Source organism: Brevibacillus sp. NRRL NRS-603 (assembly GCF_003013445.1).
GTDB classification, from domain to species: Bacteria; Bacillota; Bacilli; order Brevibacillales; family Brevibacillaceae; genus Brevibacillus; species Brevibacillus formosus.
The window spans coordinates 1-57,007 of the sequence record NZ_PXZN01000037.1; the positions used below are offsets into that span (position 1 = coordinate 1).

Consider the following 57,007-nt stretch of genomic DNA (forward strand, 5'->3'; position numbering starts at 1 on the left):
TTATCGATGCCAAAACAGGCAAGGAAGTTCCTGAATATGAAGGTTCGGGGAGTGCATATAATCCCATTGTCAGAGTGAATCCTGTCGGTAAGGAAGTAACCGTAAAGACGACAGAGGAAGCAACAGCTATGTTCGCTGCTTTTGGGATCGAGAGCAAAGCTAAAAAAATAAAAGAAGGCATTTCTGAAGATACGAAAGGTAAGAAATATACACATGAAATCAATAAAGACTTTGATGCTGAAATTGAAACGGAGGAAGAAACAGGACGATTCATGAGCTACCGTGTGGTTGACAAGAGAAAGAAAGAAATAAAATTCCCTAAAGAAGATCCAAACGGAAAGAAATGGCTAACGCCAGAAGAATCGATGAAACTAGCTATTGCTGCGCTGGAAAAGTACGGACCAAAGCATTTAAAAGAAGTGATGCCGATTGGGACAGCAGAGTTTCAACAGAGAGGCGCTGAGCAGGGCTTCAAGTTTGTAAATGTGCACGAAGGGATTCCCGTTCTGGATGATGAGATTTTTATCAGAATAGACCGTATCACGGGAGAGGTGGTAGGTCTGCATATGGAGGATGTATCTTGGGAACCACTCATTCTGCCTGACCCCAAAAAGGCTGTATCACATGAGCAGGCACTAAAGGAATACTTGAAAGTGCGTCCACTGGAGCTGCAATATCTCACACCGGATGCCGATATTTTGTCGGATAACCCAAGTTATCAACCCATTCTGGTGTACAGAACAGCCATATCTCTAGACCACCGAGAAATTGATGCCCTAACCGGCAAATTTACTACTACAGGTGAAATTTATTACAATCCGTACTAAGACAGGAGGCTAACCCGTGCAGGAGGATATTGAGTAGCGGATCAGCGCGATCTATCATGCTCACTATCAGGACGTTTACTACTTTCTGCTCCATTTTTCCGGCAACCAGAATGATGCCGAGGACTTGACGCAGGAGGTTTTTACGAGAGTGTTAAAAGGGCTCGCCGGATTTGATGGCAGATTCACTCTGAAAACATGGCTCTTCTCCATTGCCAAGCATGCGGCGATCGACCAGCATCGCAAGCAGAAGCAAGCGATCCAAAAGCAAACGCCCCATTATCGTCTGGTTCTGATACCAGTGACGAGACATGTTGCTCTCAGCTCCTTTGAGGACAATAGCTTGGGAAGTTACTATTATCCTGTTCTCGGAGTGAAGGGGATAAACACTTTTTCCCTATTCGATTGAAGAAGGGGTGGAAAAACATATCTATCCCTGTAATACAAAATAAAAAGACTGTTGATAATTGATTCAACAGCCTTTTTATTTTGTATTTTTTGTAACCTTTTGCTATTTCTTACGATTAATTAATGTTGAAAAAAGACGGGAGGATGTAAATGGTGAAAAAGCTGAATAAAGTGATTTTTTCGGTAACAACTGCAACGCTACTTGCTACTACGCCAATCCATCTGACGAATAATGGTCAAGTGCTGGCGGAGGAGAGCAAGGCAAAGGAGCTTGCGCCTGAATGGAAAGTGAAGGTAGAGCTTGCAATCCAAAAGGTAAAGGAAACGCTTCCATATTTAGCCGATTTTTCTTACAGTACGCTTGAGATTAAAGAAAATAATGATGGAACGAATCGTATAACCATCATCTTGCAAACGTCCAAGGAGAAGAAGACGCCGTCTTTTGAATTCGGTTTGGATAAACAAGGGAATCCCGATTGGTTTAGCTACGACGAGGAATTTCCCGAAGAAGGAAGGCCGAAGATTGAGCATGACAAGGTAGTCAGCAAAGCAACAGATTTTATGAAGCAATGGTACGGAGCAGATATGGGTGGCTTCAAATATAACCCTAATTATTCGGATCAAAATGAAGCTTTGTTTACGAAACAGGTAAACGGTCTTCCATATTTGAATGTGAATGTTAATCTAACCGTAAACAGCAAGGGGGAAGTCATATCGAAAGGGTCAGGCTTATATAATCTTGGGGGCGATGATGCACCAGCCCTCGAAGATTTGAAGTTTGCTGATCCTAAGGAAGCCATATCCAAGGATCAGGCGGAAAAAGCCTTCGCCAAACACCTGAAGCTCTTTTATTTGAAACAGCCAGTAGAGAGATGGGACGAGAAAACGAAGGAATACTTGTATGGCTCTCCTACCTTACGCTACAAATCGGAATTCTCGGAATTTATCGATGCCAAAACAGGCGAGGAAGTTCCTGATTATGAAGGTTCGGGGAGTGCTTATAATCCTATTGTCAGAGTGAATCCTGTCGGTAAGGAAGTAACCGTAAAGACGACAGAGGAAGCAGCAGCTATGTTCGCTGCTTTTGGGATCGAGAGCAAAGCTGAAAAAATAAAAGAAGGCATTTCTGAAGATACGAAAGGTAAGGAATATTCACATGAAATCAATAAAGACTTGGATGCTATAATTGTAACGGAGGAAGAAACAGGACGATTCATAAGCTACGGTATGGTTGACAAGAAAAAGAAAGAAAGAGAATACCCTGAAGAAGATCCAAACGGAAAGAAATGGCTAACGCCAGAAGAATCGATGAAAATAGCTATTACTGCGCTGGAAAAGTACGGACCAAAGCATGTAAAAGAAGTGATGCCGATTGGGACAGCAGAGTTTCGACAGAGAGGCGCTGAGCAGGGCTTCAAGTTTGTAAATGTGCACGAAGGGATTCCTGTTCTGGATGATGTGATTTCTATCAGACTAGACCGTATCACGGGAGCGGTGATAGGTCTGCATATGTATGATGTATCTTGGGAACCACTCATTCTGCCTGACCCCAAAAAGGCTGTATCACATGAGCAGGCGCTAAAGGAATACTTGAAAGTGCGTCCACTGGAGCTGCAATATTTCACATCGGCTGCCGATATTTTGTCGGATAACCCAAGTTATCAACCCATTCTGGTGTACAGAACAGCCATATCTCTAGACCACCAAGAAATGGATGCCCTAACCGGCAAATTTACTACTGCAGCTGAATTTCATAAAAGTCCGTACTAAGACAGGAGGCTAACCCGTGCAGGAGGATATCGAGCAGCGGATTAGCGCGATCTATCATGCTCACTATCAGGACGTTTACTACTTTCTGCTCCATTTTACCGGCAACCAGAATGATGCCGAGGATTTGACGCAGGAGGTTTTTACGAGAGTGTTAAAAGGGATCGCCGGATTTGATGGCAGAGTCGCCCTCAAAACATGGCTGTTCTCCATCGCCAAGCATGCGGCGATCGACCAGCATCGCAAGCAGAAGATCAAGTCCTTTTTCTCAGAAAACTTGCTGATGAAGCTGGCGACCAAGGAAGGGAGTCCGGAAAACGTCCTGACCAAAAGGGAAAACGCTCGTGAGCTGAAGCAAGCGATCCAAAAGCTAGCGCCCCATTATCGTCTGGTTCTGATTTTGCGCTGTATCGAGGAATACAGCGTCAAGGAGACGGCAGAAATCCTGGGTGTATCGGAATCCAAGGTGAAAGTAAACACCCATCGGGCATTAAAGCTGGTCAAAGAAATGATGGATGATACGGAGGAAGGGGGCTTTCTAAATGAGTGGGCTAGAGGATGAGAAGCTGACGGTCCAACTGCGCGGGTTAAGAAGGCAAGACCCACCACCTCGTCAGGAATTTGTCACCTATTTGGATCAGACGCTGGTTAAACAGGCAAGGCAGATGAAGCAGAGGAAAAAAGTGGGCCGTATCTTGTCGATGACAGGAGGTGCAGCTGCGGCTGTCGTACTGGCTCTCTTGGTAGCTGTGCCTGACGGAAAAGAAGCACCAGTTGGGACCAGCAGTGTACGCACGGAGCAGCGTGCAGAGAATGCGCCTTCACTGGCAAAAGAGAAGGACATACCGGAGCAAAGGAATATTCCTCCTGTTGCCGAGCAGCGGAAAATAAGCCAGGTGAAAGAACAGCCCAAACAGAGAGAACAGAGTGTCATTACGCAATCACAATCGCTCCCAGAAAGCCAAGCACTGCCAAAAACGGCAACTACGGCAAGCAATACGTCAACGCTGTCTGTGGAGCAATATATGAAGCAGAAATTAGGCGATAAGAGTAAGCAATATCAACTCGCTTCTAACCATCTGGAAAAAGATACGGCTGTTTTTCAACGCGTGATTAACGGTATACCGTTCGCCGATAGTGTCGTGAAGGTTCCTTTGGAGTCAGATGGATCACCAGCGGGTATGGTCATTGAGGAGAATCTCGATGCAGAAGCGAATCTCTCCATATTCCCCAACCCGGAAAAGGCAATTTCCAAAGAGGAAGCAGTACAAAGGCTGACAGCCAGTTTGAAACAAGAAGAAGTAGCGACTTTTGCAGGCTATATCAACGCATTGAACGGGGAAGTCCTCGATCGTCGCTTTCAGAGCGTAGCAGCAACTGGTAGCTATAGCCTCATCCCGATTCAGGCACAAGGTAAGCTGCTCATGGCCAACTCAGATGAGGAGATAGCCACTCTGATCCAAAAAGAGTTCGGTGTAGGTATCGAAGAGGTTAACCGTCCATTATCAACAGAAGAACACGACTCGTACATGGAATATACGTGGAAAATGACAGATGCTACTTATCTCACTGCGAGGTTTGCCAAGAAATCCGGTCAACTGCTGGCGTATCGGATGAGAACAAATACGGAGTCACATACTTCCCCGGAGCTGTCCCAAGTAGAAGCAGCCCAAATCGGTGCCAAAAAACTAGCGTACTATTTGCCAAGACAAATCACACAGCTTGCAATGGAGGGCGCGGCGGTGGAAGACTCAGCAATCAGGCTAGACTTCATTGCCATTACACAAGGAGCATTAGCGGAGAGTCACAAGTATAAGGTTTGGGTGGATAGCACCAGCAGACAGGTAGTAGGCCTGGAAGGGAATTTTTCAGAGATAGGTGAGTCATCTACAGAGTCTAACAAGGGGAATAGTCCCTCACTGGAACTGCTTTATGTTTGGCCGGAATTAAACGGAAAACGGACGCCAGCACCCTATCTGGTGTACCAGGTGAAACAATAAAACGACCGGGCTGCCTATTTGTTCAAGACCATCTCAACTTTTTGAGTGGTCTTGTTTTTTGTGTGAGTAGAAGCAATTTAATACCATTTTCAAAAACAGTCACAAAAGCTGATAGCTTCCTATTGGGGAGATGAAAGTCAGGGAGGCAGGCGCAAATATTATCAGGTGACTGTGGAGGGGAGAGAGGCGTATGAAAAAGCGCTGGCATCTTGGAAGGTCGCCAAAGAATTGATTGACCAGCTCATCGAAAGGCGGGACGAAGTGTGATGGAGAGTTTACAGCACCCATGTCGATCAATTGTTTCAAAAACAAGAGAAAGTAAACAAATCGAAAAGCTCGAATGGGAAGTATGGCGCAATTTGGAGGCAAAGGTCGCCGACTTGGTTGCAGATGTAGGGGAAGGTGAAGTCATTGCGAAATAAAATTATAGTGGCGGGCAAGTGTGCAAGACAAGTTGTGAAATGCCCAATTTGTTGAAAAGGGAATGATGGAAATAGAGAGTATAAAGTGAAACAGGTAAACCGTGGTGGTGAAAAGCTTGTGGTCAAAATAGAAGAGGGCTCAGCAGCCTCTGAGCAAAATGTCTAATCAGTATGTGAATGGTTGTCTTATATTTGTGAACACGGGCCGCGTGTGATAAGGCCGTAACGGTAAGTTTTAAGGCCATCCTTTCCGGAATGGCCTTTCATTTTGATGTAAACCTTAATATATCGAAATATCCGTTCCAAAAAGGTGAAGACGAAGGCGTTTTGCAATGGACAGCGAAGAATAATTATCCCATGATGTACTATATAAAGGAATCCTTTGAGACCGTCTTATCGCTTGGGCCCATGAGGACGTTACGTGCATCGCATATCCTTTTCCTCTATAATCTTTCAATGTCTCGACACCGGCCTCTGCAGCCTTATCGCTACTTCTTGCGCTAAAACAGACAGATACGGCCATGTTGTTTTCCGTCACCATAAAACAAGGTTCTCGAAACTTCAGTTCCGATAAAAGGGTAGGAAACCCTGGTTCCAAGCAGTGTTTATTCTCTTCAGTGACCAAGGTGGCGTCTGTGTAATCCTTTACGGTTTCATGAAATGTAAAAGCCGGCCCCATCCATAAGCCTCTAATTTCTCTGTCTTTCTCCAACGCATGAATAACATTAGGCAGTTGCTCGGTTGAATCACCCTGATTCAGGGATTGCTTGATGTCGTGGATTATGCGATTTGGTACGTCGCTGTGAAATCTTAGAATTCTGCCAGCAACGGTCTGTCCCCAAAAAAATCGAGGAGCAGGCTGGTTCGTTGGCTCGTTAATCGTTGTGATACGTCCAGTATGATCATGAATATAGAGTACTCTTGCTTGAATGCTCATTAGTTCTAAATGGTTGTACAAAGGCTTACCTCCTCTATTGATCACTCACCCTTTCCCTGTACAATTTAATTATCATCAAAGATCACTCGCTCTCGGTATAATCTGTATTCAAGATATCATCTATCAGAAGCAGTTTGAACGGTCTTCTTTACGTTTCAACAAATAAACTTGCCGTCATTTGAGATACGGTTCTCCGCGCTTGATCTTAAACGAATCTCCCGTAAGTTGAATAGCTGGGCATAAAACAAAAAAGGGGCGAGACAGTTGCTCGTCCCCCTTGCTTTTAGATAAATACATGTAGCAACAAATAGATGGCTGCAGCGAGCAAGGCAGAGATCGGCAGCGTAATAAACCAGGTGATCACGATGCGTTTGGCAACGCCCCAATTGACGCTTTTCAGCCGTTTGGCTGCACCGACCCCCATGATTCCGGAAGAGATGACATGGGTAGAACTGACAGGCAACCCTAACTGCGTAAAGGTAAAAATGATCGAAGACGAGGTGAGGTCGGCAGTGGCCCCATTGATTGGTTCAATCTTGGTGATTTTGCCCCCGACCGTCTTGATAATTTTCCAGCCCCCGACAGAGGTTCCCAAGCCCATCGCAAGCGCACAAATGAACTGCACCCAGAAAGGAATCGTGCTCGTATCTGCATGCAGGTCAGCGGCTACGAGAGCGAACACGATAATGCCCATGGCTTTTTGTGCGTCATTCGTTCCATGTGTAAAGGATTGCAGGGCCGCCGTGAAAATCTGAAAGAAGCGAAAACCCCGATTGACCTTGGTAGGGGGAATCATGATCCGACTGAAAATGAAATAAACCAATTTCATCATGAGGTAAGCGGCAACCAGCGCGATAACAGGCGACATAATAAGCGCCTGAAAGATTTTTAAAAAACCGGCCCAGTTGATTTGCGCACTTCCGGCGGAAGCAAGGACTGCACCAACGAGTGAGCCGATGAGAGCGTGAGACGAACTGCTGGGGATACCGTACCACCACGTAATCAAATTCCAAAGGATCGCAGCCAAGAGAGCAGCCATGACCACAAGCACACCGAATTCGAGCTTGGCTGGGTCGGCGATATCTCCACCGATCGTTTTGGCGACTCCAGTAAATGTCAGGGCACCGATAAAGTTCATGATAGCTGCCAGACCAATGGCAATTTTAGGTGGGAGAGCTTTGGTGGACACAGTGGTTGCGATGGCATTGGCAGTGTCGTGAAACCCGTTGATGAAATCAAAGGAAACAGCCAAAATGATAACGGCAATAACAAGGGGAAGGCTCGTTTGCATGAAAGTAGGTCTCCTTGTTTAAGTGTTGCCCATGATCACGGATTCCATCGCATCCGCGACATCCTCGCAATGATCCATGACATCCTCGAGCACTTCGTAAACCTCTTTGAGCTGCATAATGTGAATCGGATCGCTCGAGGTCTTGAATAATTGCCGGATGCTCTCCCGCACCAATTCATCCCCTTCGCTTTCCAAATCGTTAATGCGGATGATGTACTCCTTCATAGCGGACAACTTCTGCTTTTGGAGCAGTTCGATGGCGAGAAGAATTTGCTTGGTAGCTTCTTCGATGAGTTGACCGAACCGCACCATCGTTTGATCTGGTTCCATGATGTCGTATATATAGAGCCGCGAAGCACAAAACTCCAATCCGTCTAGCACATCATCCAGCTTGACGGCAAGGTCCAGAACGTCCTCACGCTCGATGGCGGTAATAAACGTCTTGTTGATTTGCACGATGATTTCATGGATGAGCTTGTCGCCTTTTGTTTCGTACTCTTTCATTTCCGAAGAAAAGGTTTTGACAGTCTCTAGTGAAGTAACTTTGTATTCATTAAAATAGATCGCCGTCTGATGCACATTTTTCGCAATCTCATACAAGTCATCCAAGAGTGCATCCGATTTGGTAAAAAGCATTGAACAAACCTCCACTTCGAAAACCCGAATAGGAGTATTTTGAGTGGAGGAGGTTGGGATTATGCACTTTTTCACGAACTCTTTACGAGATGAGTAGTTGGGCTGCCATATAGACGGCCACTCCCCACATAATCACAGCTGAAACTATGTTGAGGCCGCGCTGTAACTTTCCAGAACGGTCCAAGCGTCCTGCCGTACGACCAGCTACGGAAAGTCCGAAAAACCAGAAGCAGGATACGAGGATGCAGGCAACCGTAAAACCCCATTTTTCTGTTCCGGTATAGCTGAGTGAACTGGTGCCGATCACCCCGATCGTGTCTAGAATCGCATGCGGGTTCAACAAAGAGACAGAGGCAGCAAACATGATTTGTTTTTTGGCCGAAAAGCGCTCCTTCTCTCCATCCTCCGTATTGGGACGGCTACGCCACGTTAAATATCCCATGTACACTAAAAAGAAAAAGCCGACGACATATAGAATCGTTTTTAACCATGTGACTGTCAATACGACCAAAGAGACTCCCAATACCGCTAATAAAATAAGCAGGGTATCACAGAGTGCCGCAGTCAGTACGACGGGCATGGCGCGAAGTAATGTAGGTTGTAGAGCCCCCTGATTAAAAACAAAAACATTTTGTGCGCCGAGCGGTAAAATAAGTCCAAAAGCAAGCACAAAGCCGTGCAAAATCGCTTCCAGCATGATCGTTTCCTCCCCGTTTCTCTCTCAATGCAAAGGCCATTTGCATTACTGTCATTATTCACGGTTGTGAATTCGTTGTCTCCAGCCAATTGGTTTACATCCAAACCAACCAATTTTACAATGATAAGACGAGGAGGAATGTGCCTGTGCTGACGATAGACTGGAAGCCTGACAAGTCATCTGACATACCGATCTACGCGCAGATTGTGGCATATATCAAGGGGAAAATTGCAGGCGGAGAGTGGCCAATCAATAGTAAATTGCCAACACAAAGAGCGTTGGCGCAAACCTTTGATGTAAATCGCAGCACGGTGGTGACGGCGTTGGAAGAGCTAAAAGCGGATGGCTTCATTGAAGCAACAGTAGGCAGTGGCTCCGTCGTCAGCAACAACACGTGGTCCTTATTGACGACCACACCGCCACCGAATTGGCTAGGCTACGTTCAGGCAGGAGCGCATCTCCCCAATTCGCCGACGATTCAGGATATCAATCGTTATGAGCCAGACCCGAGGTATATTCGTTTGGGGACAGGTGAGCTGGCGCCAAGCTTGATTCCTGTTGCGGAGATGGAAGAGGTCATGGCTAGCTTGCAGGGCAAAATGACTCATCTCGGTTATTCGGAGCCAAAAGGGCTGTTGCCTTTGCGTCAGGCGATCAGCAATCATTTGCGGAGCAGAGGGATCGAAGCTTCACCAGCGTCTATTTTGGTCGTTTCGGGGGCCCTTCAAGCCTTGCAGTTGATATCGATTGGCATCCTTCACCGTGGATCTGCCATCTTGCTCGAACAACCTTCGTATTTATTCTCTCTGCCTTTGTTTCAATCATCGGGAATGCGTCTGGTTGGTGTACCGATGGATGAGGAAGGAATCTCTCCCCAAGTGCTGACGAGACAAAAACAGGCGCATAACGCGGCACTACTCTATACGATTTCGGCTTTCCACAATCCGACGGGGATTAGCCTGTCAGAGAACCGAAGGGAGCAAGTGCTGGCCGCATGCGAGCGGGAGAGACTGCCTGTGTTGGAAGACGATGTTTATGGAGAATTGTGGTTAGATGAACAGGGGCCATTGCCTTTGAAGGCGAGAGATCAGAGCGGGTTGGTCTTGTATTTGGGCAGCTTGTCCAAAACGCTTAGTCCTGGACTGCGGATCGGCTGGATTGTAGGGCCAGAGCCTGTCATTGAGCGTCTCGCGGATGTGAAAATGCAGACAGATTACGGAGCGAGTGCTATTTCACAATGGGTAGCGACAGAATGGCTCACAAGCGATAGATACTCCCGGCATCTGGATCAGCTGAGAACCGCGTTGCGACACAGAAGGGACAAGATGTGCGAATGTCTTACTCGCTGGTTTGGCGATCTGGCAGATTGGCGTATTCCACATGGCGGTTTTTATATTTGGCTCCGTCTGCATCAGGCATTTTCGATGCGCAAGCTTTTTACGGAAGCATTGGCAAAAGGGGTCCTGTTAAATCCAGGCTTTGTATATGATCAGACAGATAGTCATCATCTTCGTTTGTCCTACGTGTACGCAGAGGAAGCCGACATGGAAAAGTCTCTTTTTATATTATCGCAGCTCCTGCGTGGCAGGGATTCATGAAAAGAAGAAGACACCTGCTTGCGTCAGGTGTCTTCAACTACTTTAGTGATAGGGGAATTGCGTTGAGTACCCGCTATACTGTTGATAAGCTTGCTGCAGTTGTTGCTGTTCGGCAGCTTCTAGCTTATACCATCCCTTTTGGAACATGAGATTGAAAGCATCGCGGGCTGATTGATGGGTTTCATTCAAAATTTGCAGCATGTCATCATAAAGCTGCTGATGGCTGGCTTCACGAACGGCTACGTTAAAATTATCTGTCAAATATTTGCAGGTAGCCAAACAATCGTTGAGATAATCACGATCGTTCATTTGCGGACCTTTTACTTGTGGCAGTTGACCGGATTGCGGATTGGCGATCTGGTTTTGGTTTGGCATCCCGATTCCTCCCTTATTGCATTTGATGTTGCGGTTGGGATTGCTGTTGCTGTTGCTGGGACTGTATCTGCGGAATGGTCGCCATCACTGCGGTGTTGTTGTTTTGCAGGTGACTGAGCAGTTTTTGGTAGTGTCGCTGGTGCATTTGGCCTTGCTGTTCCAGACATTGCTTGACCTGGGGATCAGTAGCTTGCTGTGCGAAAGCATGCAGTTTTTTGAAAGCGATCAGTTCCCATGACAAAGCATCCTTGAGATAGCTCAAGTCCTTTGTTGAAATGACCTTAGGCGGTTCGGGAATGGGAGCTTGTGTAAAGGGCTTGGAAGACAGGATGGATGGCATCGGGTTGCTCCTTTCAGATGGAATCATGTATAGGATGAGCATCAAGTCAGGATGTAACCCCTGAGGATTGCAGCCAAAAAAAATCCGGTCACAAAGGACCGGATCGGATTAGGTTAGCTCCAGCGAAGAAACGACGATGTCGATGCTGGCGGGAGCGATATTGAGACAATATTGAGCTTCTTTGTACAATGTAGATTGAAGGGCATAGATAAGTGCTGGAATATTTGTCATGTAAGGCAGTTGAAGAGCAATCGAAACCTGAAACCGGGGTAAATCCTCAAAGCTGGAGACGATTTTGACCACATGCTGGACCTCGTCAAACTGGTTGCAGGCTGCTTCCACGATTTTTCGCAATACATGAGGATGAATTACGATGCGTCCGCCTGAAAACGGAGGATGAACCACAGTTGTTTCCCCAATGACTTCTTTTTTCGAGCTGAAAATCTGTTGGGCTGAAGAGATGAGCCGCTGGAGGAAATCTTTTTCTACCTCCACGCGCGGAATCGGTATCGTGTGCTTGCCCATTGTTTCCCGCACGTAGCGTGCAGCCTCGATTTCCTGCGGTGGCTTGATGGATTCAATTGGGATGAAGTCCACCTGAAAAGGCAAATGCAGCGCTTCGACGATCCGACCAATCATCCGCTGCGAAGTTCCTAACACGAGCAGTCGACTTGGTTGAATCTCGCCAAGACTTCGCCGTACTTCTTCAGCGTGCTCCTTATAATGAAAAATAGCTCGTTTTACCGCCTGGATTTTTGTCTTTTCATATTTGGCAGAGGTTCCGGCCACCTTGCGTCCTTGGTAAATCAGGATGCCATCATCAATAATGGCGTCGATGTTCATTCGGTGAGCAAGTTCTAATGCACTGGTGCTTTTTCCTGTTCCACTGGTGCCGTACAAGGCGTAAATTTCCATGGGACCTCCTTCGTCATTTTTCTCGACTATGCTTGATCTTTTCTATTATACATGACAAGGAGGGGGGACAAAACGACTTTACTGGTATTGTGCCCCCATCTCCCGCGATCTTTCCGCGGCACGCAGGATGGCTGCCGTGACGGCCTCCTGAAATTGATAGGCTTCCAATATTTCCAGCCCTGCCTGTGTCGTTCCACCCGGACTCGTTACTTTTTGGCGGAGAATAGAAGGCTCTTCGCGTGTATCGAGGAGCATATGTGCCGCGCCAATCACGGTTTGCAGCGTTAATTGACGTGCCATTTCCCGATCCAGCCCCGCTGTGGCACCTGCCCCCATCATGGCTTCTACCAAATAGTAAATATAAGCAGGACCACTTCCAGACAACCCAGTGATGATGTCCAGCTCTTCCTCGGCGACTTCATATACGGTGCCAATTGCTTCGAAAAGTTTGGTGGCCAGCTCGCGATGCTCTTCCTGTACAAAAGGATTCGCGGACAGTCCTGTAGCTGACAAACCAACCGCAGACGATGTATTGGGCATCGTGCGGATAATCGGGCACTCTGCACCGAGCCACTCTCCGATCAAGCTGGTAGAGACGCCAGCAACTACTGAAATGATCAATTGGTCGGAACGAACGACCCCACGCAAATCCTGCAAAGCCTCTGCTGCATCCTTTGGCTTGATGGCCAAAATCAAAATATCGGAAGAGCGGACTACCTCAAATTTGTCTTGAGTAGCAGTTACCCCGTAATCATTTGCCAACTGTTCCAAACGCTCCATATTGTTGCGGTTCGTGACGGAAATACGCTCAGAAGGGAGTAAGCCTTTCTTTACGATGCCGGAAAGCATAGCCTCTACGATCGAGCCTGCACCGAGAAAACCGATCCGCCCCTCTGTAATCGCTGTTGCTTGGTTATTCATGGTGATTCCCCTCCCTTTGGACTATCGGATTTGGCCGTTTCCGCGTACGACATACTTGTATGAAGTGAGCGCTGGCAAGCCCATCGGCCCACGAGCGTGGAGCTTTTGCGTGCTGATACCGATCTCGGCACCGAAGCCGAATTCTCCACCATCGGTAAAGCGGGTAGAGGCGTTGTGATAAACCGCTGTTGCATCGATCGCAGTCAAAAACTGACGGGCTGCGATTTCATCTGCCGTTACGATTGCCTCGGAATGGCCGGAAGTATGCGCTGTAATATGTTCAATGGCCTCGCTCAGGCTATCGACAGTGCGAACGGCCAGAATCAGCGAAGAGTATTCCGTGTCCCAGTCTTCTGATGTTGCATGGTGTAGTTGAGCAGCGAGGTCGGAATGCAGTTCTAACGTACGCTCACAAGCCCGGAGCTCAACACCCTTCGCCAGTAGCTTTTGAAGCAAGGCACGTTGATTTTCCTGTGGCCAACTGCGGTGCATGAGTAGTGTTTCGGCAGCATTGCATACGGCAGGCCGACTCGTTTTGGCATTCATCACGATGCTTTCAGCCATGTCATAGTGAGCGGCTTCATCCACATAAATGTGGCAATTTCCGACGCCTGTTTCGAGTACAGGAACGCTTGCGATTTGCAGAACCCGCTGGATCAATCCTGCGCCACCCCGAGGGATGATGACATCAACGAGACCATTGGCGGTGCACAAGTAATCGACAGAAGCATGTTCGGCAAAAGGCAAGTACTGTACCGCTTCCGCGTCAAGTCCGGTCGCAGCGAGCGCTTGACGAATGCTAGTCACCAACGCAAGGTTGCTGTGAACAGCGCTGTGGCTGCCGCGCAAGACGATCGCATTGCCCGTTTTGATCGCGATAGCTGCTGCGTCAACAGTGACGTTCGGTCTGGCTTCGTACACCATTCCAATGACGCCGAGAGGGACGCGGATTTGTTCGATGAAAAGTCCGTTTGGCCGTGTCCACGAGTTGATTCGTTCCCCAACCGGATCATCGAGGGATACCAGCTTGGTCAGGCTATCCACGAGCTGTGCCATTCGCTCCGGCGTCAACAGGAGACGATCCAGATAGGAGGCAGGCTGACCGTCTGCTTCCGCGCTGGCAATGTCCTTGGCGTTTTCGGAGAGAATGACAGTCTGATCAGCTAACAGCTGGTGGCCGATTGCGACGAGCACCTCGTCTTTTTCTTTGCGAGAGAGTATGGCCATTTTTCGTGAAGCCTGTTTGGCCAGGCTTATTTGTGCGTGCACTTTTTCCTTCAAGCCTTCCATGGTTTCTCCAACTCCTTTTTTATCTACATGGATTCGTTTAGATGACAGGCGTCCATTCATCTCGATGTATAACAGTACCGCTGTGTCGCGTTACGTTATCAGGGGAAAGAAAATCACTGAGCTGTGCTGAAGTAAATCTGCTGATACCGCGACCGATCAACGTACCCTCACAGTAAACCTCGATAACCTCACCTTGCTCGAACATGCCGGATACATCGCGGACACCTGCCAAGAGCAAGCTTTTGCTGTTCTCCAAAATCGCTTCCGCTGCACCGCTATCTACCGTGATTTTTCCGCGGGTAGGGGAGTGAAGCGCAATCCACTGCTTGCGTGTGGGAACGCCGTTCGTTGCAGGCGCTTCTGGACGGTAGTTGACGTAGGTGCCATTCCCGCTGCCAGTAAGGACATCCAGCAAATCAGTGGTATTTGTCAATTTTCCGATAAAGCTCGGAATTCCTAATGATTGAGCCGTTTTTGCTGCAATCAGCTTGGAGCGCATACCGCCTGTTCCCAGCTGGGAAGCTCCGCCTGCAAGTGCCTCGATTTCGTCTGTCACACATTCGAGCCAGCCCATGTGTTTGGCATCAGCATGATAACGCGGGTCTTTGTCGTACAAGCCGTTCGTATCAGTCAGGATCGTGTACAAATCGGCATGGATGAGACCAGCGACGAGTGCGCCAAGCATATCATTGTCTCCGAAGGTCAATTCCGCTACGGATACCGTGTCGTTTTCATTGATGATTGGCAAAATGTTTTTATCCAAAAGCAGTGACAACGTGGAGAATGCGTGCTGATACCGTTCCTTGTGTGAAAAGTCACCGCGTGTCAGCAAGATTTGCGCCACGCTGAAGTTATGGGCGCCGAACATTTGCGTATAGGTTTGCATCAACAGGCTTTGCCCGATGGCCGCCGCTGCCTGCTTGGCTGCCAAGGATCGCGGTCGCTGCTGATAGCCGAGACTTTGATAACCGCTGGCGACAGCTCCCGAGGAGACTAAGACAACCTGATGACCCGCTTCACGCAATTGGCTGATAGCCGAGACGAGCAGCGACATTTTCGCCGGGTCAACACCGCCTGTTGCTGCTGCAATCGAACTGCTCCCCACCTTTACTACCAAACGCAACTTACCCTTTTTCATGCGTAAAACCCCCTTCTTGCATACAAAAAAGCCCTCTCGTCTCTTTGATAAGGACGAAAGGGCTTGATAACCTCACGCGGTACCACCTTATTTGACGTTTTGGACTGAAGGCATACTTCAGCCAAGAAACGCCCGGCTCTCTTTCTTTGATAACAGGTGAAAGAAACCTGTCCAGGTCTTCCCTGGATGCTCTGGGGTGGGTTCAAACCGATTCAAGGACGAAATCTCTCAGCCGATGGATTTCGCTCTCTGGACCTGAAGGGCGGTTTTACTATTCCCCGTCATTGCCGCTCACTATGTGCTTATTAATTCACTATTATTCGCTGGGTCTGCCAGAAATGTCAAGAGGATTATTGAAATTGTTCATTCCCATAAGCGCCCAACCGTGATTTGATTTCGAACCGTTTAGTCTTTTGATCGCGCACGAGTCGGTAGCGCAGCGTGCGGTCAGAAGCAAAGGAGGAATCGGTTACATCTTCCACGGTCACACTGAGTTCTCCATTGTTTTTTTGAACAGTTGTGTTTCGTACCGAGATCAAAGTCGGATAATCGACGCGTGGGATTGCTACGTATACCTTATCCTTCACCAACTTGATTGTCATGTTGTCGTACATGGCTTCTGCCAGCGGACGGCTCCAAAAACGACCGAAGTACCCGGTTATCTTGTCTTTACTGTCGAAGCGCTTAGGCAATTCACGAAAGACGAGACCATCCTCGATCACAGATTTGCCCTTCGCATTGTCCGCAGCAGCGTAATAGACATTTTCCAGCTGATGCTCGGCTTGCTTCAAAAAGAGGACGACATCCATTTTGTTATCGCCGAGCTTTTGGATGGCAGACTGCTTGGCAGGCTTACTCTGTGTTTTGGCCTTGGTTTTGGCCTGCTCCTGCTTTACTTGCGTCATGCATCCTGTGACGAGCAAAGAGAGAGCGAGAATTAACATCCAATTTTTCCAGTTAACTTTCATGGCGCACCTCACTTGAGAGCAATCGTTTAAAGATAGCGTGTGTGTCAAAAAAGACAAATAGCCCAGTAAATATATGGATAGGGGTTGTCTGACTCTCGGATTATGTCTATCATGGAGAGAGTTGGACAGATCGAACGATTGAGGTGGAATATATGTTTGGGTTTGGCAAAAAGGCAAAAAAACCGGACGGTATTGATGTGTTGATTATCAAAACCGAGGAAGCGAAAAATCGCAACTTTTATCAAGTTGCTTTTCCGAGTGTGGTAGCAAATGATATTTTGTCCATGCTGCAAAAATTGGAGAAATCAAAAATGAACAAGCAAGAGTTCCTGGGGGAAATTGGCGGCTTCCGTATCGTCACCCACTTGGAAGCCTTGACTGGTTTTGAAGTTTTGGATGATGCGGATACGGAGGCACATCCGGTACAGATTCAAGATTTTGCCAACATGCTTCTGCGTCGTTTGGAAGCGTTGGAGGAAAGTGGAAAGTTTGACGAAAACGAAGATTTAGCATTCATGATGGGCGAATTGACAATGCTGCGTGATGGCAGCTTTGTACCACAAAACTAATCATGAGAGCCGTTGGGATAACCGATGGCTCTTTTTCTAATTCCGCTGGTCTTAGGCCTTATGGCAGGAGGCCTAGTCGTCCTCGCCAGTTTTTCGCTGGGACATTCTTGTTAGGAATCGCTCTTGGGATTATCGTCCTGTTCACTCTCATTAACATTTTCATATACCGGCTGCTTGCGACCAAGGGACCAGGCTGGTTAGAGCAGATTGAAGGATAGTCAGCGTAAAGAAAAAAAGGATATAATTGGGCCGCTCATACAAAGTGCGGCTCTTTTTCATTTCTTCTGAAAAAGTATAACGAAGTTCCGGTTTCCTCCCGATACAAGAAAGAGAGAGATCAGACCCAGGAAAATAGACCAATATGGCAGGAATGGATGCTACTGGGGACGAATTCCAAATAAAGGGAGTAAGGAAACGATCATGAAAAGAAAGGAGTTATTGTAAGTCATGGTAAAGCGTTTTGCTATCGTTTTTCTCTTGGCACTGCTAGTGGTGCAAAGCGTTTTTTCAGGGAGTGCGAATGCGGCTGCGTCTGGCATGTACACGGATATACAGGGACATTGGGCAAGTGAGCAGATCGACAAAATGGCGGATTTGGGCATCGTAAAGAGAAAGGGATATCAGCCTTTTTACCCAAACAAGCCGATTACTCGAGGCGAAGCTCTGGTTATGCTGAATCGCGTATTTGAGACGGTATACGGACAGATAGAGAAGCCAGAACGCAAGCCAAACCTGGATCATCGCTATCTACTCCGGGGGGAAGTAGATCAACTGCTGAGCAATTTAAAGACCATGATGAAAATCGAAACGGACGATCTGGGCAAGTTTGATCCAGGAGACCGGATGCTGTACTATCTATATTTGGCTGAAACCGGGCACTTGATGAAAAAACAAGAAAAGGAAAATCCGGACTGGTGGATGTCCAGTGCCGGGATGCAATGGCCATTGACGAGAGAAGAGGCCAGCTTGATCTTGTTTCATATGATGGCACCACAAAAATTCCGTACGGCCAATATTAAACCACAGGATACAGTCTCTTTCTTTAACAGCTATTATGAATGGAAGCGCGACCGATTCTATCGGGATACATATTCACCATACCCACTGGCGATCCGGGAATTCAATCTGTTTCTCACAGATAAGACCTTTTCTCCGAACAAGATCCTGACGCGTGCGGAATACATCGTTGTGATGGATCGACTGATTGATTATTACCGGATGGATGTAGCTTCGCAGTTCCGAGGTTCACCTGCGAATCAGAAGCATATCGCGCAGGTGTATTTACGAGCGGCGAATTTGGCGTACGAAACCAAAAACCAGAAGCAGCTGTCTGCGCTCTTTACAGACGATGCGATAAAAAGCATGGCAAAGCTGGAGCAAGTGCCTACGTACAACGGACCGGTACAAATATCGGTCAAGGCAGACGAAAACAATGCGAAAGCTCTCTGGGTGATTGCTCATTATAAAGACCCGAAAAACGGCGACTTCCAGATTGAATACCGATTGGAAGAAGACGCGTCCAACACTTACGGACGCAAGATCACGACGCTAATTTACTCGGAAAAGTAGCATGGAAAAGAGGACACTGGACTACAGAGTGCCTCTTTTCTATTCTTTCGTGAAGTGACGATTGCAACTGACAGAATTTTCGATTACAATAAAAACTGAACGGTGATTCAGTTGGTGGGAGCGTAGCATCTCCGGGCGTGCAAGACAGCCAAAGCGTGGGATGTCATTTTTTAACCCACATACTGAATGAGCATTCATTCAACGTGAGACATGTGCTGATGTACACAGGAATATCTATGGAGAAAGTAGAAGTTTTAAAAATGCACTTCTAGTCTGAATATTAGGTATTCACTGTGCGCGGCCATTCTTTTGACCATGAATATGCCATGACTAGGTTTTTAAAAAGGAGGATTTGGAGATGGAACGCAAAATTCGCAAGGCGGCAGTTCTCGGTTCAGGCGTCATGGGCGCCGGGATCGCAGCACATCTAGCCAACGTCGGTATTCCCACTTATTTACTGGACATCGTGCCGCGTGAATTGACAGAAGATGAGAGTAAAAGAGGACTTTCTTTGTCTGATAGCGTGGTGAAAAACCGGATAGCACAAGCGGGCCGTGACCGACTTTTGAAGGAGAAGCCGGCGCCGCTCTACGATAAAAAGAACATCGAACTAATTACAGTTGGTAACTTCGAGGACCATCTGGCTTGCTTGAGTGAGGTCGATTGGATTATTGAGGTGGTTGTCGAGAACATCGAGGTGAAGAAAAGCGTCTTTGCTATGGTAGAAGCGCATCGCAAGCCAGGAACCATCGTGTCTTCCAATACGTCTGGCGTTTCGATCAACGAAATGGCAGATGGACGCTCTGATGACTTCCGCAAGCATTTCCTCGGCACGCACTTTTTTAACCCACCGCGTTACTTGAAACTGTTGGAGCTGATCCCAGGTCTTGATACAGACCCCCAAGTCATCTCTTTCATGAAGCATTTTGGTGAGCATGTGCTCGGAAAAGGAATGGTTGTTTGCAAGGATACACCTAACTTCATCGCCAATCGCATCGGTACATATGGATTGCAGGTGTCGATCCACGAAATGGTGCGACTGGGGCTTGGGGTAGATGAGGTAGATGCGTTGACAGGACCGGTCATTGGCCGTCCGAAGAGCGCGACGTTCCGCACACTCGATGTTGTCGGATTGGATACGTACGTGCATGTGGCGGGTAACGTCAGGAACAAAAGCACGGATGAGCAGGAGCGTTCGGTTTTTGAAGTGCCGGAGTTCGTTCTGCAAATGGTGGAGAAAAAATGGATCGGGCAAAAAGCTGGTCAAGGCTTTTTCAAGCAGGTGAAGACGGAGAAAGGCAAAGAGATTTTGGTACTGTCGGTTGACACGCTGGAATACCGTCCAAGTGTGAGGCCGAAGTTCCCTTCCCTCGAAACAGCCAAAACAGCCAAGACTTTGCCTGAGAAGTTGAGAGCGCTCGCATACGGCAAGGACAAGGGCAGTGAGTTTGTCTGGAGTGTCTTCAAAAAGGTACTGTTGTACTCTGCGGAAAAGGCTTATGAGATCGCTGACGATATCGTCTCTGTTGACCAAGCCATGAAGTGGGGCTTCGGCTGGGAGATGGGGCCATTCGAAACATGGGATGCCATCGGTCTCGAAAAGTCAGTGGCAAGAATGCGTGAAGAAAACGAGAAGATTCCGGCACTCGTCGAGGAACTGCTCGCGAGTGGGAAAACCTCCTTTTACAAAAAAGAGCAAGGGAAGCGCAGCGTATTTTCCATCGGAGGCGCATATAAGGACATCGAAGAGAGCAAGGAAAACATCAACTTGGCAGCCCTTAAGGAACAAGGCAAGCTGATCAAGAAAAATGCGGGTGCTGCCTTGATTGATTTGGGCGATGGAGTCGCATGTCTGGAATTCACCTCCCCGCACAATGCACTCGGAATGGATGTCTTGCACATGGCAAGTCAGGCCGCAGAGGAAGTGCAGAAGAACTTCGCCGGTCTGGTCATCGGTAATCAAGGCAAAAACTTCTGCGTCGGGATGAATCTCGCAATGGCATTGATGGAAGCACAGGATGAGAACTGGCTGGAGCTCGACATGCTCGTCACCAATTTCCACAAAACCGCACGGGCACTGCGCTACATGCATCGTCCTGTCGTGGCAGCACCGTTCGGCATGACACTTGGCGGCGGTGTCGAGGTGGTCTATCTCGCGGATCGCGTACAGGTATCGGCAGAGACGTACCTCGGACTGGTAGAGGTGGGAGTAGGTCTTCTGCCAGGTGGCGGAGGAACGAAGGAGATGCTGTTCCGAGCAATGGAAAACGTTCCAGAGGGAGGCAGCGTGCCAGTTGATCCGTTCCCGTTCGTGGCGAAAGCGTTTGAAGCCATTGCTATGGCAAAGGTATCTACGAGTGGTCAGGAAGCCATCAATTTGGGGTACCTGCGGCCAACTGACCGCATCAGCGTGAATGCTGATCATTTGTTATACGATGCCAAGCAGCTGGTGCTTTCAATGGATAAAGAGGGATACACGCCGCCAGCGCCACGTAAAATTCGCGTGATCGGCGAAACGGGTTATGCGAACCTACGCCAAAATATTTATGCCATGAAGAAGAGTGGATATATTTCCGAGCATGATGAGCTGATCGCAAGCAAAGTTGCCTATGTCATGTCCGGTGGTAACGTGCCAGCGGGTACAGAAGTGACAGAGAGCTACATTTTGGAGCTGGAAAAGCAAGCGTTCCTCGAACTGATCAAGACACCGAAAAGCCAGCAACGGATGCAGCACATGCTGACCAAAAACAAGCCTTTGCGTAACTAGGGAGAGGGAGGGATAACGATGAGAGAAGCAGTTATTGTCGCGGGCGCCCGCACCGCTATCGGTAAATCGAAAAAAGGAAGTCTCAAGGATTTTCACCCAGTTGATATGGGAGCCGCAGTTGTAAGCGACCTGTTGCGCCGCGTGCCACAGCTCGATCCGGCTGATATCGAGGATATCATCATGGGGACGGCTGTACCGGAAGCTGAGCAAGGCATGAATATGGCTCGCTTAATCGGACTGCGTGCTGGATTGCCGACAAATGTATCGGGAATCACGATCAATCGCTTTTGCTCCTCTGGTTTGCAAACGATTGCTTACGCTGCTCAGCAGATCATGGTCGGCAGCTCCGATGTGGTTGTCGCTGGCGGGGTGGAGAGCATGAGTCTGGTGCCGATGCTCGGTCACAAAATCGCACTCAATCCGACTCTCGTAGAAACGAAGCCAGAAGCGTATATGAGCATGGGCCATACGGCTGAAGAAGTGGCGAAGAGAAACAAGATTTCCCGTGAGGATCAGGACGCGTTTGCACTTCGCAGCCATCAGCGTGCGACGGCTGCGATTGCCGCGGGGAAATTTCAGGATGAAATCGTACCTTTGACAGTCAAGCAGCATTTTGTGGATGACGCTGGCAAGGTTCACGTTCAGGAACGTGTTTTTGACACGGATGAAGGAGCGCGTCCAGACACGACGATGGAGGCACTCGCCAAGCTCAGACCGGTCTTTCATGTGCAAGGCAGCGTAACGGCAGGAAACTCCTCGCAAACGAGTGACGGTGCGGCAGCCGTTATCGTGATGTCTGCCGAAAAAGCAGCCGAGCTGGGTATCGAGCCGATTGCCAAGTTCCGTTCTTTTACAGTTGGCGGCGTAGATCCTGATGTCATGGGGATTGGTCCAGTGGTTGCGATTCCAAAAGCATTGAAGCTGGCGGGAATCAGCTTGGAGGATGTCGATCTGTTTGAGTTAAACGAAGCGTTCGCTTCTCAATCGATTGCCGTCATTCGCGAGCTGGGTCTCGATCCTGAAAAGGTCAATGTAAATGGTGGGGCAATCGCATTAGGGCATCCACTCGGTTGCAGTGGTGCCAAGCTGACCGTCCAGCTATTGAACGAAATGAAGCGCAGAGGCGGCAAATACGGAGTCGTTACGATGTGTATCGGCGGGGGAATGGGAGCCGCTGGCGTTTTTGAAATGATCTAAATTTAAAATAAGGAGAGGGATAGTAATGGCAGAAACAAAAGATTTGATCCGCGGTGGAAGCTTTTTGATCGATGCAGGTTCAGCTGATGATGTATTCGTGCCAGAAGAGTACACCGAAGAGCAAAAGATGATTGCCAAGACGACAGAGGATTTCGTCAATAATGAAGTTCGTCCTCATCTGGAAGAGCTTGAAAACCATCAATTTGATATTTCGGTTCGTCTGTTGAAGGAAGCAGGGGAGCTCGGTCTGTTGGCTGGTGACGTTCCGGAGAAATATGAGGGACTGGGGCTGGATAAAGTCAGCACCGCACTCGTCACAGAGAAGTTCTCGCTGGCTCGAGGCTTTGCACTCAGCTATGGCGCTCATGTCGGTATCGGGTCACTGCCGATCGTATACTTTGGAAACGAGGAGCAAAAACAGCGTTACCTGCCTGATTTGGCGTCTGGAAAACGAATTGCTGCTTACTGCCTGACAGAGCCAGGCTCGGGCTCAGATGCACTGGGAGCGAAAACGACAGCGACGCTCTCCGCAGATGGCACGCACTATATTCTCAACGGAGAGAAGCAATGGATCACAAACGCTGGCTTTGCTGATGTGTTTATCGTATACGCGAAAATTGACGGCGAGAAATTTACTGCCTTTATCGTGGAGCGCACATTCCCAGGTGTTTCGTTTGGACCGGAAGAGAAGAAGATGGGGATCAAATGCTCCTCGACGCGCACGGTCATTTTGCAAGATGTACCTGTGCCGGTAGCCAATCTGCTCGGTGAACCTGGAAGAGGTCACGTGATCGCGTTCAACATTTTGAACGTTGGTCGTTACAAGCTCGCGGTGGGTGCAGTCGGCTCCTCGAAAAAAGCGGTGGAACTCGCGACGAACTACGCAAAAGAACGCAAGCAGTTCAAAACGCCAATTGCCAACTTTACTTTAATCAAAAACAAATTGGCGAACATGGCAGTGAAAACGTATGCGGCAGAAAGCTCCGTCTATCGGACAGTGGGTCTGTTCGATACAGCGCTGACTCGCTTGGGTGAAAAAGCGGATGATGGCGCCGAGGTTGCGAAGGCGATTGCGGATTATGCGATCGAATGCTCGATCAATAAAGTATTTGCTACTGAGGTTTTGGATTACTGCGTGGATGAAGGCGTGCAAATCCACGGCGGATACGGCTTTATGTCCGAGTATGAGATCGAGAACATGTACCGTGACTCACGGATTAACCGCATTTTCGAAGGAACGAACGAAATCAACCGCATGCTCATCCCGGATACGCTCGTGAAAAAGGCGATGAAAGGCGAACTGCCGCTCATGCAAGCAGCAAGCAGTCTGCAAGCAGATCTGATGAGCTATTATCCAGAAGAGATTGAAGATGCACCTTTGGCAATGGAGAAGCATCTGATCAACATCACGCGCAAAATCATTTTGATGGTGGCAGGATCTGCGTTGATGAAATACCAGCAGGAAATGTCCAAAGAACAGGAACTCTTGGCATTTGCGGCTGACATGCTGATCGAGCTGTATGCTATGGACAGCATCGTGAAGCGGACAGAGAAAGCAATGGCGGCAAATGGCATCGAAGCCGAGCAGCAAAAGCTGGAAATGACCGCTGTCTATGTGCATGAGGCATTCGATCGTATCGAAGGCTGGGCGAAAGAAGCATTGGCGGCGATGGAAGAGGGCGACGAGCTTCGTCTGCGCCTCTCGATCCTCAAAAAGCTGACTCGCCGCACGCCGATCAACACGGTGGCACTCAAACGTTCGATTGCAGATCGCGTGATCGAAGCGGGAGCATATGTGGTGTAGTTCCAAATAGAAGACGAAAAAAGGAGCAAAGCTCAACGCTTTGCTCCTTTTGCATTTCACGCACTTGTTTCGCCTTCGAAATCCCGCCATCGTGAATCGTCACTTTGACGGCAGTCTGTGCCAAGTTGCATGCATATTTTTGGAAGCTCTCACGAACGCTAACAGAACATACTTCGCAAAGGGCGGGAGTGTACGAAATGGCGATGAGAGGGTGGCTGAGAAGAAAAAAGACATCGGTCAAAGACAGGATTAGCCACTCGGGTGCGCCTATCCATGTTCGTGAGATCAGTGAGCGATTAGACGATAATATTGCTGAGCTGAATGCGATCTTTACGCTGACGCCTGATTTGGTGATACGGACATTTGACAGCCGACATGCGGGTGGCAAGGTCACACTCGTCTATCTCACCGGATTGGTTGACAAAAACTCCATAAACAATAATGTGCTTCGTCCCCTTTTGTCTCATAGAGAAGGAGAAAGCTCCAGTATTTTTGACGTGTTATCCGTTGGAAAGGTGACCGTTGTATACGACTTTCAGACCGTAGAGAACGATATCTTGAAAGGCAGCAGTGTTCTATTTATCGAGGGACGAAAAGAAGCCCTCGTGGTCGAGACAAATGGATGGCCGCAGAGGGCTCTTGAAGACCCGCAGCTGGAGGCTTCACTGAAGGGAGCTCATCAAGGCTTTGTCGAAACCGACTCCCAAAACATCGCCTTGATTCGCCGATATATTCCTAACCGCGAGCTGAAAATCAAAGAGATTTGGATCGGAGAACGAGGGGATACGAAGCTCTCCATTATGTTTTTGGCCGATGTCGTCAATCCAGAGGTGCTGCAGGAGCTGGAAGATCGGCTTGAACGAATCAAGGTTGATTCGATCCTTAATACAGGAGAGCTGGAGGAGTATATCGAGGATAATCCATACTCCCCTTTTCCACAATTCATCACAACGGAAAGACCTGATACGACCGCCTCTCATTTGCTCCAAGGGAAGATTGCCGTTATCGTTGATCGATCACCAAGTGTAATGATTGCTCCCGTTTCTTTTGCTTCCTTTTTCCAAAATGTAGATGATTACAGCATTCGCTGGCCTGTTGCTTCTTTTATTCGCTTGCTTCGATACCTGGCTTTTATCGTGGCCACTTTTTTGCCCGCGATCTATATTGCGTTGATTTCATTCAATTATGAGGTCATCCCTCTCGATTTGATCCTGTCGATAGGAGAGTCGCGTGAAAAAGTGCCATTCCCTCCTTTGCTGGAAGCTCTGCTCATGGAGCTCACACTGGAAATGCTGCGGGAATCTGGTATTCGCTTGCCTGCTCCAATTGGACAAACAGTCGGTATCGTTGGCGGTATCGTCATCGGTCAAGCTGTCGTCCAAGCCGGAATCGTAAGTAACATTATGGTGATTGTCGTGGCTTTTACCGCTATAGCTTCCTTTATCATCCCGAATTACGATATGTCTTCCGCTGTTAGACTCATCCGTTTTGCCATGATGGTCTTGGCGGCGATGTTTGGGATCGTCGGGATTGTAGTGGGGCTTATGGCCCTGATTGGTCACTTGATTTCGTTGCAATCCCTTGGAGTTCCCTATGGAAGCCCTCTAGCTCCTGTACGCTTCTCAGATTGGAAAGACTTGTTTGTTCGCTTGCCTCTGTGGAAGATGCTTGATCGCCCCAAGGGAGCCAGGACGGCCCAGGCTAAGCGGCAAGGGGACAATAAGCCAGAGGGGGATGCGAAATGAAAAAGTACGCGTATTACGAGTTATCCGTCCTCCAATACATCCTTCTCATTCACGGGACGCAGGTCGGGATCGGTGTCTTGACAATACCGAGAGAATTAGCGGAACAGGCAGGGACAGACGGATGGATATCCCTGTTTATTGGATGGGCAGCAGCTGTTCTCGTAAGCCTCGTTACTACGAATATAATGAAGCGTTACCCGGATAAGACGATCATCGATATATTCCACCTGCTGTTAGGCAAGTATTTGGGAAAAGTGGCGACGATATTGATGGTCGTGTATTTTGCAATTGCATCGACCGTCCTCATTGCCAATACCACTGCGATTATTAATGTATGGATATTGTCACAGACACCTGCATACATCATTGTTGCCCTATTTGCGATTCCCGCCTATATCGTCGTACAGGGGGGACTGCGTGTGATTGGGAGGTATTCTGAGCTGGTATTCTATCTCACTCTTTGGATGCCGCTTGTCCTCGCTACCGCTTTAAAGGATGCACATTGGTTGCACTTTTTGCCTCTGATAAAAGAGGGATGGATGCCGATAGTGACAGCCAGCAAGACTACGGTTTTGTCCTTTCTTGGATTTGAAATGGCGTATTTTATTTACCCCTTTCTTCAGAAAAAGCAATACGCATCAGTCGGCATTGTTGTGGCAAACACACTGACCTTGCTCGTTTATTTGTACATTACAGTCATTTGCTTTGCTTTTTTCTGCCCGGATGAGATCGTTGAATATGTATGGCCTACGCTGAACTTGTGGAAGGTGATCGAATACCGCTTTCTGGAGCGCATCGATATTATTTTCCTCGCGTTTTATTTGTTCATTTTATCGACTACGGCATTGCCCTACCTGTATTTCACCGTTTTTTCCACAAGCCAGTTATTTAATAGCCGGGATCATCGAAAGCATTTATGGGTGCTCCTCACGCTAATAACGGTAACGGCTTGGGTGTATACCCCTTCTTTTATTGACCTGAAAAAAATGACGCAGATCTGGAGTTATGCTGGACTGATATTTGCTTACTTACTTCCACTATTGGCTTGGGGGCCTATTTGGTTGTCAAAACGAGCTGGGGGGAAAGAAGCATGAAGCGGTTTACGCAGATCATTTTGTCGTTCGTTTTGATCGTGATGCTAACCGGGTGTACCGATCGATTGAATCTCGAGGATGCGACCCTTTCTCTTATGGTCGGACTTGATTTGAATGAAAAAAACGAACTCCTCGTTTATATGACAAGCCCAGTGTTCAGCAGGGAAGCCAAAGAAAAAACAGAGGAATACGGCCTTCGGGCATCAAGCATGCGAGAGTCGAGAATGGGCTTTGATGAGATCGTAACGGCTCTGACTGTATCAGGCAAAATCCAGTTGATTGTGCTGGGAAAGCGTTTATTGCAGCACCCGGATTGGTTTCGGTTATTGGATGTCGTTTTTCGTGATGCGAAGTTCACTGTCAATGCACGAATGGTCATGCTTGATGGTTCTTTGAACGAGCTGTTTGAATACAAGCCAAAGGACAAACCTCGTCTTGCTCTGCATCTGACGAAGCTCATTGATACAGCCAATCAAAGAAATCTGACCGTAAAAACCAGAGCGCAGGAATTTCATCGGCATATGTTTGAAAAAGGCATGACGCCCCATATATCGGAATTGAAGAAGACGAAACATGCGGTGAGAGTAATGGGAACCGCACTGTTAACGAAAAAAGGGGTTTATGCCGGATTGATCGAGCCGCGGGATACGATTCTCTTGCAGATGCTTCTTCATGGAAAACAGGGGGAAATATCCATCACTCTCCCGGTTAAGGGGCCAACCGATCAGAATCCCATTATAAAGGACAGAGTCAGCTTTTTCGTAAAAGGCGTCAAGAAAAAAGTGAAGACGACCTATCGAGACGGTACATTCCATTTCGATGTTCAGTTGAAATTGCGCGTGTCGATATCAGAGAGACTGTTTCCTTTCAACATGGAAAAGGACTATAAAAAGCTGGAACAGATGATCGCCGAGCAATTCCACAAGGATTACGCCCAGCTAATCAAAAAATGCCAGGAAGCCAAGGTGGACCCGTTTGGTTTTGGCCTTTATGCGCGCGCCTATGAATACGAGGAATGGAAAAAAGTTCAAGATGACTGGCCGTCAGCCTTTGCAAAAGCAACGGTTCAACTTAAGCCAGAAGTGTCTATTAAAGGAAATGGAGTCGTGAAATAAGAAAACACCCTGGCATCCGAACGTGACCAGGGTGTTGACGATTAATAGATCGCTTCCCAGCCTGCAGGGGTGACGAACAGGCGAATCGCCTTGATTTTGCGGTCGTCCATCAGGGTGAAGTAGTGGCGGTAGTTCGGTGGTACGGAGATCAGATCGCCTGGCTCCAGCTCGACGTCGAAGTAGCGACCGTCTTTGCCCTTGATAGCAAAAATACCGTGACCATCGACGCAGAAGCGGCACTCATCGTCGGTGTGGTGATGCTCGCCCTTGAATTTCACCAGCAGCTCGTCGAGGTTAGGTGTTTTGTCAGAAAGGACGATAATGTCCGCTGTCAAGTAACCGCGACGTTTGCTGATCGCATCGATTTCTGGCTTAAAGGTGTCGAGAATCTCTTGTTTTTCCTCGTCTGTCGGGCTGTAGTTATCACGGTGCTTTGGATCAAGGCGATCCACGCCCCATTTTTCGTAAATGATCTCTTGCGTATCCAGGAAGGAGACAACTTCCTCGGGTGCTGAGATGTACTCATTGTTGTCGTGAAAACGAATTTGTGCCATCGTTTATTCCTCCTTAATTGGTGGTTGTAGTGGACACGACTGCTTGGCGCAATTGCAGCCAGCGGGCGTGATACTCGAATAGGAATTCAAAAGCTTCCAGATGGCGCTTGGCCTCGAAGTCATTGCCGCCCCACGTGTAGATACCGTGGTTACGGATGAGTACGCCGGGAACTTCTGGTGTGATTACTTTTTCAATGGCGGCAGCCAAGGTCGGAATATCGGCAAAGTTCTCAACAATCGGAACAGTAATGCGCGCGTTTTCTTCCCAGATTCCAAGTCCCTTGATTAGCTCTTGTCCTTGGATGGAGAAAGCGCGTTGTCCAAAGTAGAGCTCGGAAATGAGGTTGTTCCAAACAGTATGGACGTGGAAGCAAGCCCCAGCCTTCGGGAACGTTTTGTAGACGACGGCGTGGATGAGCGTTTCCGCGGACGGCTTGAGAGCAGTTTCATCCACTGGACGCGAGTCTTGATCCACGACCAGATAATCTTCGGGGGACAGCTTGGTTTTGTCTTTGCCGCTTGCCGTTACAGCAAATTGCAAGGGATCGTTTTGTATTTTAATGGACAGATTGCCACTGGTGCCGGGAAACCAGTCCCGGCGGGCAAATGTCAGCTTGGCGTCATCCAGACGGCGAAAGGCATCCAGACGTTGTTCGAGTGTTGCGGTCATGATTTAGACAACCTCCTGTTGGACTTGCTGTAAAATGCGAATCACGTCGTGGAATGTGGCGAACTTGCTATGCGGCAATTGCAGCTCTTCCGCCTTGTCAGCGAGGAAGGAACGGGCAATCACATAGTCAGCGATTTTGGCTCCAGCTAAATCAGTGATGGAGTCGCCGATGACGATGCGGAAATGGGTTGCTGGATCGTAACGGCGGATGATGGTCGTCTTACACATGCCGCAGCCGTTCGTGCAATGTTCATCGCAAGCGTTGGGCCACGTAATGGTGATGCGCTCTCCGCTGAAATCACTGCCATTGCAGTAGATCGGTACATCGGTAAGATCGAATGGTGCAAGGATAGGCTCCAAGAAAAAGTCGATGCCGCCACTCGTTATTAACAGCTCGATGCCTTGTTCGCGGCAATAACTCACGAATTCAGCAAATCCCGGGCGAATGGTCGCTTCCTGGACGATAAAATCGATAATGTCCTGACGCAAGGAGGAGGGCAAGAGCTGAAACAGCTTGCCGACCCCTTCCTGCACGCTTATTTTTTGCGAAAGGATTTGCTCCGTCAAGGCTTCCCACTCAGGGGGAGCAAACTTGCGGACAATCGCTACAATGTTGTCTTTTTCAGTAATCGTTCCGTCGAAATCGCAGAACAGGACGAGCTTCTTACTCATCGTGCGCCACCCCACTTTTCTAGGGCAATCGCTAATTCTTGTGATTCCGCTGCAGCCTCTTCCAGTGTTCGGCCTGCGGTGACAGCCTCAATCGCGGCAACGAATGCTCTCGCACCTGCGGTTGCTCCACCCGGATGACCGTGGATTCCGCCTCCTGCATTGACGATTTGATCCAGACCGAAGTCTTTATAAAGCTGTGGAATCAGCCCCGGGTGAATACCGGCAGACGGAACCGGGAAGGAACGTCGCACACCATTCAGTGGGTCGGTCAAATGCTTGGCGAGCTGCAACGCTTCTGTTTTGTCCAGGGCGACATTGCCGTATGGAGATGGGAAGAGCACCAAATCTGCCCCAGCTACACGCATCAACGTACCGAGTAGAAGCGGGGGGGCGATGCCATAGTCAGGTGATGGATAGTAAGCGCCTGCCAATGCTGGATGCGCCATGATCGGTACGTGCACATCAGGATCGGCTGCCAAACGGTGCAGGGCATCGAAGCCAAAGGCCAGTACGTTGAACAAGAGGCAGTCAGCACCAGCATCTACCGCACGCTTCGCTTTTTCGTTCAGCTCATGCACAGGTCCAGTCAGGTTAGCTGCATAGAGGACGGGCTTGCCTGTTTCGGCCTCGGTCTCCTGGGCGATCTGCTTGAATGCTTTGATCCGTTCGATGAAAGGAGCGCGGTCATCTGCAAAGAAGATTTCGTCATCTTTCACGAGATCGACTCCGCCCAAGGCTTGTGCTCGGAATTGCGTCTTCAGATCGTCGAAAGGAAGACCCAGGCACGATTTGAAAATGCTCATCAAGAGCGGACGGTTATGTGCCCCTAAACGTTCGCGCAGACCATCAATGCCGAACTTCGGTCCAGGAAAAGCCTGGAGGAATGAGTCAGGGAGTACGATGTCGACGAGCTTGATTTTGCCATCCATTGATAGTTTCCCGAATATTCCGGTCAACAAGGATGGAATGTCCGCTGTAAAATTGCGAGTCGGATAGCTGACGGTAATTAGACCGCGTGTTTCTCCATTTTCCAGTGTCGCAAGCGGTGTCGCGCTCACAGCTTCCCCGAGATACGGCGCTAGCTCAGCTTGCTTGGCAAGCGGCAGGTCCGTCCAGGAACCGACTGTCATGCCGACAGCAATGGCTTGGGCCTTCATGTTCAAGTCTTTTGCTTGTGTGAGATAGGTGACGAGGATACGTTGTTCACTCATGGTACGCCTAATCCTCCTTGATTTAAATAAAAAAGCCTCCCCATTGAGCGGGGAGGCGGTTGTCGACTATGAAAGCGTCTCGTCTCCTCTCATCTCTCGGGTCAGTAGCCGAGATGAGCCAAAGCTGCTCGATCTCGACTCTTATCCGTTGGAATTAGCACCGTTTCGCTATCCAAGGTACGCAATGATGAGCGTACGATTCATGGTATAGCGCCGGTTGCCGGGCATCATAGGGCCAGTCCCTCAGCCAGCTCGCGATAAGAGTTATTCGTTTCCCCCATGATATGACGTTCATTGTCAGGAGTCAATCTTTGTTTTTGCAGAGAATGTGCAGCAGGTTATTAGGAAAATGAGACGAAGATGAAACTTTTTGGCAATTTCTTCGTGGTAAGGGCTGAAAGGGTGTGAACGGCTTGGGAAAGTAGGTCTGGAGGATGTGTACCAGCTGCACGTAAACGATATTTACCGCTATCTTTTCCGGCTGACACGAGATGAGAGGCTGGCAGAGGATTTGACACAGGAAACCTTTTGTCGCGCCTTCTCTTCCTTGGACGACTACCGTGGGGAAAAAGTTCGGCCCTGGCTGTTCAAGGTAGCCTATCACGCTTTCGTGGACGGCTATCGCAAGAAGACGAAACAACGATTTGCGTTTGTGGAAGCCTTGCCAGAGCGACCTGATCATTCGGCGGTTGATCCGGCAGAGCATGTCGTGAACAAGGAACTGTGGGAAGTGGCCCACGACTATTTGGAGAAGCTTCCAGAAAAGCAGAGACAGGTCATTTTGTTGTCTGCCATGCAGTTTTCTTACGCGGAAATGGCAGAGGTACTCGGGATCGAGTTGGCAGACGTCAAGCGTTCCCTATTTCGTGGACGACAAAAGATGCGAAAGTTGTGGAGGGAGGAAAGCCAGTGATGAACAAGGATGAGAATCATCGCGAGCAAAGGCTGCTTGCTTATTTGCGTGGGGAAATGGCGGAAGAAGATTCAAAACAATTCGAGGAAGAAATAGCTGCTGACGAGGAATACGCACAGCGGTTGGAAAGGCTTTTGTTGGGGGAAGAAATGGAAGTGAATCCAGATGCACTTTCGGATGAAAAGCAGCGTGCTATTGTTCGCCGGGGAAAATGGAAAAATCGCTTGTTCAACTCGGCTTTTACCATCTCGATTTTCTTTCTGATCGGGGTCTTACTTCTCCTTGTGAATGGATGGATGGGGACGCTGGTGCATGAAGATTTGTTTCGGAGCGCCAAAAACATGGTGAATTTTACACAACCCGGTGTGAGTGTAGGCAGCAGCAGTTCACAGGTGGGATTACTCAACGGAACGATCAGCATGGAGCTACGCGAGAGGGTTGGGGCGGAAGCAAAAAACGCAGGCCGTTTCGAGAGTACAAATATGCTGTGGCTGGTAAACGCCAAGCCGCAATGGACGAATGGGGTCAGGGAGCAAAAGCTATATTTCCGTTATCCGACAGTACAAGAGGGAGCCGAGGAGGACACATTGTACCTCAGGTCCCCTGCATGGACAACGATGGAAAAGCTGCCTGAGGGCACCGTTTCTCAGCTTGCGATTTCCTTTGATCGCTTCTTGACCTACGAACAATACTATGAGCTGGTTTCAAGGCATGTTAGCTCTGCCAGCCAAGATACGATATGGTTCGCAATCGACACGGGTGTCGAGGAAAAAACAAGGAAGGGCGAGGAAGCAAGCCGGTTATTAGGAGCCGGAGAAGTATGGGGGTTCGCCGAAAGGGAACTGGACTATGGAGGAGCTATTCGTGTCAACGGGGAAGGGGACAGGCGGATGGCGACGTTTATGAACGAAATGAAGTACCTGTCCGAGAACGAAGGCTTGGCTCGAGATATTGGCAGATCTTTGCTATCAGGTAGTAATCCACAGATATCCGAACGCTATAGCTACATGCAAGAAAAAGGAGTGCGCATTTACGGCGCCGTCCTCACCGGACCTACGAAAGAACTGCTGAAGCTCAAGGCCGAAAAGTCGATAACAGCAGCGTTTTTAGGCAAAGTAGACTGGTGGAATTGGGATAACCCTTCGGCATCGGGAGCTCATTATACCTACTAATTGCAAGGTGCGAATTTTTGCACAAAAGGGTGTTGACATCGTGGAAGCGTAGGTTGTATGATTCAAACTAAATCAAAAACCGAATACGTTTTGGATACCTTATCCAGAGAAGGTGGAGGGACTGGCCCGATGATACCCGGCAACCGACATGACGCCATTCAGACGTGAGGAAGCGACTGATTGACAGGCGACATGCACGGTGCTAATTCCTGCAGAAACAAAAGTGGTCTGGAAGATAAGGGGGACATCAACACGGTTCTTACACGTGACGACAGCGACCTCTTTTCTTCGGGAAAAGAGGTCTTTTTATTGCTCCAGGTACTCAAACAAAACAAGTAGAGATAGAGGAAAAATACGTAGAGGGGAGTTTTGGGATCATGGCATACCGCGCATTGACTGAACAGGAAGCAGTGGAGTACGTAAAAGGAATACCGGGTCTTTTTAGCGAAGGAGCAGAGCTGACCAGCCGCGAAATCGGGGATGGCAACCTTAACCTCGTTTTTGACATTCAGGAGCCGGCAACCGGTAAGAGCGTTATTGTCAAGCAAGCACTGCCTTTTGCCCGCGTCGTGGGAGAATCTTGGCCGCTTACGACTGATCGGGCCCGCATCGAGAGCGAGGCACTCCGCATTCAGCACAAATACGTTCCGGATCTGGTGCCACAGGTGTATCATTTCGACGGGGAGCTTGCGTTGACTGTCATGGAAAACGTCGGAGACCATATCATCATGCGCAAAGGTCTGATCGAAGGAAAGCGGTACCCGCTATTCGCGAAGCAAATTGGTCGTTTTCTCGCGCAAACCTTGTTCTTCACATCCGATCTGGGCGCGCATCCGTATGATAAAAAAGCGCTAGTCGGAACATTCATAAATCCAGAATTATGCAAAATAACAGAAGATCTCGTCTTTACTGATCCGTATGAAAATGCGCCTACCAACGACTTCAACCCGTTGATTCGCCGCGAAGTTGAGGCGATCTGGAACAACAGGCCGCTGAAGCTGGAAATCGCCAAGCTGAAATACGATTTCCTTACGCGCTCGGAAGCGCTGCTGCATGGTGACTTGCATACCGGAAGTATTTTCATCACGGAAAACAGCCTGAAAGCAATTGATCCGGAGTTCGCTTACTATGGCCCAATCGGTTTTGACATCGGGGCGGTCATTGCCAATCTGCTGCTCAATTACGCAGGACAGCACGGTTTGCAAAAAGATCAAGGAGAACGGGAAGCGTACCGCGAATACTTATTGGAAACGGTTGAGGATGTCTGGAATGAATTCGTTTCACAATTCGTTCAACTCTGGCACAAGCACGCCAAAGAGCGCAGCGCCCATGTCGAAGGACTGTGGCAAAGCTACGTGAAGCGCTTGATTCAGGATACAGCAGGCTATGCCGGATGCAAAATCTTGCGCCGTGTCATCGGTTTGGCAGGCGTAGCAGACCTGAATGCCATTGAAGACGATCAGACTCGCGCAGAAGCAGAGCGTCTGGCTCTCTCGATTGGAGAAGCGCTGATTCTTGGTCGCGGCGGCATAGACGAATCGACAGATATCACGGACATCGTACGCACAGTAACTGAACGCTACTACCAGGAGGCTACAACAGTATGACAACCAGCACCCAATTGGCACCTGTTAAGTGGGAGAATGACGCATTGGTCTTGCTTGACCAGACGCGTCTGCCAGTAGAAACAATCTATTTGAACTTGACCACCTCCGAGCAAGTATGGGGTTCCATCCGGCGCTTGGAAGTGCGCGGCGCACCAGCGATTGGCATGGCGGCGGCTTACGGGCTCTACCTGGGCATTCGTGGCAGTGAAGCGAGTAACTACGACGAGTTTTGGCAGGAACTGAACCAGCAGGCAGACTACCTGGGCTCCTCCCGTCCGACAGCCGTGAATCTGTTCTGGGCGTTGGATCGCATCAAGGCTCGTGTTGAAAAAGAAAGCGGTGCGTCGATTGTCGAGTTGAAGGCGGCAGTGCTCGATGAAGCACTGGCAATTCAAAAGGAAGACGCTGAAGTATGCCGGACCATCGGAGAGCATCTGCTCACTCTGTTGCATGACGGTATGGGAATTCTCACGCACTGTAATCCAGGGGCGTTGGCTACAGCAGCGTACGGTACGGCTACCGCTCCGTTTTATTTGGCAAAGGAACGCGGCTGGAACCTAAAGGTGTACGCGGATGAAACCCGTCCTGTCCTGCAAGGCGCTCGTCTTACTGCATTCGAATTGCAGCAAGCAGGGATTGATGTGACGCTGATTTGCGACAACATGGCGGCGATGGTCATGTCCCAAGGAAAAGTAGAGGCTGTCATTGTAGGTACGGACCGCGTAGCAGCGAATGGTGATGTCGCCAACAAAATCGGTACGTATGGGGTAGCGGTATTGGCAAAAGCTCACGGCATTCCTTTTTACGTGGCAGCCCCACTGTCCTCCGTCGATCTGGAGACACCGACAGGCGCAGATATTCCGATTGAAGAACGTCCAGCCGAGGAAATTACCCATGGCTTGGGCAAACAGGTAGCTCCGGATGATATCAAGGTGTACAATCCTGCGTTCGATGTAACGCCTGCGAAGTACATTACAGCGATCGTCACGGAGACAGGCATTTTCAAGCCGGAAGAGATCGGCAATAGCAAAAAATAAAAGAACTTTTTATAAGCGTTCGCCCTGTTGTTGCTGGCGGGCGCTTTTTGCTCATTTTGGTGTTTTCAAGTAAAATATCCAAGAAAAGGGGAGATACGTATGCAAACGATTCAACGGATAGCAATCAATGAAGATACGTACTTGAAGCAATTAGAATTAGCCGATGCTGAGGAGTTATTTTTGCTTACGGATTCGAACCGGGAGAATCTTATGAAATGGCTGCCGTGGCTGAATTTTACGAAGAAGGTAGAGGATTCTCGTCAATTCATTCAAGCGACGATCCATCAGTACAACGATAATCGCGGAATCAACTATGGCATTTGGTACCAAGGACGTCTGGCTGGCACAGTCGGCGTACATACGGTGGATTGGATCAACAAAAAGACGTCCATTGGCTATTGGCTGGGTGCGCAATTTCAGGGCAAGGGCCTGATGACAGAAGCAGTGGCGACCTACTTGGACGTATTGATCTTCGGGTCATGGGATTTGGAAAAAGTAACAATTCAAGCTGCTACGGAAAACTATAAAAGCAGATCGATCCCGGAACGATTAGGGTTTCAACTGGAAGGGATACTGCGCCGGAATGAATTCCTTTACGATCATTACGTGGATCATGCCACTTACAGCCTGTTAAAAGAGGAATGGCTTGGCTGGAAAACCGATAAAAAATCTTAGATTGAACTGTATGCTTCGATTGACAATGAAAATTCTGTAAATTACGATAGTGAAGACAGATCAAAAGGGCTGCGTGTGATTCGCAAGCCCTTTTTTAGTCGTGCTGTTAGGCTTGAAAAAAATAGAGGTGAAATACATGCAGACACTTCGGCAATTATCTTGGTTTTTCCGTGCTTATTGGAAACGGTACGTTATTGGAATCGCTGTGCTGTTTATCATCGATGTCCTCATGCTTTGGCCGCCGAAATTAATTGGGGACACGGTGGATTCGATTCGCAACAGTTCCCTGACGGACGCTGATTTGACGCAAACAGTGGTCATCTTGCTCGTATTGGGTGTTAGCTTGTATGGATTGCGGTTTCTCTGGCGGTACTTGTTAAATGGAGGAGCCTTGATTCTCGAGAGGACGTTGCGCGAGCGACTGTTTGCCCATTTGACGCGAATGACCCCGTCGTTTTTTCATCGCAAACGCAGTGGCGATCTGATGGCCGTCGCTACCAACGACATTCCTGCTATTGAACAAACGGCGAGTACAGGGGTGCTTACGCTTGTCGATGCGTTGTTCATGACCTTGTTAACGCTAGGTGTCATGGTGACAGCGATTGATTGGAAGCTGACGCTGGCTGCACTGATCCCGATGCCGTTTTTGGCTTGGTCAACGGCGTACTATGGAAGGTTGCTGCATGAGCGCTTTTACTTGGCGCAGGAAGCCTTTGGAGAGATGAATGATCATGTTCAACAATCCGTATCGGGCGTTCGGGTATTGAGAGCATTTGTTCAGGAAAAGGCCGATATCGAGGCATATCGCCGGGTCAGTGAAAAAACGCTGGAGCGAAATGTGAGCGTTTCGCGGATCGACGCCCTGTTCGAGCCGACGATCGCGATTATTATTGGCTTCAGCTTTTTGATCGGACTTGGCTATGGCACGTATTTGGTGTTCACGAGCGCCATCTCCTTAGGGGATTTGGTTGCGTTCAATTTATACTTGGGACTTTTAATTTGGCCGATGTTCGCCTTTGGTTGGTTGGTCAATGTGTTGCAGCGCGGTGGCGCATCCCACAAGCGTTTTACGGAGCTAATGGTGGAGCAGCCAGATGTGACGGAGGCAGCGAATCCGGTCACGAGTCAAATCGCCAATACCGTAGAAGCACGTCATTTTTCCTTTACGTATCCGGGCACTGACAAGCCAGCTCTCACCGACATCTCGTTTCGTTTGGGCGAAGGAGAGACGCTTGGGATTGTCGGACGGACAGGAAGCGGCAAGTCGACGTTGTGCCGTGCCTTATTGCATCAATATCAGATGAAGGAACAAGCTCTGTTTATCGGGGGCATCCCGATCGAAGGACTCGCTTTTGATACGCTGCGGGGAAAAATCGGCTACGTGCCTCAGGAGCATTTACTGTTCTCACGGACGATTGCTGAAAATGTTACATTCGGGAAACCACAAGCGACGACTGAGGAAGCGATGCGTGCGTTGGAGCTTGCGGAGATGAAGAGAGATCTTGCCCAATTCAGAGATGGATTGCAAACCATGGTTGGAGAGAAGGGGGTCACCCTCTCCGGGGGGCAAAAACAGCGAATTTCCATTGCGCGCGCTCTTTTGATGGATGCGGGTATCCTGATTCTCGACGATTCTTTATCGGCTGTGGACGCGCGGACGGAGGAGAGCATCATTCGTCATCTTCGACAGGCGCGCGCGGATAAAACGACCATTATTACAGCTCATCGACTGTCTGCCGTACAGCACGCACAGCTGATTCTCGTGCTGGATGAGGGGCAGATCGTCGAGCAGGGGACACATGACGAGCTGATGCAGCGCAACGGCTGGTATGCAGAGCAGTACCGTCGTCAGCAAATGGAACAGGCTGTGGCTGGTTGAAAGGAGGAAAGCGTTTTTCATGAGCAAAGAAAATGTATGGGGGCGTTTGACCGAGTACGCCAGACCATTTCAAAAGCAAATACTGGGCGCGCTGTTCCTGCTCTTGCTGGGAACGAGTGCAGAGCTGGCGGGACCTTTTTTAGCCAAAATCATGATTGATAATCACATTCTGGCGATCCAAAAGCCTTGGTATCAACTGGATGAAGTGCCACCACAAGCAGCGGGGCAAGTCGCCTCAGTGAACGGTACGAACTATATTCGTGAAGATGTCGCAGCAAAGACGGGTCTTGGCTTGGACAGGATCAATCAAAAAGAAGTAACCGTGCTGACAGAAGGCACGACCTATTACTTGGTTTCCGGCAAGGTGAATCCAAACACGGAGAAGCAATTCACCCCGATTATGCCAGAAAACGGGAGGGAACGCTTTGAGGTAATAACGAAGGATCAATCAGGTCAAAAGATGACCTCCACAGGCATTCGGCTGACCGCAGAGGAAGTCAAGGCGATGTATCAGGGGGATGTCCTGCCCATTGTCTGGCTGTCCGTAGGTTATGGAGTACTGATCTTGCTCTCAGCTGGATTCAATTACGTCCAGATTTTGTGGCTGCAGAAGATCGCGCAGCGCATCATTCAGCAAATGCGGATGAAGCTGTTTATTCATTTGCAAAAGCTCCCGGTTTCCTTTTTTGACAAAACGCCAGTAGGGGCACTTGTCTCCCGTGTGAGCAATGATACAGAAGCTATCCGTGAGCTGTATGTAAGTGTGCTCGCCACATTTGTACAGAACGGTCTTTATTTGATTGGAATCTTGATCGCGCTCTACATCTTGCAGCCTGAGCTCGCCCTCTTCTGCTTTTTGACCGTGCCAGTGCTCGTATTGTTAGTCTACGTGTATCAAAGGTACAGCTCTCGCTACTATGCGGTGATTCGCGCGAAGCTGGGTGATATGAACACAACGATTAATGAAATGATCCAGAACATGACGATCGTGCAGGCTTTTCGTCGGGAGAAAGGTGTACAAAAGGAGTTTGCTGATGTAAACGAAGACTACTTTAAGGTGCGAATGAAAGAAATCAATCTGGAATCCTTGCTTTTGCGCCCAGCGGTAGATTTGATCTGGAAGATTTCCTTGACCCTGATCGTCTGGTATTACGGCTCGACATCCTTCCACAGCGCGATTTCCTTCGGTGCGCTTTTTGCTTTTGTCGATTACATGGGACGTTTTTTCGAACCGATCAACATGATCATGAATCGGTTGTCGCAAATGCAGCAGGCGACTATTTCGGCGGGACGCGTCTTCGAAATTATGGATGAGATGCCGGAGAAGAAAGAAGCTGGTGCACAAATCGAGCGCCCACGTGGAGAGGTTGTCTTTGATAATGTCTCGTTTGCTTATCAGGGTGACGATTACGTCTTGAAAAACGTCTCCTTTACGGCGCAGCCCGGTCAAACGATTGCGCTGGTAGGACACACCGGATCGGGAAAAAGCTCTTTGATGAATTTGCTGCTCGGGTTCTATCCGGTGACCAAAGGGAGCATTTTGATCGACGGGCAAGATATGAGGCAGATTGATACGCACTCATTGCGCAGTCATGTCGGCCTCGTTTTGCAGGACCCGTTCTTGTTTACGGGAAGCATTGGATTCAATATTCGGATGTACAAGGATACGATTACGGATGAAGAAGTGAAGCGGGCTGCAAAAGCGGTACGTGCTGACGAATTCATCTCCAAGCTGCCGGGCGGTTATGACGAACCAGTCGTTGAGCGAGGCATGACACTATCCGCAGGCCAACGCCAATTGATCTCTTTTGCACGGGCATTGGCTGCTGATCCCGCGATGCTGATCCTGGATGAAGCAACGGCAAGCATTGACAGTGAAACAGAGCTAGCCATTCAGGAAGCGTTGCATGTACTATCAAAAGGTAGGACGACATTTATCATTGCACATCGATTGTCGACGATTCAACACGCCGACCAGATTCTTGTTTTGTCCCGTGGAGAGATCATGGAGCGAGGTACCCATGATGAACTCATGGCGCAAAATGGTCTTTATCAAAAAATGTATCAGCTTCAGCAGGGGAGTGCTTCCGTAGAGAGTGCTTAGTGGGGGCTAGAGAGGAGAAACAACACCATGTCACAGTCACGTTACACCTTTTGGGTGTTGATTTTGGCTGTCGGTATTGCGGGGGTAAGCCAAGGCTTGACGATCCCGATGCTGACGGTTTTATTGGAAAAACAAGGTGTTTCATCCGTGATGAACGGACTCAATGCCGCAGCCTTGTATATTGGGATGGTCATGGTCAATCCATTTTTGGAAATCCCACTGCGGCGCATTGGATACCGATCTACGATATTATGGGGATTGCTGTTGGTGACGATCGCCACAGCGCTCATCCCGATGTTCAGCCATTTGGCGGTCTGGTTTGTATTACGCTTACTGATGGGTGTAGGCGATAGCGGTTTACATTACGCCAGCCAAATGTGGGTGACCAAGATCGCTGCTCCCGAGAATCGTGGACGTGATCTTTCCATTTACGGGCTGGCATATGGCGTGGGCTTTAGTATTGGTCCATTAGGCTTAAGTGTGCTGCATTTGGGAATTTGGGTACCTTTTGGCGGCTTGCTTGTTCTGTATCTGATTGCCTTCTTATTATTATCCCGGATCAAAAATGAATTCCCGGCACAGATCGAACAAACGGAAAAGAAGCAAAACAAATATGCATTTGTTTTGCGACTTGCCTGGCTTGCGCTGATTCCTTCGTTTTTGTACGGATTCATGGAGACGTCACTCAATGGCAGTTTTCCCGTTTATGCTTTGCGTACCGGCTTGTCCGTTGAATGGGTTTCTTTGATCCTTCCGTCGTTTGTTGTGGGAAGCATTATCTTGCAGATGCCGCTGGGGGCATTGAGTGACCGAGTAGGACGCAAGCAGGTCATGCTCGTGTGTGCGCTTGTAGGGGGATTGGCTTTCTTCCTGTTCCCGTTTGCAGGTGAAAACGTATGGCTGATGATGCTGTTATTGGCCATAGCAGGAGCGGCTGTCGGTTCCTTTTACTCGCTGGGCTTGGCTTTTTCGGCAGATATTTTACCAGCATCGATGGTTCCTACCGCGGGAATCATCGCGGGCGTCAATTTTGGAGTCGCCAGTATTTTGGCTCCAAATGTGAATGGCCTGCTGATGGATGTGTGGGAGCCGTGGACGATCTTTTGGCTGATGGGATCGCTGCTCATTGTTTTCGCGGCAGCTTGCCTGTTTTTCAAGCAAAAAGCAACTCAAGAACAGACGTATTCGATGCCGTTGCAAAAACAGGGGTAAAAGCAATGATGGATAAGCTTCGCCAAATTTTTGGCGAGGCTTTTATTTTTTGCCCAAAAAAGAATAAACGGGCATCAAGGAGGGAAGCGTATGAATAGTAAGTAGAACAGCATGATTGGAAGGGGTTACCCGATGCTGACACCTTGCATTTTCAGAAGAGGCATTGCCTGGATTTTATTTTTCGTGCTCAGTCTGGTAATCATCCCGTTTTTCTCAGATGACGACCAGGCTCCGAAACCATCTGCACCTGCACCTGCCACTACAAATGCAACTTCGCAGCCATAGCAACTGACAAAGAGGCTACAAAAAAAGACCGGTTGATCTGAGAAAGGTACAGTCACTCACAAAAGATGAGGAGACTGTACCTTTTTCTTTAGAAAAAATGCGATTGAGCTTATTTAGTATTCGATAAGCCTCTTTTCCAAGACTCCTATAGATTTGAAGAGCATGCAGGTGACAAAGCGAGAATAAGGGAGTATTTCTGAAATTTTGAGAGGTTAAATCGACATATGCACATATTTACGAATTCTCACATACGCCTATGATCTCTTTAGGTATTGACTCAAAAACCAATACTTCTGGTTTTAGATAAGGTTTTTTTAACAAGTACTCTTCTAGTGTCACCATACTATTCCAATACAATTTGATCCAATGCTCAAGAGATTCACCAGTATCAAAATCCAACGCCTCTTCAAAGGTGAATTTATTATCTTCATAGAATGATTGGTCATATATATTCATTGTAATATTCCCATCAAAAACTAAAATTTTATCAGTAAAGATAGGAAAGTAAAACGATTTCGGCTTGTGAGGCTCTAAGTTTACTCCTATAGCTGTCTGAAAGTTCACCCAGATAGGAGCATTAAGAGGTTTTAACATATCAGCTATCTGTGACTTAATCTCCCCACCATTCCCATACCAGTTATTAGATTTTGTTGTATAGTTTATCCCTCGATCCATAATTTCTTCGATTGAAACATGGTGATCATGATCTTCAGGTAATATTGCATGATATAGAAACATAGCCATTTGTGTACCTGCTTTCTATCCTTTATTTCTAGGAACATGAAGAAAATGGGAACTGGTTTTCGGATTATCTAAATTTTCGAAGACCCTGTGACTTCCTGTCGGTGTGTCAGGTGTGCTTATATTCCCGTCAAATTTCTTATAATATTTCGTTATTTTATTTGGATTTGGATTATTAGGATTGGGCCAATTTGTATAAGCTTTATCTGGATTAGTCATAGTTTCCCTTCTCAATTCTTTTACATCAACATCCTGACCATACTGGGATCTATTCTTTGTGGAAGGTTTACTAGGATCGTACATATGTTTTTTCGCATGCTCATTTACAAAATTATTTGGATCGTTTCCCCCACCGGTTTTTGTAGGAACTGGAGGTTTACCCGTTGCCTTCTTTCCCTTCCTTAAAGCACTCACTAAATCCTTAATGGATTTACTTCTTCCCAAAGTCAGAGCTTGCATGGCAAGCCCACTGATTGCAAGCGCATCCTCAAGGTTGATATCCTCATCCTGCAACGTATCCAAATCTTCCTGTATTGGTTCTACGAAGCCTTCTTGAACAAACAGATTGACGCCCTTGGGCAAATCCTCAGCCGCCTTTTGCAAACCTTTCGGCAAATCATTTGCGGCTTTCTCCAAAGCGCTTGGCAGCTCACTTGTCGCCTTTTGCATTGCAGCAGGAACGTCTCCCAACTTGGAGATTCCTTTCACGAAGTTATCCCACATAGTCGGCTTTTCCTGTGGCTTCTCGCAAGCCGGTCCTTGTCCAAAACCGGATTCTGACGGCACGCTTTGTGCTAGGGACTGGACTCCTATCGTCACGCCACTCAAATCCTGCCCATCATCTTCAATCTTGATCAGTCCACAATGGAAACACATATTGGTTGATTTGTTCAACAATGCCGGATGGTCCCCGACCACCTTGTCCGCTTTGCCATCGATCCATGGCATTGTCGTCAGAGGTGTGCACGGCATAGGTGTGAGTACACCATTGTTGGCTGCTGTGGCAGAAGCGATTGCGGAATTTTTCAAGCTACTGCAATTTCCAAAGGGCATGATGTTTACGTTGGGAATAAAATCCATGATGTTCATTTGCGGCTTCCCTTTTACAAAAACTTCATGACTGAACGGCATTTTTAACCGACTTAACTTACTTCCGTTGCTACATGATAGAATGGCACCAACAACCACATAACTCTTGCGTTCCGCATTCGACTTCTGGACGGTGATGCAGTCTCCTCCTCTCAGGCAGATTCCTATACAGATGGAAGATGCTTGTGTTGAAAGATGATGACTGATATCCAATCTATATAAAAAAAGGGAAAAATGCCCATTCATTGAAATATCGGATGTGAAGTGGTGACAAACAATAGATCGAAAGTCTTGGATGCAGCGTTCACCTATAGGTACTTGGGTGGAACTATTGGGTGGAACACACAAAAGACGACCCTATCCCCAAAAATTTGAGGACAGGGTCGTCTTTTGAATCAGTTACGCAAAACTTAGCGAGTAACAAAATTTTGCGTAAAATACGGGCGGCCATCTTTCATAACGATACCGACACCGAGCTGCTTGAATTTTGGATTGAGCAAGTTTTGACGATGGCCTGCGGAGTTCATCCAGCTCATGTGGGCTTCGACCCCGTCTAGCTGTCCGTAGGCAATATTTTCACCAGCTGAGCTGTAACGAATGCCAGCTTTCTTCAAACGATCAAACGGGCTTCCCGTAGAAGGGGAGGTATGGTTGAAAAAGTTATGCTGGCCCATGTCTTGGCTGTGTGCTCTGGCCACTGCTGCCACTTGTTCATCCCAAGTGATAACAGGCAGTTTGGCACGTTGCCTTACCACGTTGAGCAAGTCCAAATTTTGTTTCTCGTATGCGAGTGCTGCCTGCTTCATCTGTGCGTCTGTCAGTTTCGGCAGTTCTGGTAATTTTGTATAGGAAATGGGATACATCAAGCCAATCGCAATGGTGGCAAAATGCTCAGGAGTAGAGATACGCACTCCTGCGACCTTATTTCCACCCAGTTGATCGATGGAGAAGGTGATCGCTTGATTGTTTTGGATATAAGTCGGATGAGTAAGGGTATTTTTTTGGATACGCAGACTTGGGAGGATCGTCAACGTGTCTTGTGGTGCACCCCAACTATTTTGTAGGTCTTTAGTAGTAGATCCAATCTTGATGCCATTCAGATTCAGCTTGGCGCCATTGGTAAACAACGTCACGACTTTGCCATTTTGCATGCCGACTTGAATATAGTTGTTCAAATCCTGATTGTAAATCCACCATTCCACACCCGTATGACTAGGATCAATGCGGGCAGGCTTGCCTAATGTTTGTTCCACCTGCGCTGTGCTCATTCCTAGTTGAAGGTTATAGACATTATTTGTTTTAACGACTGCTGCTTGAGGGACAGCCGTTGCAGCTGAAATAGGAAGGACAGGGGCAACGTGGCCGAGCAGAGCCAGCGAAAGGCTCAGGGCGAGGATGCTGGTTACTTTGTGTTTACGCATGTATCTTCCTCCTCGGTTGGGATAGAATCTGCCTTGTTGGTAATGGTATCGGCAGGAAGCCGCTACAAAAATAGGGACCAAGGGAGCAAAAATAAAAACCCCCGCTATAGAGCGGAGGTTATGGTCGACGATCCCGGATGACATACGTTTTGGCGATCAGATCATGCCAGCCTTGCTTTCGTGGGTGCCATGCAACCCATAGATAGCCCAGTCCGAATACGAGTGAAGCTAGGAATTTGCCGATGACTTCTCGTAAAAACACCTGTCCGCCTGTCAGATTGCCTCGCGCTTGTCTGGCACTGATGACACGGATGCCTGTGATCAGCTTTCCCAACGTTTGTCCGGTCCACCAGGTCAGCATGATCATATAGAGGAGATCAAACAACACCTCTAACAAATCGATGAAGTGAAGCGAGGCGTATGGAACGGCAAAAAAACGTCGCAACGGATTGAAAATGAGATAGCTAATGCCGATCAAGAACAGCGAATCGAGGAGAGACGCCACCACACGAATCCAGAAGCCAGCATACAAATGTTGTGTATGGGCTTCTGAATAGGGGTCAAGGGAATCTGGATCATGTGCTTTTTCTTCATTGGGAAGCTGGTTCATCGGAAGCCACTCCTTTTTTGTTTTAACAGGCTAGGGCATGAACTGATACAGGAGGCGAGGTGAGTTTTGGCGGTCCCATATTCGATTGAGACCAAGCGGATCGGGATTCGACCAGTACTGCTTCAAGCTGAATAATAGTTTGCTGATGGATAGCTGGTCTGCATAGCGGATGACCATGGCTTCTTTTTCTCCGGACAAAGAGAGCACGTAGCGTGTCGCTTCCTCCAGATCACCGAATTCATCGATGAGTCCCAGGCGTTTTGCTTGCTCACCGGAATAGACACGGCCGTCAGCGATTTCCAGTACGCGTTGGCGGGAGAGATTGCGGCCTTTGACGATCACGTCGACGAAATTGTTGTAGCTTTCGTTGACGAGTGTCTGGAAAATTTGCCGTTCCGGGTCCGTCAGTGGCCGGGATGGACTGCCGATGTCTTTGAAGCGTCCGCTTTTGATCGCGTATTGATGCACACCCAGCTTGTTCGCAGCTTCACTATAGTTAAACAGATTGAAAATCACGCCGAGACTGCCAGTTAGTGTGTTGGGATTGGCAAAAATCGCATCGCCCGTCGTGGCCAAGTAATAGCCGCCAGAGGCCGCTGTGGAACCCATGCTGACGACAATAGGAAGATTGCGGACCTGTTTGAGACGTAGCAAGCGTCTGTGTAATTCATCGGTAGCAACGACCTCTCCACCTGGACTATCAATGCGAAGGACGACTGCTTTTACCAGCTCGTCCTCTTCAATTCGGCGTAGCTGTTCAGTTAATAGCTCCGTCATCGAAGGCACCCCAGCGCTATTCTGTTGCCCCGAAATAACGCCGTTCACAAACAGCTGCACAATTTTGCTGTTGCCATAGCCCGAAACCACATTTTCTTCCCAAGCGAACCCAGGATGGTCGACGAGATCTGTATAAGTCCCGTAAATACCTTCCACCAAAAGCCCTAATAGAAAAACGGCCAGTACAATTACGAGAGCAACCCATTTTTTTCGATGCATGAAAACCACCTCACACTTAGCATGAGCCGCCGGGAGCATAGTTACGCATGCGACAAGCACTGGAAAAAATGGGATTGAGGCGATTATCTACGAGGAGGCACCAAAAGGTTAAGTATCAAATTCATGCAATTTTTAGACTATTACGGTAAAATGAAAGTGCAAGAACCACAATCAAGCTTGTTTTATCGCGATAGGGGGATAGACAAATGATTATACAGGTGTCGAATTTGACGAAGAACTACGGCGACCTAAAAGTGTTGAAGGGTATTACGACTCAGGTAGCAGAAAAGGAAGTAGTCTGTGTCATTGGTCCGTCTGGCTCGGGCAAGAGCACGTTTCTTCGTTGCTTGAATCAGCTGGAGGAAATGAGCAGCGGAAAGATTGTCATCAACGGACATGATTTGTCAGACCCCAAGACCGATATAAATAAAGTCAGAGAAGAGGTCGGGATGGTTTTTCAGCGATTTAATCTCTTTCCGCATAAAACGGTGCTGGAAAACGTCATGCTGGCCCCAGTAAAAGTAAAGAGGATGTCTCAGGAAGAAGCCCGCAAGCAAGGGTTGGCTCTCTTGCAGAAGGTAGGGCTCCAGGACAAGGCCGATGTGTATCCCGAGCGGCTGTCAGGGGGGCAGATGCAACGGGTCGCAATCGCAAGGGCGCTCGCCATGAATCCAAAGGTTATGTTGTTTGATGAGCCGACATCCGCCTTAGACCCGGAGCTGGTAGGAGAGGTGCTTGCTGTCATCAAAAATTTAGCCAAAGAAGGCATGACAATGGTGATCGTAACGCACGAAATGAATTTTGCCAAGGAAGTGGGTGACCGAATCATTTTTATGGATCAAGGTATCATCATGGCAGAAGGTCATCCCAGCGAGGTATTTGGCAATAACGTCAACGATCGCTTGCGTTCGTTCTTGGGCAAGGTATTGGCGTGAAAAAGAAAGGCACCAGTTGCTTCGTTTCGTATCATGAAAAACGAGGCACTGGTGCCATATTATTTTGCCGCATCCAACAATTGACTGACCGTGACAAATCGATAGCCCTGCGACCGCAAATCCGTGATGAGCTCCCGGAGAGCGGCGACTGTTTGTCGTTGGTTTAAGCCCCCATCGTGAAACAGGATGATATCCCCGGAGGAGACATTACTCTTGACGCTTTTGGCAATGACGTTAGCCGTGCGTGCCAAAGACCAATCACGAGGATCAATCGACCAGTGAATGATGTCGTAGCCACTGGATTGAACCGCATTCATGACATCATGTGTCAGGATGCCGTAGGGTGGACGGTAGTATTGCGCCAGAATGCCGGTCGTCTTCAGAATGGAGCGCTCTGCATGCTTGATTTCTTCGTACACTTCATGCTCGGTTAGCTTATTCAGATCAAAATGGTGGTAGCCATGGTTGCCGATTTCATGCCCAGCCTTGTAAATCCACTGCATGACTTTTGGGTGTTTATCCACTTGTGAGCCAAGGACAAAAAAAGTAGCGCGAACGTTGTACTGATGCAGCACCTCAAGAATTTTGGGCGTATAGATAGCATCCGGCCCATCATCAAAAGTGAGGGCGACGACCTTTTTCTCCGTGTCGATTCTGTGGATCGGTTCATATGAAGGCAGTGTTTGCTGGGCAAAAGCAGGTAGGGTGCCGTAGCCAAGAAGGCAGGCGAGTAGCAAGGCGTACCGTATGCATTTGCGCACGAACAATCGCCTCCTTCTTCTGGGATGTGATTAGGTTCACCTCCTGCTAGGGAAAACATGCTACCAAAAGAAAACAGCGGTCAGAGTAGGTGGCGGTTATGTTAAAATGGAAGAACCGTACATAGGAGAGGAGAGAGTTTGGTGGAACTCCGCGGTATTTTGCAAGGACTAACACACGAGTATCATGGAGGGGACAAGCCGGTAGACTACTATTTGAATATTGGTGAAGATCGCCTTCCGCTTAATGAATGGCTGGGCAGTGAATTGACGATTTCGTTTTTAGGCGAAAAAAACTGTATTGCCTGTGGCCGTAAAACAAACAAAACGTTTAACAGCGGGTATTGCTATCCCTGTTTTACCAAACTGCCGGAAAATGACTTGTGCATCGTCAAGCCGCATGAATGTCATTTTGACTTGGGGACTTGCCGGGACGAGAGCTTTGGCGAGAAATATTGCATGATCCCTCATTTTGTCTATTTGGCAGTGTCAAGTGATATAAAGGTAGGATTGACTCGCAAGCATAATGAATTGAGACGCTGGGTGGATCAAGGCGCGATTCGCGCGATTCCGATTGCGGAGGTTCCGACTCGTCGAATGGCTGGGGAGCTTGAATTCCACTTGAGCCAGTTTTTGCCGGACAAGACCAACTGGCGCAAAATGCTCAAGGGAGATGTCAAGGAAATCGACTTGCTTGCCATGCGTGACGAAGTGTATGGTCATTTTCCTGAACAGTTTAAAGCATTCCAATATCGCGAGGATGAATGGGTAGATATTGCTTATCCGATTTTGGAGTCACTGGATAAAATCAATTCCAAATCGCTTGATAAAGAAGAACAGCTCGGTGGCCGATTGATCGGTGTAAAAGCACAGTATTTGATCTTTGAAAATGGTGTATTCCAGGTGAGAAAGCACGCTGGCTACCAAGTCGAGATCAAAGCAAAGCCATCTGCATAATGAAATGCAAACTCCTCACACTAGGACATGTGAAGGAGGATGGGGAGATGGATGAGCACATTGAGTATACCATGCCTTTAACCGGGACACTGGCTGAGGCAGTGGAAGACGAGAATGCCGAGCAACTAGGGGTGCCCTTCTCGCCGCTTTCGCAAATGTGGCAGGTGAATCCGGATGCTCGGACGAATGAAGAAGAGACTGCAAAAAGCAGGCGCAATGAAAGCAACATGCCGCAATAGCAGCACGTATGAACGACAGCCAGAAGACAGTCATGGCTGTCGTTTTTGTTTAGTACGGTGAATACGTGAGGAGGCAGAGGTGGTATGCAAGTCTGGTTGCATTCTTTTTGGGTAGCGATGGTGCTAATCGGTTGCATGTGGGGGATGTACGAAATCGGGGAAAAGCAGATCGGAAATATGAATACGAAAAAAGCAGCACTTGAAACGCCGATTATTTCCACACAAGCGAGTCATAAGTTGGTGGACCGTGACGCCGTTGTTGAAGCGTTTGATTGGACAGACGACAAGGGTGTAGGCCTCGAGTATAACGAAGCTGAGCTGTTACAAATGCAAAAAGATCCGGACAACCATAACTACAAAAAAGTTCTCCGCCGCTTTGTACAGAGTGAGTTGAAAACGGAAATCGAGAGCTTTCAAACGATAGGCAGTCAATTAAATCCCAGGAGAATTCTTGTAGCGACGACAGAAGGCATGCTGTACGAGGTGACGATGAAAAAAAGGAGTAATCATGGGCAAATTTGGACGATAGAAGGATACAATATGACGGCTGGATATAGGACGGATGTGGAGCAAAAGCAAGACCTACTGCCGGAAGATATGTATCCAACCTATCGTGTGATGGAGCTAGCCGAAGCCGATTTGCAAATCCAAGCGTGGGCGAAGCCGCTTATTCAAAACAGTCAGGGTCATACATTTAACACCGCTCTAAACGGCAAAACATATCTCTTGATCAAAACATCGCAGAGTGAAACAGATTCGGTGGAGGTTGAGGGAATTAGAATCTGGGTGGAAGAAATGCTCGTCCATTATCAAACATATGAATTTGGAGAAGGGGCAGATCGTTCCATACTTAATAACTACTTGCTGATTGAAGTGCCGGAAACTGCAGAATCTGGTGTGACGTTTTACAATACGGTAACCGTTGTCCGCTAGGTGTACTTCTTTTACAATGAAAGAAACGACGACATAAACCAAAAGCGAGGAAATACATATGACGATGAAAGCTTACCTGTACAACAAATGTGATACATGCCGCAAAGCGAAAAAATGGCTCACCGATCAAAAGATTAGCTTCGAAGAAATTCCGATTGTTGATGCACCGCCGTCAAAAGAGGAGCTACGCCAAATTTGGCAGACAAGCGGCCTCGATTTGCGCAAGTTTTTCAATGTGAGTGGTGTCCAATACCGCGAGCTGGGCTTGAAGGACAAGCTTCCTGCGATGTCAGAGGATGAAATGCTTGATCTATTGGCTTCCAATGGCAAGCTGATCAAACGGCCTCTGATCGCAAGCGATCGTACCGTAACCCTTGGTTTCAAAGAAGAAGAACTGGAGAAGGCTTGGGGAGGGAAGGCATGATGCGCCAACCTTCCAAAAGGCTGAACCATCTCACCGCCGATATTTTTTCAGAAATGGAGGCTCGCAAACGGAAAGTTGCCAAAACAAGAACGGTATACGACTTGAGCATCGGCAGTCCTGATCAGCAGCCTGACGAGAAGCTTCTGCAAACATTAATCCATGCCATCCAGGAACCAACCGCTTTTCGCTATCCATTGAGCGATGGAACGGCGGCCTTCAGAGAAGAGGTCGCCCGCTGGTATCAGTATCGTTTTGGGGTGGAGCTCGCGCCAGATGGGGAAGTTCATTCCTTGATGGGGTCACAGGATGGTTTGGCTCACTTTGCTTTGGCATGGACCGATCCAGGAGATATCGTCCTCGTACCTGATCCCGGGTATCCGATCTACGAAGGCAGTATACATTTGGCGGGAGCGATACCTTACCGGATGCCTCTGCGGGCAGAAAATGAATTTTTGCCAAAGCTGACAGACATTCCGGAGGAGATTGCGGCTCGTGCAACGTTCATGATTCTGAACTATCCGAATAATCCGGTTTCCGCGATCGCTACCCTTGCCTTTTTTGAAGAGGTCGTGGCTTTTGCCAAGCGGTTTGACATTATCGTGGTTCATGATTTGGCCTATTCGGAGATGGTGTTTGACGGCTATCAAGCGCCGAGCTTTTTGCAAGTGCCGGGTGCGAAGGAAGTGGGAATTGAATTTAATTCGTTTTCCAAGAGCTTCAACATGGCAGGCTGCCGGATCGCTTACGTTGTAGGGAATGCAGACATCATCAAACCGCTTGCGATTGTAAAATCCAATATCGATTACGGCGTCTTTTTGCCTGTACAGCAAATGGCCATTGAGGCTTTGCGGTATGATCGGGAATCGGGTGGGAAAAACACAGTTGCCCCTGTTTACCAAGAACGGCGTGATGTGTTGCTGGAGGCATTGGCAAAGGCAGGGTGGAGCATTCCATCTCCAAAGGCGACTATGTTCGTTTGGGCAGCTGTACCGAAAGGGTGGACGTCACGAGAGTTTGCCTTCGCGTTACTGGAGAAAGCCGGAGTCGTGGTCGTTCCGGGAAGTGCCTTCGGCGAAGAAGGAGAAGGGTATGTGCGAATTGCTCTCGTCCAACCTCCTGAGACCCTGTTAGAGGCTGCGGCTGCCATCAATCAATCCGGGATTCTCCGCATGAAAACAAGCGTGTAACAGTTGAAGTCAAAAAAGAGGGGATGAGCTTTCATGCGTTTGCGGGAAGAAATGCCTGACTTTCCTGGGATTACGGAGTGGATCAACGGGCAAGCAACCAAAGCCGATTTGGCTGGAAGTCCTGTTTTGGTTCATATCTGGTCCGTCAGTTGTTACATGTGCAAGGAATCGATGCCAAGCATAAATGAATGGCGAGACCAATACGCTGCTAACGGGTTGAAGGTCATTGGAATTCATATGCCTCATTCGGAAAAAGATACAGACATCGAGATGATCAAGAAGGCGATTGCAGAACAACATTTGACACACCCTATTGCAATCGATAATGATAGAAGGACAGTCGATGCATTCCAGAATGAATACGTCCCCGCTTTTTATTTGTTTGACGAGGCTCTTCAGTTACGTCATTTTCAGGCAGGAGAGAAGGGTCTCCAACTGGTAAAAAAACGCTTGTTCAGAATTTTGGGGATCGAAGAGGAATCCTAGAATGTTCGTCTAATTATGTATGTGTAATGGATTGTACCCGATAGGAGGATATGTAAACGATGGAATTCCCGAAAAATCTACGTTACAGTGAAGAGCATGAGTGGGTGCGAGTAGAAGGAAACAAGGCGTACATCGGAATCACTTCTTTTGCTCAATCAGAGCTGGGTGACATCGTGTTTGTCGAGTTGCCTGAGGTAGGCGCGACAATCCAACAGGATGAGCCGTTTGGCAGCGTGGAATCGGTAAAAACCGTTTCTGAACTGTACGCTCCTGTAACTGGTAAAGTAGTAGAAGTAAATGGCGAACTGGAAGACGCACCTGAACTGGTTAACTCTTCGCCATACGAGCAAGCATGGATGATCGTCGTCGAATTGTCTGATACAGCTGAGTTGGACAAGCTGATGGATGCAGACAAATACGAAGCGATGGTAAAAGAATAGGAAACAAAAAAGCCGGGGCTTTTGTGCTCCGGCTTTTCTTCGTTTATGGAAGGTCTACTCCAACTTGAATGTTCGTACTGCATCATTAAGTTCTTCTGCCATTTTTGCCAGCATCGTTGCAGCCGAAGAGATTTCCTCCATGGACGCGGTCTGTTCTTCCGCTGCTGCTGCAACGGTTTGTGAGTTGCCGGCTGATTGTTCTGCGATTTGTGTAATATGGGTAATGGCGGATACAATCGTTTGCATTTGCTGACTGATCTTGCTCATTTCCGTTGTCACTTCATTCATGCGGATGAGCAACCCTGACGTGGAGCCAGTAATTTGCTCAAATGCATTTCCTGTTGAGCGAACAAGAGTCATGCCTTCTCCCAAAATAGAAGCACCATGATTCATTGCCGCAATGGCTGAGCCTGTGTCCTGTTGAATCACTGTGACGATGTGACTGACCTGCTCGGCCGCAGAGCTGGACTGCTCGGCCAGCTTGCGCACCTCGTCGGCTACAACGGCAAAACCTCGTCCTTGTTCTCCGGCGCGAGCTGCTTCGATAGCGGCGTTCAGTGCAAGCAGGTTTGTTTGATTGGCGATCGTCGTGATGAGTGAGATCATTTCTCCAATCTCTTGGGAGCGTTGGCCTAGCGCATTGACAATGGTAGAGGTCTTGGCCATCTGGCTATGGATTACATCCATGTGCTCGACCGTTTTGGCTGCCATCTGATTGCCATCTGTGGCTTGGCGGTTCGCTTCTTGTGTAGAGAGACTTACATCCTCAATGCCTTTTTCCATCGTTTCGATGTGTACGGCAATCTCGTTGATAACTTCATAGCCTTGAACGGTCGCGTCCACTTGCTGCTCCGTACCGTAGGCAATTTCTTGAACGGATTGAGCGATCTGCTCTGTTGCTTTGCTCGTCTGCTCCGCACTTGCCATCAATTGTTCAGACGTAGCAGCCACCTGTTGAGCGTTGAAGCTGACTTGACCCAGCGTTTCGCGCAAGGTTGCCGTCATGGAGTTGAAGCGATTTGCCATAACCCCCATCTCGTCGGCTGTCTGAATATCCATGGAAGCGGTAAAATCGCCATTGGAGAGGGCATGCGCCAGCTGGTTGGCTCGATCGATTTGTTTGGTCAAGTATTTGCTGAAGTAATAAATGACAGCAATCATGATCAACAGACCGATCAGACTCACCGTACAAAGCTCAAAGAACAAGTCGTAGAGCGGATCGGCAATTTCTTTTTCTGGCATCACGAGAGCGATCGTCCAGTTTGTATCTCCAAGCTCTTGAAAATAAACACGATTGATGCCGTTTTCATCGGTAAACGTCTTCATTCCTGATTTCTCTTCTAGAAGAGAAGGACCTATTGCTGCCAAGGAAGCATTCTCGTCAGATTGAACGGAATGATTCATCAGCTTGTCTGCTTGAGGATGAGCGAGGTATCTCCCTTTTTGATCCACCAAAAAGGCCCAGCCTGTTTCCCCTACTTTTGTACTGGAGACGAGCTTTTCCACGTCAGTGAGCGTAATATCGTCTGTAGCCACACCCAAAAGCTTTTTATCCGGAGTGTAGAATGGGGCTACTACCGTCACCATCGAGACCTTGGAAACCTCGTCAAAGTAGGGCTCGGAATAATCCGTTTCCTTCTTGGTCGAAATACCGAGCTTGTACCAGTCTTGATTTGGATAGTTATAAGAATCGCTGCTGTACTCATCTGTAATGGTAACCTTGCCGTCGGTCTTAGCCCCGTAAGTAGCAACAAGTTTCTTGTTCGGGTCAAAAGCGTGAGGTTCCATGAAAATTCCCATTCCAACCGTCGTATCATTAATGAGAACAGTTTTGGACAGCAGGGAATTTAACTGCTCTAGCGAATTTGTAACAGGACCGACTTCAATAAAGCGAGCCATACTCAACGTTACCTTGCTATGGGCTTCCAGTTGCTTTTCCACATTACTGCCGACCATATCTAGTTGATAGTTCATTTTGTCTTCAATTTCCCGATTCAGTTGGTCGACAGAGAACCAGAAACCGATGCCCACGACGAGCAAAAGAGTCAAGATAATGACAGGCAGAGTAATGGTCAGTGTTCGAGCACGAAGACTTTTGAAACGAAGCATGAAACCGCTCTCCTTTGAATTTTTGCTAAAATGATTATTATTCCTTATTATCGGATAGATTAAGACTACCTGTTATGATGGATTTAGGCAAATGAGGAGAAATATTCATACTAATCAGAAAATGTTGCATGAATCTAAGCAAATCGAGTAAAATGGATAGACGAAATCTTACTTCGATTCATTTATTGGTAGCATTTGCGGGTGGAGTGTTAGTGGGCATATAAGCTACAATGCGGATACAGACAAAGTTTCGACCAAAAAACGGACATGGACGTTTCATTGGCGAATAGGGAGGGAGACTATATGAGTTTTTGTTGTGGTGCTGGAATGGTAGGTTCCGTAGGCTCAGTCCGTCATTATAAAACGCTTGTACACAATGTCCCGATCATGTTTTGTCCTGTATGTGACAGAATTGAGGTTCATCCCGGTATTGAGGGAGAATATGAAATTTTAGTAGAATATGCTCAAGGAGATCAGGCTCCAGAAGTGGATTTTGCTGACTTTGTGAGTGTTGACAATACATCCGAGTTGTTTGAGAATTGTACCATGACGGATGAAGCTGCCAGCTTCGCCGAAGTGTTAAAGCAGCAGATCGATATTTCACTTGATCTGCTCGGGGTCGCCAAGGAGTTACAGGATGACGATTGGCGGGAAGCATTGATGATTCGTTTAAGACGGTTAAGCGAGCGATTGAAGCAGTACAATAAAAGAAAAGCTAATGTCGCACAAGAACGCATGACCTGAGTTGACGTGGGAGGCAGTGTGAATGTTTCATTTGAAAGCCGTTCACCACATCGCATTGAATTGTAGTGATGTTGTGAAGGTAGCTCGTTTTTTTAAGGACATTTTGGAAGTCCCTATCCCGGAAGAGAATATGACGGAAGGAGCACCTGTCTACTTTCAAATTGGCACATACACACGGATCGGTCTTCATCCTCATGGCGGGGAAGCTGGGAAAGGCGGCGTAGGGCAAGTCGATCATCTCGCCTTCTCTGTGCAGAGCCGAGCTGAGCTGGACTATCTGGTCGATAAGCTGGAGGCAGAAAATATTTGCTATCGTGGCCCAATTACACAGCCTACTAGCTATAATTTGTATTTTGAGACACCCGATGGTCACCACCTTGAGGTGCGACTGGATAAAGACGAGTTTGATGAGTAGTGTTTGCGAAAAAGCATCTGCGTAAAGCGGATGCTTTTTTGTTGTGGATGATCTTCCTAAGTTCTAAAAGGTATCGACGAACACGAAAAAGCTGGTGAGAAGAAAAAGCACAGGGCTCGCAGACCTGAACTACTACCCTAGAAAT

The 57,007-nt window shown here is 48.2% G+C and carries 56 protein-coding genes, 1 pseudogene and 2 riboswitches; of the genes and pseudogenes, 35 read left to right on the plus strand and 22 right to left on the minus strand.

The window, feature by feature from the left end; genetic code table 11:
* From C7R94_RS24015 to C7R94_RS30105, 7 genes and pseudogenes are all read left to right on the plus strand, one after another.
* The coding region (locus C7R94_RS24015) for a YcdB/YcdC domain-containing protein (protein WP_369835024.1) at window positions 1-827 on the plus strand (827 nt) is incomplete at its 5' end.
* Between the two features lie 40 nt (window positions 828-867).
* Window positions 868-1,077, plus strand: a pseudogene (locus C7R94_RS31050) (RNA polymerase sigma factor); the annotation flags it as partial.
* Between the two features lie 305 nt (window positions 1,078-1,382).
* Window positions 1,383-3,002 carry a YcdB/YcdC domain-containing protein gene (locus tag C7R94_RS24025; RefSeq protein ID WP_106785243.1) on the plus strand — a complete coding sequence of 540 codons (1,620 nt, stop codon included), beginning with the start codon at window positions 1,383-1,385 and terminating at the stop codon, window positions 3,000-3,002.
* 16 nt (window positions 3,003-3,018) lie between these two features.
* Window positions 3,019-3,561 (plus strand): RNA polymerase sigma factor, encoded by a 543-nt coding sequence (locus C7R94_RS24030; protein ID WP_106785244.1) that lies wholly within the window; start codon window positions 3,019-3,021, stop codon window positions 3,559-3,561.
* A complete protein-coding gene (locus C7R94_RS24035) occupies window positions 3,542-4,999 on the plus strand; it encodes a hypothetical protein (RefSeq protein ID WP_106785245.1) in 1,458 nt (485 codons plus the stop codon). The genes C7R94_RS24030 and C7R94_RS24035 overlap by 20 nt, the downstream gene beginning before the upstream one ends.
* A 111-nt stretch (window positions 5,000-5,110) precedes the next feature.
* Window positions 5,111-5,266 carry a helix-turn-helix domain-containing protein gene (locus tag C7R94_RS24040; protein WP_233220652.1) on the plus strand — a complete coding sequence of 52 codons (156 nt, stop codon included), beginning with the start codon at window positions 5,111-5,113 and terminating at the stop codon, window positions 5,264-5,266.
* Entirely contained in the window at window positions 5,266-5,421 is a 156-nt protein-coding gene (locus C7R94_RS30105) for a hypothetical protein (RefSeq protein ID WP_158264707.1), read from the plus strand. Before C7R94_RS24040 ends, C7R94_RS30105 begins: the two co-directional genes overlap by 1 nt.
* A gap of 280 nt (window positions 5,422-5,701) precedes the next feature.
* Here C7R94_RS30105 and C7R94_RS24045 read toward each other — a convergent pair whose 3' ends face one another.
* The 4 genes from C7R94_RS24045 to C7R94_RS24060 all read right to left on the minus strand — a co-directional run bounded on the left by C7R94_RS24045 (window position 5,702) and on the right by C7R94_RS24060 (window position 8,982).
* Window positions 5,702-6,379 (minus strand): GNAT family N-acetyltransferase, encoded by a 678-nt coding sequence (locus C7R94_RS24045; RefSeq protein WP_106785246.1) that lies wholly within the window; start codon window positions 6,377-6,379, stop codon window positions 5,702-5,704.
* A gap of 262 nt (window positions 6,380-6,641) precedes the next feature.
* Entirely contained in the window at window positions 6,642-7,649 is a 1,008-nt protein-coding gene (locus C7R94_RS24050) for an inorganic phosphate transporter (RefSeq protein WP_106785247.1), read from the minus strand.
* An 18-nt stretch (window positions 7,650-7,667) separates the two neighbouring features.
* The gene (locus C7R94_RS24055; RefSeq protein WP_106785248.1) at window positions 7,668-8,285 is read right to left on the minus strand and encodes a DUF47 domain-containing protein; all 618 of its coding nucleotides are present in this window, start codon (window positions 8,283-8,285) and stop codon (window positions 7,668-7,670) included.
* An 82-nt stretch (window positions 8,286-8,367) separates the two neighbouring features.
* Window positions 8,368-8,982, minus strand: coding sequence for a LysE/ArgO family amino acid transporter (locus tag C7R94_RS24060; protein ID WP_106785249.1), 615 nt, complete (start codon window positions 8,980-8,982; stop codon window positions 8,368-8,370).
* Window positions 8,983-9,128: 146 nt separating this feature from the next.
* Here C7R94_RS24060 and C7R94_RS24065 point away from each other — a divergent pair, with 146 nt between their 5' ends.
* Window positions 9,129-10,580 (plus strand): aminotransferase-like domain-containing protein, encoded by a 1,452-nt coding sequence (locus C7R94_RS24065; protein WP_106785250.1) that lies wholly within the window; start codon window positions 9,129-9,131, stop codon window positions 10,578-10,580.
* A 42-nt stretch (window positions 10,581-10,622) separates the two neighbouring features.
* On the opposite strand, the gene C7R94_RS24070 is transcribed toward C7R94_RS24065, so the two are convergent.
* From C7R94_RS24070 to C7R94_RS24100, 7 genes are all read right to left on the minus strand, one after another.
* Window positions 10,623-10,955, minus strand: a complete 333-nt coding sequence (locus tag C7R94_RS24070; RefSeq protein ID WP_106785251.1) for a spore coat protein — start codon at window positions 10,953-10,955, stop codon at window positions 10,623-10,625.
* A 13-nt stretch (window positions 10,956-10,968) separates the two neighbouring features.
* Window positions 10,969-11,295 (minus strand): ferritin-like domain-containing protein, encoded by a 327-nt coding sequence (locus tag C7R94_RS24075; protein ID WP_106785252.1) that lies wholly within the window; start codon window positions 11,293-11,295, stop codon window positions 10,969-10,971.
* Between the two features lie 108 nt (window positions 11,296-11,403).
* Window positions 11,404-12,210, minus strand: a complete 807-nt coding sequence (locus C7R94_RS24080; RefSeq protein ID WP_106785253.1) for a hypothetical protein — start codon at window positions 12,208-12,210, stop codon at window positions 11,404-11,406.
* A gap of 78 nt (window positions 12,211-12,288) precedes the next feature.
* Window positions 12,289-13,131, minus strand: coding sequence for a pyrroline-5-carboxylate reductase (gene proC / locus C7R94_RS24085; protein ID WP_106785254.1), 843 nt, complete (start codon window positions 13,129-13,131; stop codon window positions 12,289-12,291).
* 21 nt (window positions 13,132-13,152) lie between these two features.
* Window positions 13,153-14,481, minus strand: coding sequence for a glutamate-5-semialdehyde dehydrogenase (locus tag C7R94_RS24090; protein WP_106785255.1), 1,329 nt, complete (start codon window positions 14,479-14,481; stop codon window positions 13,153-13,155).
* Complete coding sequence (gene proB, locus C7R94_RS24095) at window positions 14,459-15,559, minus strand: glutamate 5-kinase (RefSeq protein WP_106785256.1); 1,101 nt, start codon at window positions 15,557-15,559, stop codon at window positions 14,459-14,461. The genes C7R94_RS24090 and proB overlap by 23 nt, the downstream gene beginning before the upstream one ends.
* Before the next feature lie 350 nt (window positions 15,560-15,909).
* Entirely contained in the window at window positions 15,910-16,527 is a 618-nt protein-coding gene (locus C7R94_RS24100; RefSeq protein WP_106785257.1) for a hypothetical protein, read from the minus strand.
* Window positions 16,528-16,679: 152 nt separating this feature from the next.
* On the opposite strand from C7R94_RS24100, the gene C7R94_RS24105 reads away from it, so the two are divergent.
* The 8 genes from C7R94_RS24105 to C7R94_RS24140 all read left to right on the plus strand — a co-directional run bounded on the left by C7R94_RS24105 (window position 16,680) and on the right by C7R94_RS24140 (window position 28,387).
* Window positions 16,680-17,096 (plus strand): glycosyltransferase family 2 protein, encoded by a 417-nt coding sequence (locus C7R94_RS24105; RefSeq protein WP_106785258.1) that lies wholly within the window; start codon window positions 16,680-16,682, stop codon window positions 17,094-17,096.
* Between the two features lie 447 nt (window positions 17,097-17,543).
* Window positions 17,544-18,665 carry an S-layer homology domain-containing protein gene (locus C7R94_RS24110; RefSeq protein WP_106785259.1) on the plus strand — a complete coding sequence of 374 codons (1,122 nt, stop codon included), beginning with the start codon at window positions 17,544-17,546 and terminating at the stop codon, window positions 18,663-18,665.
* 358 nt (window positions 18,666-19,023) lie between these two features.
* The gene (locus tag C7R94_RS24115) at window positions 19,024-21,432 is read left to right on the plus strand and encodes a 3-hydroxyacyl-CoA dehydrogenase/enoyl-CoA hydratase family protein (protein WP_106785260.1); all 2,409 of its coding nucleotides are present in this window, start codon (window positions 19,024-19,026) and stop codon (window positions 21,430-21,432) included.
* 18 nt (window positions 21,433-21,450) lie between these two features.
* A complete protein-coding gene (locus C7R94_RS24120) occupies window positions 21,451-22,629 on the plus strand; it encodes an acetyl-CoA C-acetyltransferase (protein WP_106785261.1) in 1,179 nt (392 codons plus the stop codon).
* Window positions 22,630-22,654: 25 nt separating this feature from the next.
* Complete coding sequence (locus tag C7R94_RS24125) at window positions 22,655-24,433, plus strand: acyl-CoA dehydrogenase family protein (RefSeq protein ID WP_106785262.1); 1,779 nt, start codon at window positions 22,655-22,657, stop codon at window positions 24,431-24,433.
* Between the two features lie 197 nt (window positions 24,434-24,630).
* Window positions 24,631-26,178, plus strand: a complete 1,548-nt coding sequence (locus C7R94_RS24130) for a spore germination protein (RefSeq protein WP_106785263.1) — start codon at window positions 24,631-24,633, stop codon at window positions 26,176-26,178.
* On the plus strand, window positions 26,175-27,272 hold the full coding sequence (locus C7R94_RS24135) for a GerAB/ArcD/ProY family transporter (protein ID WP_106785264.1): 1,098 nt from the start codon (window positions 26,175-26,177) through the stop codon (window positions 27,270-27,272). The genes C7R94_RS24130 and C7R94_RS24135 overlap by 4 nt, the downstream gene beginning before the upstream one ends.
* Window positions 27,269-28,387, plus strand: a complete 1,119-nt coding sequence (locus C7R94_RS24140; RefSeq protein WP_106785265.1) for a Ger(x)C family spore germination protein — start codon at window positions 27,269-27,271, stop codon at window positions 28,385-28,387. The genes C7R94_RS24135 and C7R94_RS24140 overlap by 4 nt, the downstream gene beginning before the upstream one ends.
* A gap of 41 nt (window positions 28,388-28,428) precedes the next feature.
* Here the strand turns inward: C7R94_RS24140 and C7R94_RS24145 are convergent, their stop codons facing one another.
* The 4 genes from C7R94_RS24145 to C7R94_RS24160 are packed head-to-tail and all read right to left on the minus strand — an operon-like array spanning window position 28,429 to window position 31,494.
* Window positions 28,429-28,941, minus strand: a complete 513-nt coding sequence (locus C7R94_RS24145) for a 1,2-dihydroxy-3-keto-5-methylthiopentene dioxygenase (protein WP_047073142.1) — start codon at window positions 28,939-28,941, stop codon at window positions 28,429-28,431.
* Window positions 28,942-28,954: 13 nt separating this feature from the next.
* Complete coding sequence (locus C7R94_RS24150; protein ID WP_047073140.1) at window positions 28,955-29,611, minus strand: methylthioribulose 1-phosphate dehydratase; 657 nt, start codon at window positions 29,609-29,611, stop codon at window positions 28,955-28,957.
* Window positions 29,612-29,614: 3 nt separating this feature from the next.
* Entirely contained in the window at window positions 29,615-30,283 is a 669-nt protein-coding gene (locus C7R94_RS24155) for a 2-hydroxy-3-keto-5-methylthiopentenyl-1-phosphate phosphatase (protein WP_106785266.1), read from the minus strand.
* Window positions 30,280-31,494, minus strand: a complete 1,215-nt coding sequence (locus C7R94_RS24160; protein ID WP_106785267.1) for a 2,3-diketo-5-methylthiopentyl-1-phosphate enolase — start codon at window positions 31,492-31,494, stop codon at window positions 30,280-30,282. The genes C7R94_RS24155 and C7R94_RS24160 overlap by 4 nt, the downstream gene beginning before the upstream one ends.
* 86 nt (window positions 31,495-31,580) lie before the next feature.
* Window positions 31,581-31,758: riboswitch (SAM riboswitch) on the minus strand.
* A gap of 172 nt (window positions 31,759-31,930) precedes the next feature.
* On the opposite strand from C7R94_RS24160, the gene C7R94_RS24165 reads away from it, so the two are divergent.
* From C7R94_RS24165 to C7R94_RS30385, 9 genes are all read left to right on the plus strand, one after another.
* A complete protein-coding gene (locus C7R94_RS24165) occupies window positions 31,931-32,407 on the plus strand; it encodes a sigma-70 family RNA polymerase sigma factor (RefSeq protein WP_106785268.1) in 477 nt (158 codons plus the stop codon).
* Window positions 32,407-33,579: an anti-sigma factor gene (locus C7R94_RS24170; RefSeq protein ID WP_197245011.1), complete on the plus strand. Its 1,173-nt coding sequence runs from the start codon at window positions 32,407-32,409 to the stop codon at window positions 33,577-33,579. The genes C7R94_RS24165 and C7R94_RS24170 overlap by 1 nt, the downstream gene beginning before the upstream one ends.
* A gap of 96 nt (window positions 33,580-33,675) precedes the next feature.
* Window positions 33,676-33,821: riboswitch (SAM riboswitch) on the plus strand.
* Window positions 33,822-33,956: 135 nt separating this feature from the next.
* A complete protein-coding gene (mtnK, locus tag C7R94_RS24175) occupies window positions 33,957-35,186 on the plus strand; it encodes an S-methyl-5-thioribose kinase (RefSeq protein ID WP_106785270.1) in 1,230 nt (409 codons plus the stop codon).
* Window positions 35,183-36,223: an S-methyl-5-thioribose-1-phosphate isomerase gene (gene mtnA, locus C7R94_RS24180; protein ID WP_106785271.1), complete on the plus strand. Its 1,041-nt coding sequence runs from the start codon at window positions 35,183-35,185 to the stop codon at window positions 36,221-36,223. The genes mtnK and mtnA overlap by 4 nt, the downstream gene beginning before the upstream one ends.
* 99 nt (window positions 36,224-36,322) lie before the next feature.
* Window positions 36,323-36,898, plus strand: a complete 576-nt coding sequence (locus tag C7R94_RS24185; protein WP_106785272.1) for a GNAT family N-acetyltransferase — start codon at window positions 36,323-36,325, stop codon at window positions 36,896-36,898.
* A 136-nt stretch (window positions 36,899-37,034) separates the two neighbouring features.
* Window positions 37,035-38,777, plus strand: a complete 1,743-nt coding sequence (locus C7R94_RS24190; protein WP_106785273.1) for an ABC transporter ATP-binding protein — start codon at window positions 37,035-37,037, stop codon at window positions 38,775-38,777.
* Window positions 38,778-38,796: 19 nt separating this feature from the next.
* Complete coding sequence (locus tag C7R94_RS24195) at window positions 38,797-40,881, plus strand: ABC transporter ATP-binding protein (RefSeq protein WP_106785274.1); 2,085 nt, start codon at window positions 38,797-38,799, stop codon at window positions 40,879-40,881.
* A gap of 27 nt (window positions 40,882-40,908) precedes the next feature.
* Complete coding sequence (locus tag C7R94_RS24200) at window positions 40,909-42,093, plus strand: MFS transporter (protein WP_047073122.1); 1,185 nt, start codon at window positions 40,909-40,911, stop codon at window positions 42,091-42,093.
* Window positions 42,094-42,225: 132 nt separating this feature from the next.
* Window positions 42,226-42,378, plus strand: a complete 153-nt coding sequence (locus C7R94_RS30385; RefSeq protein WP_197245029.1) for a hypothetical protein — start codon at window positions 42,226-42,228, stop codon at window positions 42,376-42,378.
* Between the two features lie 234 nt (window positions 42,379-42,612).
* On the opposite strand, the gene C7R94_RS24205 is transcribed toward C7R94_RS30385, so the two are convergent.
* From C7R94_RS24205 to sppA, 5 genes are all read right to left on the minus strand, one after another.
* Entirely contained in the window at window positions 42,613-43,122 is a 510-nt protein-coding gene (locus C7R94_RS24205) for a DNA polymerase III (RefSeq protein ID WP_106785275.1), read from the minus strand.
* 15 nt (window positions 43,123-43,137) lie between these two features.
* On the minus strand, window positions 43,138-44,307 hold the full coding sequence (locus C7R94_RS24210) for a DUF4280 domain-containing protein (RefSeq protein WP_233220653.1): 1,170 nt from the start codon (window positions 44,305-44,307) through the stop codon (window positions 43,138-43,140).
* A 311-nt stretch (window positions 44,308-44,618) separates the two neighbouring features.
* Window positions 44,619-45,629, minus strand: coding sequence for a CAP domain-containing protein (locus C7R94_RS24215; RefSeq protein ID WP_233220650.1), 1,011 nt, complete (start codon window positions 45,627-45,629; stop codon window positions 44,619-44,621).
* A 118-nt stretch (window positions 45,630-45,747) separates the two neighbouring features.
* Complete coding sequence (locus tag C7R94_RS24220; protein WP_106785277.1) at window positions 45,748-46,239, minus strand: RDD family protein; 492 nt, start codon at window positions 46,237-46,239, stop codon at window positions 45,748-45,750.
* A gap of 30 nt (window positions 46,240-46,269) precedes the next feature.
* Window positions 46,270-47,235, minus strand: a complete 966-nt coding sequence (gene sppA / locus C7R94_RS24225) for a signal peptide peptidase SppA (protein WP_106785278.1) — start codon at window positions 47,233-47,235, stop codon at window positions 46,270-46,272.
* 206 nt (window positions 47,236-47,441) lie between these two features.
* On the opposite strand from sppA, the gene C7R94_RS24230 reads away from it, so the two are divergent.
* Window positions 47,442-48,170 (plus strand): amino acid ABC transporter ATP-binding protein, encoded by a 729-nt coding sequence (locus tag C7R94_RS24230; protein WP_106785279.1) that lies wholly within the window; start codon window positions 47,442-47,444, stop codon window positions 48,168-48,170.
* 59 nt (window positions 48,171-48,229) lie between these two features.
* On the opposite strand, the gene C7R94_RS24235 is transcribed toward C7R94_RS24230, so the two are convergent.
* A complete protein-coding gene (locus tag C7R94_RS24235) occupies window positions 48,230-48,931 on the minus strand; it encodes a polysaccharide deacetylase family protein (RefSeq protein ID WP_106785280.1) in 702 nt (233 codons plus the stop codon).
* Between the two features lie 141 nt (window positions 48,932-49,072).
* On the opposite strand from C7R94_RS24235, the gene C7R94_RS24240 reads away from it, so the two are divergent.
* The 7 genes from C7R94_RS24240 to gcvH all read left to right on the plus strand — a co-directional run bounded on the left by C7R94_RS24240 (window position 49,073) and on the right by gcvH (window position 53,594).
* Window positions 49,073-49,885 carry a DUF2797 domain-containing protein gene (locus C7R94_RS24240; RefSeq protein WP_106785281.1) on the plus strand — a complete coding sequence of 271 codons (813 nt, stop codon included), beginning with the start codon at window positions 49,073-49,075 and terminating at the stop codon, window positions 49,883-49,885.
* A gap of 47 nt (window positions 49,886-49,932) precedes the next feature.
* Entirely contained in the window at window positions 49,933-50,124 is a 192-nt protein-coding gene (locus tag C7R94_RS24245; RefSeq protein WP_047073110.1) for a hypothetical protein, read from the plus strand.
* Between the two features lie 84 nt (window positions 50,125-50,208).
* Window positions 50,209-51,057 carry a hypothetical protein gene (locus C7R94_RS24250; RefSeq protein WP_106785282.1) on the plus strand — a complete coding sequence of 283 codons (849 nt, stop codon included), beginning with the start codon at window positions 50,209-50,211 and terminating at the stop codon, window positions 51,055-51,057.
* A gap of 58 nt (window positions 51,058-51,115) precedes the next feature.
* Window positions 51,116-51,481 carry an arsenate reductase family protein gene (locus C7R94_RS24255; protein WP_106785283.1) on the plus strand — a complete coding sequence of 122 codons (366 nt, stop codon included), beginning with the start codon at window positions 51,116-51,118 and terminating at the stop codon, window positions 51,479-51,481.
* A complete protein-coding gene (locus C7R94_RS24260; RefSeq protein WP_106785284.1) occupies window positions 51,478-52,668 on the plus strand; it encodes an aminotransferase class I/II-fold pyridoxal phosphate-dependent enzyme in 1,191 nt (396 codons plus the stop codon). Before C7R94_RS24255 ends, C7R94_RS24260 begins: the two co-directional genes overlap by 4 nt.
* A gap of 33 nt (window positions 52,669-52,701) precedes the next feature.
* Window positions 52,702-53,154 (plus strand): redoxin domain-containing protein, encoded by a 453-nt coding sequence (locus tag C7R94_RS24265; RefSeq protein ID WP_047073103.1) that lies wholly within the window; start codon window positions 52,702-52,704, stop codon window positions 53,152-53,154.
* Window positions 53,155-53,213: 59 nt separating this feature from the next.
* The gene (gene gcvH / locus C7R94_RS24270; protein WP_047073101.1) at window positions 53,214-53,594 is read left to right on the plus strand and encodes a glycine cleavage system protein GcvH; all 381 of its coding nucleotides are present in this window, start codon (window positions 53,214-53,216) and stop codon (window positions 53,592-53,594) included.
* Between the two features lie 54 nt (window positions 53,595-53,648).
* On the opposite strand, the gene C7R94_RS24275 is transcribed toward gcvH, so the two are convergent.
* Window positions 53,649-55,703 (minus strand): methyl-accepting chemotaxis protein, encoded by a 2,055-nt coding sequence (locus C7R94_RS24275; protein ID WP_106785285.1) that lies wholly within the window; start codon window positions 55,701-55,703, stop codon window positions 53,649-53,651.
* Window positions 55,704-56,006: 303 nt separating this feature from the next.
* Between C7R94_RS24275 and C7R94_RS24280 the strand changes: the two genes are divergently transcribed.
* Together C7R94_RS24280 and C7R94_RS24285 are read left to right on the plus strand one after the other, a co-directional pair.
* A complete protein-coding gene (locus C7R94_RS24280; protein WP_017251440.1) occupies window positions 56,007-56,447 on the plus strand; it encodes a hypothetical protein in 441 nt (146 codons plus the stop codon).
* Window positions 56,448-56,469: 22 nt separating this feature from the next.
* Window positions 56,470-56,862, plus strand: a complete 393-nt coding sequence (locus C7R94_RS24285) for a VOC family protein (RefSeq protein WP_007726371.1) — start codon at window positions 56,470-56,472, stop codon at window positions 56,860-56,862.
* Window positions 56,863-57,007: the final 145 nt, after the last annotated feature.

Excerpts from the sequence above, each read along its gene's own strand:
- mtnA (WP_106785271.1), top strand. The coding sequence starts at position 35,183 with ATGACAACCAGCACCCAATTGGCACCTGTTAAGTGGGAGAATGACGCA.
- C7R94_RS24150 (WP_047073140.1), bottom strand. The coding sequence starts at position 29,611 with ATGACCGCAACACTCGAACAACGTCTGGATGCCTTTCGCCGTCTGGAT.
- C7R94_RS30105 (WP_158264707.1), top strand. The coding sequence starts at position 5,266 with ATGGAGAGTTTACAGCACCCATGTCGATCAATTGTTTCAAAAACAAGA.
- C7R94_RS24275 (WP_106785285.1), bottom strand. The coding sequence starts at position 55,703 with ATGCTTCGTTTCAAAAGTCTTCGTGCTCGAACACTGACCATTACTCTG.
- proC (WP_106785254.1), bottom strand. The coding sequence starts at position 13,131 with ATGAATAACCAAGCAACAGCGATTACAGAGGGGCGGATCGGTTTTCTC.
- C7R94_RS24205 (WP_106785275.1), bottom strand. The coding sequence starts at position 43,122 with ATGGCTATGTTTCTATATCATGCAATATTACCTGAAGATCATGATCAC.
- C7R94_RS24115 (WP_106785260.1), top strand. The coding sequence starts at position 19,024 with ATGGAACGCAAAATTCGCAAGGCGGCAGTTCTCGGTTCAGGCGTCATG.
- C7R94_RS24060 (WP_106785249.1), bottom strand. The coding sequence starts at position 8,982 with ATGCTGGAAGCGATTTTGCACGGCTTTGTGCTTGCTTTTGGACTTATT.
- mtnK (WP_106785270.1), top strand. The coding sequence starts at position 33,957 with ATGGCATACCGCGCATTGACTGAACAGGAAGCAGTGGAGTACGTAAAA.
- C7R94_RS24170 (WP_197245011.1), top strand. The coding sequence starts at position 32,407 with ATGAACAAGGATGAGAATCATCGCGAGCAAAGGCTGCTTGCTTATTTG.
- C7R94_RS24220 (WP_106785277.1), bottom strand. The coding sequence starts at position 46,239 with ATGAACCAGCTTCCCAATGAAGAAAAAGCACATGATCCAGATTCCCTT.
- C7R94_RS24215 (WP_233220650.1), bottom strand. The coding sequence starts at position 45,629 with ATGCGTAAACACAAAGTAACCAGCATCCTCGCCCTGAGCCTTTCGCTG.
- C7R94_RS24075 (WP_106785252.1), bottom strand. The coding sequence starts at position 11,295 with ATGCCATCCATCCTGTCTTCCAAGCCCTTTACACAAGCTCCCATTCCC.
- C7R94_RS24245 (WP_047073110.1), top strand. The coding sequence starts at position 49,933 with ATGGATGAGCACATTGAGTATACCATGCCTTTAACCGGGACACTGGCT.
- C7R94_RS24260 (WP_106785284.1), top strand. The coding sequence starts at position 51,478 with ATGATGCGCCAACCTTCCAAAAGGCTGAACCATCTCACCGCCGATATT.
- gcvH (WP_047073101.1), top strand. The coding sequence starts at position 53,214 with ATGGAATTCCCGAAAAATCTACGTTACAGTGAAGAGCATGAGTGGGTG.
- C7R94_RS24100 (WP_106785257.1), bottom strand. The coding sequence starts at position 16,527 with ATGAAAGTTAACTGGAAAAATTGGATGTTAATTCTCGCTCTCTCTTTG.
- proB (WP_106785256.1), bottom strand. The coding sequence starts at position 15,559 with ATGAAAAAGGGTAAGTTGCGTTTGGTAGTAAAGGTGGGGAGCAGTTCG.
- C7R94_RS24135 (WP_106785264.1), top strand. The coding sequence starts at position 26,175 with ATGAAAAAGTACGCGTATTACGAGTTATCCGTCCTCCAATACATCCTT.
- C7R94_RS24025 (WP_106785243.1), top strand. The coding sequence starts at position 1,383 with ATGGTGAAAAAGCTGAATAAAGTGATTTTTTCGGTAACAACTGCAACG.
- C7R94_RS24185 (WP_106785272.1), top strand. The coding sequence starts at position 36,323 with ATGCAAACGATTCAACGGATAGCAATCAATGAAGATACGTACTTGAAG.
- C7R94_RS24120 (WP_106785261.1), top strand. The coding sequence starts at position 21,451 with ATGAGAGAAGCAGTTATTGTCGCGGGCGCCCGCACCGCTATCGGTAAA.
- C7R94_RS24070 (WP_106785251.1), bottom strand. The coding sequence starts at position 10,955 with ATGCCAAACCAAAACCAGATCGCCAATCCGCAATCCGGTCAACTGCCA.
- C7R94_RS24105 (WP_106785258.1), top strand. The coding sequence starts at position 16,680 with ATGTTTGGGTTTGGCAAAAAGGCAAAAAAACCGGACGGTATTGATGTG.
- sppA (WP_106785278.1), bottom strand. The coding sequence starts at position 47,235 with ATGCATCGAAAAAAATGGGTTGCTCTCGTAATTGTACTGGCCGTTTTT.
- C7R94_RS24110 (WP_106785259.1), top strand. The coding sequence starts at position 17,544 with ATGGTAAAGCGTTTTGCTATCGTTTTTCTCTTGGCACTGCTAGTGGTG.
- C7R94_RS24280 (WP_017251440.1), top strand. The coding sequence starts at position 56,007 with ATGAGTTTTTGTTGTGGTGCTGGAATGGTAGGTTCCGTAGGCTCAGTC.
- C7R94_RS24190 (WP_106785273.1), top strand. The coding sequence starts at position 37,035 with ATGCAGACACTTCGGCAATTATCTTGGTTTTTCCGTGCTTATTGGAAA.
- C7R94_RS24255 (WP_106785283.1), top strand. The coding sequence starts at position 51,116 with ATGACGATGAAAGCTTACCTGTACAACAAATGTGATACATGCCGCAAA.
- C7R94_RS24250 (WP_106785282.1), top strand. The coding sequence starts at position 50,209 with ATGCAAGTCTGGTTGCATTCTTTTTGGGTAGCGATGGTGCTAATCGGT.
- C7R94_RS24035 (WP_106785245.1), top strand. The coding sequence starts at position 3,542 with ATGAGTGGGCTAGAGGATGAGAAGCTGACGGTCCAACTGCGCGGGTTA.
- C7R94_RS24130 (WP_106785263.1), top strand. The coding sequence starts at position 24,631 with ATGGCGATGAGAGGGTGGCTGAGAAGAAAAAAGACATCGGTCAAAGAC.
- C7R94_RS24050 (WP_106785247.1), bottom strand. The coding sequence starts at position 7,649 with ATGCAAACGAGCCTTCCCCTTGTTATTGCCGTTATCATTTTGGCTGTT.
- C7R94_RS24155 (WP_106785266.1), bottom strand. The coding sequence starts at position 30,283 with ATGAGTAAGAAGCTCGTCCTGTTCTGCGATTTCGACGGAACGATTACT.
- C7R94_RS24125 (WP_106785262.1), top strand. The coding sequence starts at position 22,655 with ATGGCAGAAACAAAAGATTTGATCCGCGGTGGAAGCTTTTTGATCGAT.
- C7R94_RS24145 (WP_047073142.1), bottom strand. The coding sequence starts at position 28,941 with ATGGCACAAATTCGTTTTCACGACAACAATGAGTACATCTCAGCACCC.
- C7R94_RS24080 (WP_106785253.1), bottom strand. The coding sequence starts at position 12,210 with ATGGAAATTTACGCCTTGTACGGCACCAGTGGAACAGGAAAAAGCACC.
- C7R94_RS24285 (WP_007726371.1), top strand. The coding sequence starts at position 56,470 with ATGTTTCATTTGAAAGCCGTTCACCACATCGCATTGAATTGTAGTGAT.
- C7R94_RS24195 (WP_106785274.1), top strand. The coding sequence starts at position 38,797 with ATGAGCAAAGAAAATGTATGGGGGCGTTTGACCGAGTACGCCAGACCA.
- C7R94_RS24200 (WP_047073122.1), top strand. The coding sequence starts at position 40,909 with ATGTCACAGTCACGTTACACCTTTTGGGTGTTGATTTTGGCTGTCGGT.
- C7R94_RS24230 (WP_106785279.1), top strand. The coding sequence starts at position 47,442 with ATGATTATACAGGTGTCGAATTTGACGAAGAACTACGGCGACCTAAAA.
- C7R94_RS24265 (WP_047073103.1), top strand. The coding sequence starts at position 52,702 with ATGCGTTTGCGGGAAGAAATGCCTGACTTTCCTGGGATTACGGAGTGG.
- C7R94_RS24140 (WP_106785265.1), top strand. The coding sequence starts at position 27,269 with ATGAAGCGGTTTACGCAGATCATTTTGTCGTTCGTTTTGATCGTGATG.
- C7R94_RS24055 (WP_106785248.1), bottom strand. The coding sequence starts at position 8,285 with ATGCTTTTTACCAAATCGGATGCACTCTTGGATGACTTGTATGAGATT.
- C7R94_RS30385 (WP_197245029.1), top strand. The coding sequence starts at position 42,226 with ATGCTGACACCTTGCATTTTCAGAAGAGGCATTGCCTGGATTTTATTT.
- C7R94_RS24160 (WP_106785267.1), bottom strand. The coding sequence starts at position 31,494 with ATGAGTGAACAACGTATCCTCGTCACCTATCTCACACAAGCAAAAGAC.
- C7R94_RS24090 (WP_106785255.1), bottom strand. The coding sequence starts at position 14,481 with ATGAATGGACGCCTGTCATCTAAACGAATCCATGTAGATAAAAAAGGA.